General features: G+C 69.6%; 61 protein-coding genes (1 of these 61 only partly in view). 38 read left to right on the top strand and 23 right to left on the bottom strand.

Annotated elements, in window-relative coordinates:
• A protein-coding gene (locus tag ACIA5G_RS49720) for a DUF1996 domain-containing protein (RefSeq protein WP_395936832.1) crosses the window boundary here: on the bottom strand, window positions 1-311 show its start. It extends 1,468 nt beyond the left edge of the window; only the first 311 of its 1,779 coding nucleotides appear in the window; its start codon is at window positions 309-311; its stop codon lies beyond the left edge, outside the window.
• Between the two features lie 429 nt (window positions 312-740).
• On the opposite strand from ACIA5G_RS49720, the gene ACIA5G_RS49715 reads away from it, so the two are divergent.
• Window positions 741-1,178, top strand: a complete 438-nt coding sequence (locus tag ACIA5G_RS49715; RefSeq protein WP_395936830.1) for a hypothetical protein — start codon at window positions 741-743, stop codon at window positions 1,176-1,178.
• Window positions 1,179-1,274: 96 nt separating this feature from the next.
• Here ACIA5G_RS49715 and ACIA5G_RS49710 read toward each other — a convergent pair whose 3' ends face one another.
• Both ACIA5G_RS49710 and ACIA5G_RS49705 read right to left on the bottom strand, forming a co-directional pair.
• Window positions 1,275-1,517 carry a YrhK family protein gene (locus tag ACIA5G_RS49710; protein ID WP_395936828.1) on the bottom strand — a complete coding sequence of 81 codons (243 nt, stop codon included), beginning with the start codon at window positions 1,515-1,517 and terminating at the stop codon, window positions 1,275-1,277.
• A 35-nt stretch (window positions 1,518-1,552) separates the two neighbouring features.
• Window positions 1,553-2,191 (bottom strand): DUF4232 domain-containing protein, encoded by a 639-nt coding sequence (locus ACIA5G_RS49705; protein WP_395936826.1) that lies wholly within the window; start codon window positions 2,189-2,191, stop codon window positions 1,553-1,555.
• Between the two features lie 302 nt (window positions 2,192-2,493).
• Here ACIA5G_RS49705 and ehuB point away from each other — a divergent pair, with 302 nt between their 5' ends.
• The 12 genes from ehuB to ACIA5G_RS49645 all read left to right on the top strand — a co-directional run bounded on the left by ehuB (window position 2,494) and on the right by ACIA5G_RS49645 (window position 9,247).
• On the top strand, window positions 2,494-3,399 hold the full coding sequence (gene ehuB / locus ACIA5G_RS49700; protein ID WP_395936824.1) for an ectoine/hydroxyectoine ABC transporter substrate-binding protein EhuB: 906 nt from the start codon (window positions 2,494-2,496) through the stop codon (window positions 3,397-3,399).
• Window positions 3,400-3,411: 12 nt separating this feature from the next.
• Complete coding sequence (gene ehuC, locus ACIA5G_RS49695; RefSeq protein WP_395936822.1) at window positions 3,412-4,086, top strand: ectoine/hydroxyectoine ABC transporter permease subunit EhuC; 675 nt, start codon at window positions 3,412-3,414, stop codon at window positions 4,084-4,086.
• Between the two features lies 1 nt (window position 4,087).
• On the top strand, window positions 4,088-4,744 hold the full coding sequence (gene ehuD, locus ACIA5G_RS49690) for an ectoine/hydroxyectoine ABC transporter permease subunit EhuD (RefSeq protein ID WP_395936820.1): 657 nt from the start codon (window positions 4,088-4,090) through the stop codon (window positions 4,742-4,744).
• 1 nt (window position 4,745) lies between these two features.
• Window positions 4,746-5,510 (top strand): ectoine/hydroxyectoine ABC transporter ATP-binding protein EhuA, encoded by a 765-nt coding sequence (ehuA, locus tag ACIA5G_RS49685; RefSeq protein WP_395936932.1) that lies wholly within the window; start codon window positions 4,746-4,748, stop codon window positions 5,508-5,510.
• Between the two features lie 58 nt (window positions 5,511-5,568).
• On the top strand, window positions 5,569-5,994 hold the full coding sequence (locus ACIA5G_RS49680; RefSeq protein WP_395936818.1) for a hypothetical protein: 426 nt from the start codon (window positions 5,569-5,571) through the stop codon (window positions 5,992-5,994).
• Window positions 5,991-6,851, top strand: coding sequence for a universal stress protein (locus tag ACIA5G_RS49675; protein WP_395936816.1), 861 nt, complete (start codon window positions 5,991-5,993; stop codon window positions 6,849-6,851). Before ACIA5G_RS49680 ends, ACIA5G_RS49675 begins: the two co-directional genes overlap by 4 nt.
• Window positions 6,852-6,853: 2 nt before the next feature.
• Complete coding sequence (locus ACIA5G_RS49670) at window positions 6,854-7,273, top strand: hypothetical protein (RefSeq protein WP_395936814.1); 420 nt, start codon at window positions 6,854-6,856, stop codon at window positions 7,271-7,273.
• Window positions 7,260-7,616 carry a hypothetical protein gene (locus tag ACIA5G_RS49665; protein WP_395936812.1) on the top strand — a complete coding sequence of 119 codons (357 nt, stop codon included), beginning with the start codon at window positions 7,260-7,262 and terminating at the stop codon, window positions 7,614-7,616. Before ACIA5G_RS49670 ends, ACIA5G_RS49665 begins: the two co-directional genes overlap by 14 nt.
• A complete protein-coding gene (locus ACIA5G_RS49660; protein ID WP_395936810.1) occupies window positions 7,613-7,837 on the top strand; it encodes a hypothetical protein in 225 nt (74 codons plus the stop codon). The genes ACIA5G_RS49665 and ACIA5G_RS49660 overlap by 4 nt, the downstream gene beginning before the upstream one ends.
• Before the next feature lie 119 nt (window positions 7,838-7,956).
• Window positions 7,957-8,505 carry a hypothetical protein gene (locus ACIA5G_RS49655; RefSeq protein WP_395936808.1) on the top strand — a complete coding sequence of 183 codons (549 nt, stop codon included), beginning with the start codon at window positions 7,957-7,959 and terminating at the stop codon, window positions 8,503-8,505.
• Between the two features lie 14 nt (window positions 8,506-8,519).
• Complete coding sequence (locus ACIA5G_RS49650; RefSeq protein ID WP_395936806.1) at window positions 8,520-8,795, top strand: hypothetical protein; 276 nt, start codon at window positions 8,520-8,522, stop codon at window positions 8,793-8,795.
• 92 nt (window positions 8,796-8,887) lie between these two features.
• Window positions 8,888-9,247, top strand: a complete 360-nt coding sequence (locus tag ACIA5G_RS49645; protein WP_395936804.1) for a DUF4440 domain-containing protein — start codon at window positions 8,888-8,890, stop codon at window positions 9,245-9,247.
• A 43-nt stretch (window positions 9,248-9,290) separates the two neighbouring features.
• Here the strand turns inward: ACIA5G_RS49645 and ACIA5G_RS49640 are convergent, their stop codons facing one another.
• Genes ACIA5G_RS49640 through ACIA5G_RS49630 form a run of 3 tightly spaced genes read right to left on the bottom strand, consistent with a single transcriptional unit; the run spans window position 9,291 to window position 12,239 of the window.
• Entirely contained in the window at window positions 9,291-10,196 is a 906-nt protein-coding gene (locus ACIA5G_RS49640) for a glycine betaine ABC transporter substrate-binding protein (protein WP_395936802.1), read from the bottom strand.
• Between the two features lie 14 nt (window positions 10,197-10,210).
• The gene (locus ACIA5G_RS49635) at window positions 10,211-11,059 is read right to left on the bottom strand and encodes an ABC transporter permease (protein ID WP_395936800.1); all 849 of its coding nucleotides are present in this window, start codon (window positions 11,057-11,059) and stop codon (window positions 10,211-10,213) included.
• A complete protein-coding gene (locus ACIA5G_RS49630) occupies window positions 11,052-12,239 on the bottom strand; it encodes a glycine betaine/L-proline ABC transporter ATP-binding protein (protein ID WP_395936798.1) in 1,188 nt (395 codons plus the stop codon). Before ACIA5G_RS49630 ends, ACIA5G_RS49635 begins: the two co-directional genes overlap by 8 nt.
• 182 nt (window positions 12,240-12,421) lie before the next feature.
• Here ACIA5G_RS49630 and ACIA5G_RS49625 point away from each other — a divergent pair, with 182 nt between their 5' ends.
• The gene (locus tag ACIA5G_RS49625) at window positions 12,422-13,450 is read left to right on the top strand and encodes an ion channel (RefSeq protein WP_395936796.1); all 1,029 of its coding nucleotides are present in this window, start codon (window positions 12,422-12,424) and stop codon (window positions 13,448-13,450) included.
• A 3-nt stretch (window positions 13,451-13,453) separates the two neighbouring features.
• Here ACIA5G_RS49625 and ACIA5G_RS49620 read toward each other — a convergent pair whose 3' ends face one another.
• Window positions 13,454-14,833, bottom strand: coding sequence for an amino acid permease (locus tag ACIA5G_RS49620; protein WP_395936794.1), 1,380 nt, complete (start codon window positions 14,831-14,833; stop codon window positions 13,454-13,456).
• 202 nt (window positions 14,834-15,035) lie between these two features.
• On the opposite strand from ACIA5G_RS49620, the gene ACIA5G_RS49615 reads away from it, so the two are divergent.
• The 5 genes from ACIA5G_RS49615 to ACIA5G_RS49595 all read left to right on the top strand — a co-directional run bounded on the left by ACIA5G_RS49615 (window position 15,036) and on the right by ACIA5G_RS49595 (window position 20,535).
• Window positions 15,036-16,241, top strand: a complete 1,206-nt coding sequence (locus ACIA5G_RS49615; RefSeq protein WP_395936792.1) for a cation:proton antiporter — start codon at window positions 15,036-15,038, stop codon at window positions 16,239-16,241.
• Window positions 16,242-16,280: 39 nt separating this feature from the next.
• Window positions 16,281-16,727, top strand: coding sequence for a CBS domain-containing protein (locus ACIA5G_RS49610; RefSeq protein ID WP_395936790.1), 447 nt, complete (start codon window positions 16,281-16,283; stop codon window positions 16,725-16,727).
• 16 nt (window positions 16,728-16,743) lie between these two features.
• The gene (locus tag ACIA5G_RS49605) at window positions 16,744-18,036 is read left to right on the top strand and encodes an ArsB/NhaD family transporter (protein WP_395936788.1); all 1,293 of its coding nucleotides are present in this window, start codon (window positions 16,744-16,746) and stop codon (window positions 18,034-18,036) included.
• Window positions 18,037-18,309: 273 nt separating this feature from the next.
• Window positions 18,310-18,738, top strand: coding sequence for an SPW repeat protein (locus ACIA5G_RS49600; RefSeq protein WP_395936786.1), 429 nt, complete (start codon window positions 18,310-18,312; stop codon window positions 18,736-18,738).
• 45 nt (window positions 18,739-18,783) lie between these two features.
• Entirely contained in the window at window positions 18,784-20,535 is a 1,752-nt protein-coding gene (locus ACIA5G_RS49595; protein WP_395936784.1) for a chloride channel protein, read from the top strand.
• 138 nt (window positions 20,536-20,673) lie between these two features.
• Here the strand turns inward: ACIA5G_RS49595 and ACIA5G_RS49590 are convergent, their stop codons facing one another.
• Window positions 20,674-21,168: a MarR family winged helix-turn-helix transcriptional regulator gene (locus ACIA5G_RS49590; RefSeq protein ID WP_285483690.1), complete on the bottom strand. Its 495-nt coding sequence runs from the start codon at window positions 21,166-21,168 to the stop codon at window positions 20,674-20,676.
• A gap of 172 nt (window positions 21,169-21,340) precedes the next feature.
• On the opposite strand from ACIA5G_RS49590, the gene ACIA5G_RS49585 reads away from it, so the two are divergent.
• Complete coding sequence (locus ACIA5G_RS49585) at window positions 21,341-21,673, top strand: hypothetical protein (protein WP_395936782.1); 333 nt, start codon at window positions 21,341-21,343, stop codon at window positions 21,671-21,673.
• Between the two features lie 10 nt (window positions 21,674-21,683).
• On the opposite strand, the gene ACIA5G_RS49580 is transcribed toward ACIA5G_RS49585, so the two are convergent.
• From ACIA5G_RS49580 to ACIA5G_RS49555, 6 genes are all read right to left on the bottom strand, one after another.
• Window positions 21,684-22,322 carry a DUF4142 domain-containing protein gene (locus tag ACIA5G_RS49580; RefSeq protein ID WP_395936780.1) on the bottom strand — a complete coding sequence of 213 codons (639 nt, stop codon included), beginning with the start codon at window positions 22,320-22,322 and terminating at the stop codon, window positions 21,684-21,686.
• A gap of 62 nt (window positions 22,323-22,384) precedes the next feature.
• Window positions 22,385-23,092 (bottom strand): winged helix-turn-helix transcriptional regulator, encoded by a 708-nt coding sequence (locus tag ACIA5G_RS49575; RefSeq protein WP_395936778.1) that lies wholly within the window; start codon window positions 23,090-23,092, stop codon window positions 22,385-22,387.
• Window positions 23,089-23,304 carry a hypothetical protein gene (locus ACIA5G_RS49570; RefSeq protein ID WP_395936776.1) on the bottom strand — a complete coding sequence of 72 codons (216 nt, stop codon included), beginning with the start codon at window positions 23,302-23,304 and terminating at the stop codon, window positions 23,089-23,091. Before ACIA5G_RS49570 ends, ACIA5G_RS49575 begins: the two co-directional genes overlap by 4 nt.
• Before the next feature lie 4 nt (window positions 23,305-23,308).
• Complete coding sequence (locus ACIA5G_RS49565; RefSeq protein ID WP_395936774.1) at window positions 23,309-23,509, bottom strand: hypothetical protein; 201 nt, start codon at window positions 23,507-23,509, stop codon at window positions 23,309-23,311.
• A complete protein-coding gene (locus ACIA5G_RS49560) occupies window positions 23,506-24,867 on the bottom strand; it encodes a sensor histidine kinase (protein WP_395936772.1) in 1,362 nt (453 codons plus the stop codon). The genes ACIA5G_RS49565 and ACIA5G_RS49560 overlap by 4 nt, the downstream gene beginning before the upstream one ends.
• Window positions 24,864-25,544, bottom strand: a complete 681-nt coding sequence (locus tag ACIA5G_RS49555; protein ID WP_395936770.1) for a response regulator — start codon at window positions 25,542-25,544, stop codon at window positions 24,864-24,866. The genes ACIA5G_RS49560 and ACIA5G_RS49555 overlap by 4 nt, the downstream gene beginning before the upstream one ends.
• A 110-nt stretch (window positions 25,545-25,654) precedes the next feature.
• On the opposite strand from ACIA5G_RS49555, the gene ACIA5G_RS49550 reads away from it, so the two are divergent.
• The 7 genes from ACIA5G_RS49550 to ACIA5G_RS49520 all read left to right on the top strand — a co-directional run bounded on the left by ACIA5G_RS49550 (window position 25,655) and on the right by ACIA5G_RS49520 (window position 31,397).
• On the top strand, window positions 25,655-26,212 hold the full coding sequence (locus ACIA5G_RS49550) for a TetR/AcrR family transcriptional regulator (RefSeq protein ID WP_395936768.1): 558 nt from the start codon (window positions 25,655-25,657) through the stop codon (window positions 26,210-26,212).
• Window positions 26,213-26,229: 17 nt separating this feature from the next.
• Window positions 26,230-27,420: an FAD-dependent monooxygenase gene (locus ACIA5G_RS49545; protein ID WP_395936766.1), complete on the top strand. Its 1,191-nt coding sequence runs from the start codon at window positions 26,230-26,232 to the stop codon at window positions 27,418-27,420.
• Window positions 27,417-27,875 carry a nitroreductase family deazaflavin-dependent oxidoreductase gene (locus tag ACIA5G_RS49540; RefSeq protein ID WP_395936764.1) on the top strand — a complete coding sequence of 153 codons (459 nt, stop codon included), beginning with the start codon at window positions 27,417-27,419 and terminating at the stop codon, window positions 27,873-27,875. The genes ACIA5G_RS49545 and ACIA5G_RS49540 overlap by 4 nt, the downstream gene beginning before the upstream one ends.
• A gap of 76 nt (window positions 27,876-27,951) precedes the next feature.
• Complete coding sequence (locus ACIA5G_RS49535) at window positions 27,952-28,410, top strand: hypothetical protein (RefSeq protein WP_395936762.1); 459 nt, start codon at window positions 27,952-27,954, stop codon at window positions 28,408-28,410.
• A 49-nt stretch (window positions 28,411-28,459) separates the two neighbouring features.
• Window positions 28,460-30,529 carry a transglycosylase domain-containing protein gene (locus ACIA5G_RS49530; RefSeq protein WP_395936760.1) on the top strand — a complete coding sequence of 690 codons (2,070 nt, stop codon included), beginning with the start codon at window positions 28,460-28,462 and terminating at the stop codon, window positions 30,527-30,529.
• An 11-nt stretch (window positions 30,530-30,540) separates the two neighbouring features.
• Window positions 30,541-30,918, top strand: a complete 378-nt coding sequence (locus ACIA5G_RS49525) for an STAS domain-containing protein (RefSeq protein ID WP_395936758.1) — start codon at window positions 30,541-30,543, stop codon at window positions 30,916-30,918.
• Window positions 30,919-30,950: 32 nt separating this feature from the next.
• Window positions 30,951-31,397, top strand: coding sequence for an ATP-binding protein (locus ACIA5G_RS49520; RefSeq protein ID WP_395936756.1), 447 nt, complete (start codon window positions 30,951-30,953; stop codon window positions 31,395-31,397).
• A gap of 15 nt (window positions 31,398-31,412) precedes the next feature.
• Here the strand turns inward: ACIA5G_RS49520 and ACIA5G_RS49515 are convergent, their stop codons facing one another.
• Entirely contained in the window at window positions 31,413-31,868 is a 456-nt protein-coding gene (locus ACIA5G_RS49515) for a GbsR/MarR family transcriptional regulator (RefSeq protein WP_395936754.1), read from the bottom strand.
• Window positions 31,869-31,949: 81 nt separating this feature from the next.
• On the opposite strand from ACIA5G_RS49515, the gene ACIA5G_RS49510 reads away from it, so the two are divergent.
• Both ACIA5G_RS49510 and ACIA5G_RS49505 read left to right on the top strand, forming a co-directional pair.
• A complete protein-coding gene (locus ACIA5G_RS49510) occupies window positions 31,950-32,852 on the top strand; it encodes an ABC transporter ATP-binding protein (RefSeq protein WP_395936752.1) in 903 nt (300 codons plus the stop codon).
• Entirely contained in the window at window positions 32,842-33,633 is a 792-nt protein-coding gene (locus ACIA5G_RS49505; RefSeq protein ID WP_395936750.1) for an ABC transporter permease subunit, read from the top strand. Before ACIA5G_RS49510 ends, ACIA5G_RS49505 begins: the two co-directional genes overlap by 11 nt.
• 6 nt (window positions 33,634-33,639) lie before the next feature.
• Here the strand turns inward: ACIA5G_RS49505 and ACIA5G_RS49500 are convergent, their stop codons facing one another.
• Both ACIA5G_RS49500 and ACIA5G_RS49495 read right to left on the bottom strand, forming a co-directional pair.
• Window positions 33,640-34,506, bottom strand: a complete 867-nt coding sequence (locus tag ACIA5G_RS49500) for an SAM-dependent methyltransferase (RefSeq protein WP_395936748.1) — start codon at window positions 34,504-34,506, stop codon at window positions 33,640-33,642.
• A 217-nt stretch (window positions 34,507-34,723) separates the two neighbouring features.
• Window positions 34,724-35,560: an NAD(P)H-binding protein gene (locus tag ACIA5G_RS49495; protein WP_395936746.1), complete on the bottom strand. Its 837-nt coding sequence runs from the start codon at window positions 35,558-35,560 to the stop codon at window positions 34,724-34,726.
• A gap of 97 nt (window positions 35,561-35,657) precedes the next feature.
• On the opposite strand from ACIA5G_RS49495, the gene ACIA5G_RS49490 reads away from it, so the two are divergent.
• Together ACIA5G_RS49490 and ACIA5G_RS49485 are read left to right on the top strand one after the other, a co-directional pair.
• Window positions 35,658-36,278 (top strand): TetR/AcrR family transcriptional regulator, encoded by a 621-nt coding sequence (locus tag ACIA5G_RS49490; RefSeq protein ID WP_395936744.1) that lies wholly within the window; start codon window positions 35,658-35,660, stop codon window positions 36,276-36,278.
• Between the two features lie 465 nt (window positions 36,279-36,743).
• Entirely contained in the window at window positions 36,744-37,280 is a 537-nt protein-coding gene (locus ACIA5G_RS49485) for a DUF4142 domain-containing protein (protein WP_395936742.1), read from the top strand.
• Between the two features lie 34 nt (window positions 37,281-37,314).
• On the opposite strand, the gene ACIA5G_RS49480 is transcribed toward ACIA5G_RS49485, so the two are convergent.
• Window positions 37,315-38,178: a formate/nitrite transporter family protein gene (locus ACIA5G_RS49480; RefSeq protein ID WP_395936740.1), complete on the bottom strand. Its 864-nt coding sequence runs from the start codon at window positions 38,176-38,178 to the stop codon at window positions 37,315-37,317.
• Window positions 38,179-38,565: 387 nt separating this feature from the next.
• On the opposite strand from ACIA5G_RS49480, the gene ACIA5G_RS49475 reads away from it, so the two are divergent.
• On the top strand, window positions 38,566-39,138 hold the full coding sequence (locus ACIA5G_RS49475; protein WP_395936738.1) for a DM13 domain-containing protein: 573 nt from the start codon (window positions 38,566-38,568) through the stop codon (window positions 39,136-39,138).
• A 36-nt stretch (window positions 39,139-39,174) separates the two neighbouring features.
• On the opposite strand, the gene ACIA5G_RS49470 is transcribed toward ACIA5G_RS49475, so the two are convergent.
• Complete coding sequence (locus tag ACIA5G_RS49470; RefSeq protein WP_395936736.1) at window positions 39,175-43,089, bottom strand: glycoside hydrolase family 2 TIM barrel-domain containing protein; 3,915 nt, start codon at window positions 43,087-43,089, stop codon at window positions 39,175-39,177.
• Window positions 43,090-43,531: 442 nt separating this feature from the next.
• Here ACIA5G_RS49470 and ACIA5G_RS49465 point away from each other — a divergent pair, with 442 nt between their 5' ends.
• The 3 genes from ACIA5G_RS49465 to ACIA5G_RS49455 all read left to right on the top strand — a co-directional run bounded on the left by ACIA5G_RS49465 (window position 43,532) and on the right by ACIA5G_RS49455 (window position 45,285).
• A complete protein-coding gene (locus ACIA5G_RS49465; RefSeq protein ID WP_395936734.1) occupies window positions 43,532-43,891 on the top strand; it encodes a YciI family protein in 360 nt (119 codons plus the stop codon).
• Window positions 43,892-44,489: 598 nt separating this feature from the next.
• Complete coding sequence (locus ACIA5G_RS49460) at window positions 44,490-45,071, top strand: lipopolysaccharide assembly LapA domain-containing protein (RefSeq protein ID WP_395936732.1); 582 nt, start codon at window positions 44,490-44,492, stop codon at window positions 45,069-45,071.
• A 76-nt stretch (window positions 45,072-45,147) separates the two neighbouring features.
• Window positions 45,148-45,285 (top strand): hypothetical protein, encoded by a 138-nt coding sequence (locus ACIA5G_RS49455; RefSeq protein ID WP_395936730.1) that lies wholly within the window; start codon window positions 45,148-45,150, stop codon window positions 45,283-45,285.
• Window positions 45,286-45,529: 244 nt separating this feature from the next.
• Here ACIA5G_RS49455 and ACIA5G_RS49450 read toward each other — a convergent pair whose 3' ends face one another.
• Both ACIA5G_RS49450 and ACIA5G_RS49445 read right to left on the bottom strand, forming a co-directional pair.
• Window positions 45,530-46,891, bottom strand: coding sequence for a DUF2254 domain-containing protein (locus ACIA5G_RS49450; protein WP_395936728.1), 1,362 nt, complete (start codon window positions 46,889-46,891; stop codon window positions 45,530-45,532).
• A gap of 79 nt (window positions 46,892-46,970) precedes the next feature.
• Complete coding sequence (locus ACIA5G_RS49445) at window positions 46,971-47,615, bottom strand: DUF4232 domain-containing protein (protein ID WP_395936726.1); 645 nt, start codon at window positions 47,613-47,615, stop codon at window positions 46,971-46,973.
• A 731-nt stretch (window positions 47,616-48,346) separates the two neighbouring features.
• Between ACIA5G_RS49445 and ACIA5G_RS49440 the strand changes: the two genes are divergently transcribed.
• Window positions 48,347-48,856, top strand: coding sequence for an HPF/RaiA family ribosome-associated protein (locus ACIA5G_RS49440; protein WP_395936724.1), 510 nt, complete (start codon window positions 48,347-48,349; stop codon window positions 48,854-48,856).
• Window positions 48,857-48,916: 60 nt separating this feature from the next.
• Here ACIA5G_RS49440 and ACIA5G_RS49435 read toward each other — a convergent pair whose 3' ends face one another.
• Window positions 48,917-50,968, bottom strand: coding sequence for an acyltransferase family protein (locus ACIA5G_RS49435; RefSeq protein WP_395936722.1), 2,052 nt, complete (start codon window positions 50,966-50,968; stop codon window positions 48,917-48,919).
• Between the two features lie 378 nt (window positions 50,969-51,346).
• Here ACIA5G_RS49435 and ACIA5G_RS49430 point away from each other — a divergent pair, with 378 nt between their 5' ends.
• Window positions 51,347-51,739, top strand: coding sequence for a MerR family transcriptional regulator (locus ACIA5G_RS49430; RefSeq protein WP_395936930.1), 393 nt, complete (start codon window positions 51,347-51,349; stop codon window positions 51,737-51,739).
• Between the two features lie 332 nt (window positions 51,740-52,071).
• A complete protein-coding gene (locus tag ACIA5G_RS49425) occupies window positions 52,072-53,523 on the top strand; it encodes a SulP family inorganic anion transporter (protein WP_395936720.1) in 1,452 nt (483 codons plus the stop codon).
• A 30-nt stretch (window positions 53,524-53,553) separates the two neighbouring features.
• On the opposite strand, the gene ACIA5G_RS49420 is transcribed toward ACIA5G_RS49425, so the two are convergent.
• Window positions 53,554-53,985 (bottom strand): SLC13 family permease (locus ACIA5G_RS49420; protein WP_395936718.1); only part of this gene is annotated, 432 nt, incomplete at its 5' end.

Below are 53,985 nucleotides of genomic sequence, written 5' to 3'. Positions count from 1 at the left end.
TGGGCGCCGTTGCGGATGCCGGGCTGGGCGACGAAGTTGTCGGGGTTGAAGTGCCCGTTCTCGTTGCGGCCGCAGTCGACGGTGAAGGTGCCGGTGGACGCGCCGCGGGAGTTCGCGGGCTCGGCGTTGTTCGTGGCGACCTTGAGAATGTCGATGTAGAGGGCGGGGTCGGCTTCGTCGGCGCTGGCCTTGCCCGGTTCGCCGAACGTGGTCGCCACCACGATGCCACCGGCTGCCATGGCGAGCGCGAGGGCGCCGGTCGCGATCTTGGTTCGTCGGGAGATGCGGTGCTTTCCCGTGTTTCCGGGCATGAGTGACTCCGTTGTTCGGGGCAACGGCAAAAGGGCAGGGAGGTATCGCCGCAGATGTGCCGTACTGCCTGGGGAATTGAAGGGGCGGGGCGCCCACTGACCCGACATCGGTGGGAGCAGCGCAATACTTGTTAGCGCTAACCACGACGGAGAGTTTTGTTTCTCGGGGAATGGATCTCCGTGGTGGTTGTGGCGGCAATCGTCGCTTGTCCGCTTCGAGTTGTCCAGGGCTCGGAAGGTGTGCGAAATACTTCGGAAATGTGGTGAACCTTGGTGAACCGGCGTCCGTGTATCCCGGTGGAGCGTGAAGTCTGAGCTCGGCTGCCACCCGGATCGCAAGGTGATCGTCAGGTGCGCCGCCTGCCGGATGCGGAAAGCTGGCCTCGACCAGCGTGGATATGTGCGGACCGGGAGGGAGCCAGGCGGACTATGGGTGCACGGAGCCCTGGAACGGGCCAGCGCGGTGTGCCGCGCGAAGCCGGTGACGGTGGGGTGACGGCGCGGCACAGCGTGGTGTTCGCCGCCACCCACGCCACGGCGTTCCTGGCCGGGGTTTGGCTCGTGCTGTCGCCGTATGTGTTCGACCAGCGAGTCGCGGGCCTGTGGAGTGACCTTTGTGCCGGTGCCGTCCTCGCCATCAGTGGTGCCGCTCCGCTCGTCGAGCCGGCGTCGGTGAAGGTGTGGCGCCCGGTGCAGCTTGTCGCGGGAGCGTGGCTGCTCGCGGCCCCGTTCGCGCTCGGGCGCGACGCCGTCGCCTCCGCGACCCGGGCGGGCGACGTACTGGTGGGAACCGTCGTGCTGGTCGCGTGGGCGGTCGGCGCTGCGGCGGTGTTCCGAGCCCGCCGGCACAGGGAGCACGACCAGTGACCCGGCAGGTGGGCCGCGTGCCGTCGGGCGTGATCGTCGCCGGTGGATCATCCGTCGCGACCGTCGAGTGCCGACTTCGGGCAATGGGGTTGCGCTTCAGTGGAGGCGATCTTGCTGTCGGCCGGGCGCGCCGTTGAGCCGGTGCCGTTCGCGCAGGTACAGCGCCTGGCCGATGGCGCCGAGCAGCATGCCGAAAGACCCGGCGATGAACAGCCAGATCGCGAGCAGTTCCGTGGCCTGCCAGATGAACAGGACGCTGCCGACGAAGAAGACGAGGTTGCCGATCACTCCGATGACCAGGTGCACGGTGGGGAACTCGCGGACGAACGCCTTGATCATGATTACTCCGAGAACTCCTTCGAAGGTTGTCCGGGTCAGGCCGGGTGGACAGTCTTGACGGCGAGCTGGTTGCCGGGAAGGTCGCGGTTCGCACAGCCGGTTCCCGGCATGGGCACGAAGTTCGAATCGGTCTCCTGCGGCAGGTAGATGCGCAGGCCGCGCACGGGAGTCGGCCGGCAGATGTCGTCGGGGTAGTTGTGCACGTTGACGAACTGGATGACAGCCGCCGCGGTCTGCCCCGGGTGCAGCTGGACCGGGTCGCCCTTCGTGCCGCTGCGGTAGGCCGCCGCGCCCACCTGGTGACCGTCATCACCAGCCACATAGGACACTCCGGGAAAACCTTGCACGGTGCACGGATCCGCCTTCGTGTTCGTGATCAGCAGGGGACGATAGGCCGATCCCGCGGCTGCGTCTCCTTCTCCGAGCGTCAACTTGACGTCGCCTGCGCCGCACAGCTCGTCGCTGTTCGGCGCGGCGGAGGTCGATGGTGGCGGCGAGGTGGATTCGGCTGTGGTTGCGGTCACGGTGTAAGTCGGTGAGGCCGTCGTCGGTGGTGGCGACGACGCGCTCGGAGCAGCAGCGGCCGGTTCGCTGCTACCGCACCCGGCCAACCCCAGAGCGCCGACAGATGCGGCGAGGAAGGGGAACAGTCGTGAAGTTTTGTGCTCGAACACCAGTTTTCCTCCTTGTGACGCTCGCGTCCGTGCTGCTGGTGGGCCGCGTTCTCGTTCGCTGGCCACGAAGAAGGAGTACCCGGGCCGCGACGCGAGATGCGTCGCGCGACCTGACAGCTCTCTTACAATTCGGGGCGCAGATCGTAAGGTGATCGTCAGGTGGGCTAGTTCGGATCTCTTTGATACTGAGGGGTTACCTCGCGGTCAGTCGTCACGTTCGAGTAACAGCATCCGCCGTTTTCTTTGTGGCGGCGGAAATTCGCGCCTAGGTTCGTGGCCACTCGGATCGTGAAGGGGTGCGAATGACGCACGAGGGATGGACTCGCCGTGACATGCTGCGGCGGACGGCGCTCACCACGGCGGTCGTGCTCGGTGGGGCCGCGGCGTTATCGGCTTGCGAGAGCACCGGTGGTGCCGGCGATGGCAAGGATGCGTTGCAAGCGGCCAAGGACGCCAAGACGATCAGGATCGGCATCGCGAACGAAGCGCCATACGGATTCGCCGACAGCTCGGGGAAGACGACCGGCGAAGCGCCGGAAGTCGCTCGCGCCGCGTTCAAGGCGCTGGGCATCGACGGCGTCCAGGCCAGCGTGGTCCCGTTCGATCAGCTCATCCCCGCGCTCACTGCGAAGCAGTTCGACGTCGTCGCCGCGGGCATGAACATCACCGGAAAGCGCTGCCAAGCAGCGGACTTCTCGGCGCCCGACTACTCGGCGCTCACGGCGTTGCTCGTGCCCAAGGGAAATCCGCAGGGCGTGCTGAGGCTCGAGGACGTGGCTGCGAAGAAGGTCAAGGTGGCGGTGCTCTCCGCCGCGGTCGAAAAGGGTTACCTCACCGGGGCCGGGGTGGCCGAGGACCAGATCCAGACGCTCGACACGCAGGACAACATGCTGCGCGCGGTCGCCGACGGCCGGGTCTACGCCGCCGCGCTCACCGACATCTCGCTGAAGTGGCTGGTCAAGCAGAATCCCGCCGCCGCGGTCGAGGTCACGCCGGGGTTCGTGCCGTCGGACGGCGGGAAGCCGGTGGTGTCGGCCGGTGGTTTCGTCTTCCGCAAGGAGGACGACACGCTGCGCGTCGCGTTCGACGCCGAGCTGAAGAAGCTCCACGACAGCGGCGAGTGGGTGAAGATCGCGTCGCCGTTCGGGTTCGACGAGAGCAACCTGCCGAAGCCGGACGTCACGACCGAGAAGCTGTGCACCGCGTGATGCGAGATCGCCTTGCCTGACTCCTTCGGCACGATCCTGCCGTCGATCCTGCAGGGCCTGACGACGACGGTGTCCGCCGCGGCCGGCGGGATCGCCCTGACGATCGTGCTGGCGTTCGCCGCGGGGCTGGCGTTGATCTCGCGTTCGCGGGTGGTCCGGGCGATCAGCCGGGTCTACGTCGAAGTCTTCCGCGGCACGTCCGAAGTGGTCCAGCTGTTCTGGCTCTACTTCGTGCTGCCGGCGCTGGTGGGCTTCAAGCTCGTCCCGCTGTTCGCCGGCATCCTCGTGCTGGGCCTGAACCACGGCGCCTACGGCGCGGAGATCGTCCGTGGCGCCGTGAACTCCATCCCCCGGGCCCAGTACGAGGGGGCGATCGCGCTGAACCTGTCCCCGGTCCAGCGGATGTGGCGGGTTCTGCTGCCCCAGGCCGTCGTGGAGATGCTGCCGCCGTTCACGAACCTGTTCATCCAGCTGCTGAAGAGCACCGCACTGCTGTCGTTCATCTCGGCGGGCGACATCGCCGAGCACGGTGAGCTGCTCCGGCCGGTCTTCGGGCAGGACATCGTCTGGATCTACGGGACCGAACTCGTGTTGTACCTGCTGCTGGCGTTGCTGATCAAGTACGGCATGCGAGTGCTCGAACGCGCCGGAGCGCGACGGCTCGGCCGCCGGACCGCGGGGGTGTGACGTGGACTGGGACTGGGACAGCGCGGCCGCGTCGGTGCCGCTGCTGCTGGACGGGCTGCTCACCACGGTCGAGCTGACCTTGCTGGGTTCGGTGCTCGCCTACACGCTGGGCATCGTGTTCGCCTTGCTGCGCCGCGCTCGCGTCCCGGTGCTGAGCCCGGTCGTGGGCGGCGCGGTCGAGTTCATCCGGAGCACACCACTGCTCATCCAGGTCTTCGCCCTCTACTACCTGATCGAGCCGGCCATCGGGCTGAAGCTTTCCGGGTTCGTGACCGGCGTGATCGCCCTCGGCGTGCACTACGCGTGCTACACCGCTGACGTCTACCGCGCGGGGATCGAAGCGGTCCCGGCCGGCCAGTGGGAGGCGGCGGTGGCGCTGAACCTGCCCCGGCGGCGGGTGTGGACCGGTGTCGTGCTGCCACAGGCGATCCCACGGGTGCTGCCCGCGCTGGGGAACTACACGATCTCGATGTTCAAGGAGGTTCCGCTGTTGCTCGCGATCGGCGTGCTCGACGTGCTCAACCGGGCCAAGGAAGTCGGCGCCGAGACCTTCCGCGTCATCGAGCCCTACACGCTCGCCGGGTTGTTGTTCCTTCTGGTGAGCTTGCCCGCGTCGATCCTCGTGCGGAAGGTGGAGCGCCGTGTCGGACAGCTCTGAGATGATCCGGTTCGACCACGTGGTCAAGCGGTTCGGCGACCACGTCGTGCTGGACGAGCTGAGCTTCCGCGTCGGCCGCGGCGAGTTCGTGTCGCTGATCGGGCCGAGTGGCTCGGGCAAGACCACGATCCTGCGGCTGCTGATGACACTGGAGCGGGTGGACGGCGGCGCCATCCACGTCGGCGGGCAGTGCCTGAGCCACCGGCTGAAGGACGGCAGCCTCGTTCCGGCCGACGAGCGCCACTTCCGGGCGGCGCGCAAGCGCATCGGCATGGTCTTCCAGCACTTCAACCTGTTTCCGAACATGAACGTCCGGCAGAACATCGTCGAGGCGCCGCTGCGGGTCCTCGGTCTGTCCAAAGAGGAGGCTGACGCGCGGGCGGCGCAGCTGCTGCAGCTGGTCGGGCTGGCCGACAAGATGGACGCCCACCCGGCGCGGTTGTCGGGCGGGCAGCAGCAGCGGGTGGCGATTGCCCGAGCGCTCGCGATGCGGCCGCAGGTGCTGCTGCTCGACGAGGTCACCTCGGCGCTGGACCCCGAGCTGGTCGCCGAAGTGCTGGCCGTGCTCAAGGAGATCGCCGCGAGCACCGACATCACGATCCTCTGCGTGACGCACGAGATGGAGTTCGCCCGGCACGTCTCCGATCGGGTTCTGATGTTCGACCACGGCCGGATCCTCGAGGACGCCCCGCCGGAAGAGCTGTTCACCGCACCCACTCAGGAGCGCACGAGGACGTTCCTGAAGGCGGTGCTCGAACGCGGCTGAGGCGGATCGCAAGCTATTCGTCAGGTGCAGTGGCGCTCGTCCGCGAGAGGCTGGGGGCATGCGGACGGGAACTGTGGTTCGGACGAGCGGTGGTGCGGGCGTCGGCAACCTCCCACTGGCCGTGGTGCACGCACTGACCTTCCTGGCAGGCTTGTGGCTGGCGCTTTCCCCCTCCCAGCTGGACCAGGAGTTCAGCGGCGGTGGCTTCAACGGCTACTGGAACGACGTGCTCGTCGGCACGATCGTGCTGCTGTGCGGCGCCGCGCAGCTCGTGGCGCCGGCGGCCGCGCACGTATGGCGGCCGGTACTGCCGCTCGCCGGGGCCTGGCTGATCGTGGCACCGATCGCCCTCGGCTACAACGCCGGAACTCCGGCCCCGGCCACGACCACGAGCGACATCGCGGCCGGAGCCGTGATCCTCACGCTCTGGGCGATCGGCGTGGCCGTGCTGGGCCGGTCGCTGCGCGATCGGAGCGAGCGGTGACGACTACGAAGCCGGCGGTCATCGTCGCGGGGTACGACGGCACCCAGGAGTCCCTTCGAGCCGTGTTCTGGGCCGCGGCGGAGGCCGACCGCCGGCAGAACGCCCTTCTCGTCGCACGTGCCCTGGACTGGAACTGGCCCAGCGCGGGCTACCCGGACGTGGCGCTCGCGCCGCTGTGCGGCGGAACCGAACGGCTCCGCCGGGAGGCGGAGATCGAGATCGGGGAACTCGCGCACGAGATCGGTCATTCGCACCCGGACCTCGATGTTCGGACGGTTCTGCTCGAAGACCTGCCCGGCCACGCGCTGCAGCGGATCTCGACCCGGTCCGAAGCCGCGATGCTGGTGATCGGCCCGCCCGGCACCGGCCCGTTCGCCCGTGTGGTGTTCGGCTCGACGACCGCGGATCTCGCGCAAGCTCCAGGCCGGCCGCTCGTCGTTGTCCGGGGTGATGAACCCGGCGCAGGGGCCGTCGGACGCCCCGTGGTCGTCGGCCTGGATCCGGTGGCCGACAACTCCGCCGCGCTGGCCTTCGCCATGGACTTCGCTCGGAAGCACGAGGTCCGGGTACACCTCGTCCACGCGACGACGAACCGGATTCGCGGCGGTGGCCCGTCCGAGGCCATGGTGGCCGAGCTGGCGGACTGGCTCTCCGCCTATCCGGATGTTCCCTTCGAGCACGAAATCGTCCGGGACTTGCCCGAGCGGGCGTTGCTGGACCGCGCGAGGCACGCAGCTTTGCTCGTCGTCGGCTACCGGCGCCGGAATCGCTTCGTGCGTTTGTTGTGCGGCTCGGTGAGCCGGACCGTCCTGCACTACGCGCCGTGCCCGGTGAGCGTCGTCGGAGCCGGGACGTAGCCGTGTTCGACTACGTGGAAGCCATTGTCATCGCGGCTCCGGTGCCGGCGGTTCGCGAGACGCTACGCACCATCGAAGGAGAGTGGCTCGGCAGGCCACCGCTGTCCGATGAGCGGGCCGAGTCCTCCTGCTCGCGGCCGGCTCCGGTCCTGAACCGCAGTTCGTTCGCCCGCTACCGCTGGCTGGGGCTGCCGGTGGACGTCGCCGAGAGCGTCACGTGGAGCGTCGAGCGCTACGGGTACGACAGCACGGTGGTCCGCGCCCACGTCTGGGCGGAATTCCGAGCGGGGCTGCGCGCGCGGCTCATGGAGCTGGTCTTCGCCCGCCTGCTCGGCGGCGTCGCCCGGGACCGCGAGCACACCCGTTCGCAGCTGCGCTACCTGAAACGGATGAGCGAGGGACTGAAACGTGGAACACGCTGAAGAGGAGGCGGAGGTGTCGCGGCTGCAGGGTGTCGTCGAGCTGATGTGGCGCACCGCATCCGTGCACCGGGCCCGGGCGGCGAGGCTGGTGATGGCCGCCGAGCCGGGTGGCGAATTCCAGGCCCGCGTCGAACGCGGACTGGCGAAGGTCGCCGCCGAGCACGCGATGGCTTTTCAGGAGCTGGCGGACGCGGCCGAAGCGCGGCATTCGGCGGCAGGCAGGCCGGCTACGTCGCCGGAGTGGAACGCGGCGATGACGCGGTCGATCGCGGCGCTTCGCCGGGCCGAGGCCCACCACCATCGGGCCGCCGCCGTTCCCGCGCACGATGAGCCGCCTCGGTGACCATCGTGCTCGCCGCGGTGCTGGCGATGGTCGCGCTCGTCCTCGTCCCGGCACGCCACCGCTACTGGCGCTTGGCCGCGGTCCTCGGCTGGACTGCTGTCTGGCTCGATGGGCACGCCGGGCTGAACCCCGTCGATCTGACGGGTCTGGGCATCGCCGTGGGGAGCCTGGTCGTCGTGCTGGTGCGGCAGCAGCGGATGCGGTCCGGCGAGGGCGGCTGACCAGAACTGCGCGCCTGAGGAGGTCTTGCCCTCGGCGAAGGACTTTGGACGCTGTGGCCCCCCTGCGTGGCCGGTCACCCTGGTCCGGATGACCCGACCGGACGGGAGGTGCCGCGACCATGACCACATCGGTGCCCCCGGTGGGGGAGCTGACCTCGGAGCAGGTCGAGTCGGTCAGGCCGGCGGCCGGGGCCGGCGCGTCGTGGCACGACAGCCGGCCGTGGTGGTTGCGCTGCACGCCGGTGGCGATCGAACTGCATGCCGAGACGACACGGGCCGTTTCCGAGACCGGCCTCGAGCAGCGGAAACTCCTGCTGGCCTGCGGCGGCGCGTTGTTCAACCTGCGCGCGGCCGTCCGTTTCCTGGGGTTCGAGCCGGCGGTGCGATACCTGCCCGATCGCCGGATCCCCAACCTGCTCGCCGCGGTCCGCCCCACCACGCCCCGGGCCCCCGGCCCCGCCGATCGGCCGCTCGGCGCGGCGATCGCGCACCTGGGCGACGGCGTCTACCCGGCTGTGCCGGCGCCGGTGCCGGCGACCCTGCCCGCACGGTTGCGTCAGGCGGCCGAAGCTGAGCAGGCCTGGCTGGCCACCTTGGCCCACCTGGAGCAACCGGCCGCGACCGCTGATCCCGGTGCCGAGGTGTTCGCGGGGCCGTCGGCACCTTGACCGACGGTGCCCTCATGCGATTGCAGGCCGGTCAGGCGCTGCAGCGGATCGTGCTCACCGCGGCTCCGGTCCCGCAGGCGCTCGGCACGCCCGAACGTCGTCAGAACCTTCGCGGGTTGCTCGGCGGCGCGTTGTGGCCGCAGGTGGTGTTCCGGACCGGGCACGCGACCGCCACGGCATCGGCCTGGGATCACGGTGACCTCAGCGGCTTGCTCACACCGCCGCAAACAGACGGGCCCACGGTGGCCGCGCTCGGTCGGGCTACGACCCGGGCTCTGGGGAACGCGTGAAATCGCAAGGTAGTCGTCAGGTGCAACCACTCTCGGATGCGGAACGCTGGCGGTGGCACCGGCGACCGCCGGACCGTGGTGGAGGACGGCCGGTGGCGCACGAAGAGCTGATCGACCTGGAGCAGCAGGGTTGGCAGGCGCTCCGGGCAACTCCGGCAGCGGCGAGGAAGTACTACGACGGCGTCTTCGACGAGCGGATCGTTGTGCTGTTGTCCGACTTGCCGCCGATCCGGACCCGCGTTGAGGCGCTCGACGCGTTGTGCGGTCCGGTCTGGGAGGATTTCCGGCTGCACGGCCTGCGCTGCGTCCAGCTCAGCGAGGGCACGGGCGTGGTCCGCTACAGCATCGCGGCGACGCGCTCGGCGCTGCCGTACTCGGCGCAGGTGAGCAGCGTCTACGCGCGCCGGCCGGGCGGTTGGAAGCTGACCTTCCACCAGCGGACCCGACGGTGAGCCGTGCGGCCGCCGCCGGCGCGTGGCGGCGGCCGCACGAGTATCAGAGGCCGGTGAAGGCCTGGTCGACGAACGCCTTGTTCTGGTCGATCCACTTCTGCGCGGCGGCCTTCTCCTGGCCCTTGGGTGCCTGCTGGATCAGGTCTTCGAGGGAGCCGAGCTGCTCGTCGGTGAGCTTGAGGTTCTTGGCGACCTCGGCCAGCGTGGGGAAGTCGGTGCCGAAGCTCTTGCGGCCGATGGCGTGCAGCTGCTCGCCCTTGCCCATCGCGCCCTGCGGGTCCTTCAGGTCCTTGAGCTGGTAGCGCGAGTACGCCCAGTGCGGGTGCCACAGCGTCACCACGATCGGCTTCTTGTCCTTGATGGACGAGTCGAGCGCAGCGAGCATCGCCGTCGTCGAGGAGTTCTGCAAGGTGATCGTGCCGTCGAGGCCGTACTTCGGGATCGCGGTCTTCTCGACGATCCCGGTCTCGCCCGCGCTGGCCTCGATGCCGGTGATCTTGCCGCCGAAGTCCGCGGCGTGGGCCTTGAGGTCGGCGATGCTGTCGACGCCCTGGACGTAGTCGGGCACGGCGAGGTTCAGGGTCGCGTTGTCGTACCAGGTGCCGAGGTCTTCGAGCTGGCTGGAGTACTGCTTCCAGTACTGCTCGTGCGTCGCCGGGAGCCAGGCGTCGAGGAACAGGTCGACGTCACCCTTGGCCAGGCCCGCGTAGATCGGGCCGACGTCCAGCAGCTGCGTCTTGACCTGGTAGCCCTTGCTTTCCAGCACGGCCCGGTAGAGGTTCGTCAGCGCGACGTCCTCGTCCCAGTTGATGTAGCCGATGGTGACCGACTTCGAGCCCTGGTCGTTGCCCGACTGCGCTTCGCGGCCACCGCACGCCGTGAGCGCCAGCGCCGACAGCACCGCGGTCCCGAGGGCGGCGATCCGGCGGATCTTCGGAGTGTTCCGCACGTTTCTTCCTTTCTCTAGCGGTCTTTTCGTTCCGGCGGTGCGCTGCTGAGCCGGTCGAGGTAGATCGCCAGGACGACCACGCCGAGCCCGGCCTCGAAGCCGGAGCCGAGTTTCAGGCTGGTGACCGCGGCGTAGACCTCGGCGCCGAGGCCGGGCGCGCCGACCATGCCGGAGATCACGACCATCGACAGCGACAGCATGATGATCTGGTTGACCCCGGCCAGGATCGTCGGCATCGCCAAGGGGAGCTGGATCTCGGTCAGGATCTTCCGGGGTGGCGAGCCGAACGCCTCGCCGGCTTCGACCATCTCCGGGTCCACCTGGCGGATGCCCAGCTCGGTCAGCCGCACCCCCGGTGGCAGCGCGAACACCACCGTGGCGACGACGCCGGGCACCGGGCCGATCGAAAAGAAGAAGATCACCGGGATCAGGTAGACGAACGCCGGGAGCGTCTGCATGAAGTCCAGCACCGGCCGAACGATCCTGCTCACGGCAGCGTTGCGAGCGGCCAGGATCCCGATCGGCACGGCGATCGCCACGGCCACGACGCCCGCGACGAGCACCTGGGCGAGCGTCTGCATGGCGGACGGGAAGCGGTCCAGGCTGTCGATGAGGGCGAAGCCGACCGCGGAGCCGACGCCGAAGCGCCAGCCGCGCTGCCACCACCCGAGCGCGGCGAACAGGATGATCAGCACCGGTGCCGGTGGCGCTTGCAGGGCATCGGAAAGCCCTTCGACGACGCCCTTGATGATGGTGTCGACCGCGTCGAAGAACGGGCCGATGTTGTTCTGGAGCCAGTCGACCACGGCTTGGAACCAGTCGCCCACGGGGATCCGCGGAACCTGCCAGGCGGTCTCACGCATCGGTGCTCACCTCCTGAGCGGGGGTCAGGGCACCGAGGATCGCGGCCGGGGTCACCACGCCCAGCAGCCGGCGCCGGTCGTCGACGACGGCGATCGGGTGCTGCTCGGCCGCGGCGGCGAGCAGATCGGAAACCGGGGTGTCCGGACCGGCTTCGGTGAAGCCGTTGCTCACTGCGCTCGTGACGGTGTTCGCGCCGCGGGCCGCGGCGGCGACGGCATCGGCCGCGGTGACGATGCCGACGAGCCCGCCGTCGGGGTCGACGGCGAACATTTCGGTGACCTCGAGCGTCCGCATCGTGTGGATCGAGGCACGCGGGCCCGACGAGGTCGCCAGTGTCCGCCCGGGCGGACGCATGACCGAGCTCGCGGTGAGCACGCGGGTGCGGTCGACGTCCCGCACGAACCGGGCGATGTGCTCGTCGGCGGGCGTGGTGAGGATCTCGTCGGCGGTGCCGATCTGGACGATCCGGCCGTCGCGCATCATCGCGACCCGGTCGCCGAGGCGCATGGCTTCGTTGAGGTCGTGGGTGATGAACACGATCGTCTTGCCGAGCTCGGCCTGCAGCTGCAGCAGCTGGTCCTGCATTTCCTTGCGGATCAAGGGGTCCAGGGCGCTGAACGCCTCGTCCATCAGTAAGATGTCGGTGTCGGCTGCCAGCGCTCGGGCGAGGCCGACGCGCTGGCGCATACCGCCCGAAAGCTGCTTCGGCAGGCGGTCACCCCAGCCGTCCAAACCGACCAGCCGCAAGGCCTCTTCCGCACGCCGGACGCGTTCGTCACGGGGGACACCCTGGACGCGCAATCCGTAGGCGGTGTTGTCGAGCACGGTGCGGTGCGGGAAGAGGGCGAAGTGCTGGAACACCATGCTCATCCGCCGGCTGCGCAGCTGCCGGACCTCGCCCTTGGACAGCCCGGTGAGGTCCTGATCGTCCACGAAGACGCGTCCCGCGGTGGCCGGCAGCAGGCCGTTGAGCATCCGCAGCAGCGTCGACTTCCCCGAACCCGAGAGGCCCATCACGACGAAGATCTCACCGTCGCGGACCTCGAACGAGGCGTCGACGACCGCCGCGGTGGCACCGTCCAGCTCATCGCGTGGCGTGCCGCTCTCCAGGCGGCGGACAGCTTCCTGGGAACGCCTGCCGAACACCTTGTACAGCTTCTCGGCTCTGACTGTCGGCAATGGACTCCCGACTTTCCTTGGGGGACCGGAACACGGGCAACGTTGACCAGCGGCATCATTGCATACGGCAATAGTTACTCGATCTCAGGTTGAAGCGATTACGGTCCGATAAAGTCCGTTGTGTCCGGCTCGTCGATGTGTTCGGCTGGCGGGATTCACGACTGCCTCGGCGAAAGGGATGCATGACGTTCTTCCTGTCGCGGCTGCTCGCGCGCTGGCTATTGACGTGGGGCTGGCTGCTGCCGGTGGCGGTCGTCGTGTTCGTGTTCGCGACGAGCTGGCCGCTGATGGCGCTCGCCGAGCCGGCGGGCAGCGACCTGGTGCGTCCGGGCAACTACTGGTGGTACTTCGTCGTGACGGCCGCCACCGTCGGCTACGGCGACTACTCGCCTGTGACAACCGCGGGGCACTTCGTCGGCGGCTACGTCATCATCGGCGGGATCGCGACCCTCACGACAGTGTTCACCCGGCTCGCCACGGCGCTCGAACAAGCGAAAGGACGGCGGATGCAGGGAACGGAACCGGTGCGCGCGACCGGGCACACGGTGCTGATCGGCTACACGGCGGGCCGGACCGAGCGGATCGTGGCCCAGCTGCTGGCCGACGACGCGACCGGGCTCGTCCTCTGCACGGGCGAGGAGGTCCCGGTGCACCCGATGCCCGGGGAACCGGTGGACTTCGTGCGGGGCGACCCGACCGCGGCCGACGTGCTGGCGCGGGCGGCCGTGCACCGCGCGTCGACCGTTCTGGTGGACATGGCCGACGACAACGAAGCACTGGCCGTCGCGGTCACCGTCGACCACGCGAACCCGTCGGCACACGTCGTGGTGGCGTTGCGGGACATGGAACGCGCCGAGCTGGTCCGGTACGTCGACCCGAAGATCAAGTGCGTGCAGTGGCACACCCCTCGGATGGTCACCGAGGAGCTGACCTCCCCCGGGATCGCGGACGTTTACGCCGAGCTGATGACCGCGGGTGGTGCGAGCACTTACTCCGTGGCGTTGCCGGAGTCGCTCGGGACGCTGCGGACCGAGCGGTGCCGGGTCGCGCTCGGCCGGTCGTTCGGGGCCACGATCCTGGCCGCCCGCACCGCCGATGGTCTCGTGGTCAACCCCGGCTGGGACGGCGAGCTGCCGGTCGGAGCGACGCTGTACTACGTGGGGCCGCGACGGCTCACCAACGCGGAGGTCGATACCGCGTTGCGCGAGTGAAGCTCAGTTGTTTTCCTCGGCTTCGGCGGCGACGTTGCGGATGCCGCGCGGCCGCCCGGACCGCACCCACAGCCAGTACAGGGCGGCGGCGATGAGCAAGGCGGCGGCGATCGACACGACCGGGTCGCCGCGGGTGAGGTTGACCGCCAGGGTGAACGCCACCGCCACGGCTCCGGCGAAGTTGATCGCCAGGAACCCGAACCGGCGGTCCCGCCAGGAGAACCGGGCCATCGCGACCAGGCCTGCGAAGAAGCTGACGAACACCGAGGCGGCGTAGAAGAGCACCAGCTCCTGGTCTCGGCCGCCCGCGGCCGCGGTGACCAGCGCGGCCGCGGCCATGAAGACCACGACACCCCAGTACGGCGTGTGGTGGCTGTTCGTCCGGCCCAGCCAGGCCGGCAGGATGCCCGTGCTCGTGCCGTCGGCGTGCTGGTGGCGGGCGAGTGCCTTGAACAGCCCGGGGCCGGCCTGGAACGACGAACTCGCCGCCGAGAGCAGCAGCAGCGCGGTGGTCAGCTGGAACGCCGCGAAGACCGGCGTCGACGTCGCGGCCCGCGCGAGCTCGGCGATCTGCGTCGTGTCCTCGTGCGGGACCCCGACGCCGAGGCGCACGGCCTGTGCGGTGAGCCCCAGGGTGCTCGTGCCGACCACGCCGAGGGTCAGCCAGAGGGTCACCCGGCCGAAGCGGCGGCGGCCCGGGTCGTCGAGCTGCCCGAGCTGGGCGATCGCCGACGACGGCGCCTCGATCCCGGTGGCCAGCGCCATCGCGACGGGGAAGGCGAGCGCGACCGCGATGAGCGGGGAGTGGCCGGGATCGGGCGAGGGGGTCGCGGCCGCCCGGGCGGGTACGAAGAACGCCGACACCAGGACGATGACGGTGAGCGCGATGAAGGCGACCGTCATCAGGGCGAACACCGTGCGCCCCAGGTGGCCGAACCAGGTGCCGCCCGCGACCCCGGCGACCAGCAGCACCGCGATCAGGACCCGCCACGGCGCGAGCGCCGGGAAGAACGCGATCACCGCGGAGGCGCCCGCCGCGGAGCTGATCGCGATCGTCAGCACGAAATCGACGATCAGTGCCCCGATCGGGACGAAGGCGGTTCCTTCGCCGAATGCCTCGCCGGTCGCGGCCGCGGCGCCGCCGCCCTGGGGGTACCGGGCGACGAGTTGGTGGTAGTTGACGATGACCAGCACGACGATGCCGACGACGAGGGCCATCGTCGGAAGCAGGAGGGCGAGGTCGCCGCGCAGCGCCCGCAGCGCGGCTTCGATGGCGTAGGCGACCGAAGACACCGGGTCGGCCATCACGGCGAAGGCGAAGGCGAAAAGCAGCACCGCGCGGCTGGGCGTCACCGCACCGCGCCGGCTCTTCAGCTGGGTCAAGCGAGGTTCCTCCGTGTCAAGCCGGGTCGCCGGATCTTTGCGAAATCCTGCGGTGCGATCATGCCCACCTTGACGGCCGGGTATGCGCTTCCGGTTTGCCCCGGGCCGTTCTTTGCGGCATCTTTACGCGAGGAGTGCCGGGAAGTCTGGTCGGCCCTTCGCCCGCAGCGGGCGGAGGACTCGACTCGAGGACGGAATTTCCATGGCGCTCGTACTGGCGTTCGGTGTCGTCCTGCTCATCAGCGTGTCCCTCTCCGGTGTCGCGGCGCGGACGGTGCTGTCGACGGCGTTGCTGTTCCTGCTCGCCGGCGCGTTGATCGGTCAGGGTGGCTTCGGCCTGGTGCAGATCGCCCCGCATGATCCGCTGGTCACCGCGCTCGCCGACATCGCGCTGTTCACCGTGCTGTTCACCGACGGCCAGCGTGCCAACGTGCGTGCTCTGCGAGAGGGCTGGCGGCTGTCGGGCCGGGCCCTCGGGCTGGGGATGCCGCTGACGATGGTCGGGATCGCGGTCCCGGCGCACTTCCTGGTCGGCCTGGACTGGCCGACCGCCCTGCTGCTGGGGGCGATCCTCTCGCCGACCGATCCGGTGTTCGCGGCCGCGATCGTCGGCCGCGACGACGTCCCGCTGCGGCTGCGGCGGCTGCTCAACGTCGAGTCCGGCCTCAACGACGGGCTCGCGCTGCCGTTCGTGCTGATCTTCCTGGCCACCGCCGCGCACGCCGACTCCGACCTGGGCACGGTCGGGATCGAGCTGCTGCTGGGCCTGGTGCTGGGCGTCGCAATCCCGGCCCTGGTCACGCTGGCGTGGCGGTTGAAGGTCCTCACCGCCGAGCCCCGGTTGCAGGCGCTGGGCCCGCTCGCGATCGCCGTGATGCTGTACGCCGCCTGCCACCTGACCCACGCCAACCCGTACCTGGCCGCGTTCGCCGCCGGCTCGACGCTCGCCACGATGGACAAGATGGCCGCCGAGCACTTCGAACCGCTCGGCGACCTGCTGTCGGAGATCACCAAGTTCGCGGCGTTGCTGGTGTTCGGTGCGCTGGTCACGCCGGAGCGGCTCGGGCACCTGAGCGTGGGCGGCTGGGTGCTGGCCGTGCTCGCGATCGTGCTGGTCCGGCCGGCTGCGATGGCGTTGTCGCTGTTGCGGACGAAGATGTCCGGCCGGGAGCGGGCGGCGGCCGCCTGGTTCGGGCCCAAGGGGTTCGCCTCGGTGGTCTACGGGCTGCTGGCCCTGCAGTCCGGCATCCCGGACGCGGAGCTGGTGTTCGACCTGGTCACCGTCACGATCGCGCTGTCGATCGTCCTGCACTCCTCCACCGACGTCCCGGTGGCGAAGGCCCTGAGCTTCGAGCCGCCGGACAACTTGCCCACCGGCCGTCAAGAACCCGAAAGGAGCGCCGGATAGTGCCGCACGAAACCGGCCGGCCCGCCGTACTCTGGACAGATGCACGCTGTGGAGATGGCCGAGGACTACCCGGTCGTGGACCTGGACTCCGATGCGCTCGCCGCGACGAAGCTGCTGGCCGAGCGGCGGCTGCCGGGCATCGTGGTCACCGACGCGTCCGGGTGCCCGTGTTCGATCCTGCCGGCGTCGCAGGTCGTGCAGTTCCTGGTGCCGCGGTACGTGCAGGACGACCCGTCGCTGGCCGGGGTGCTGGACGAGTCGATGGCCGACCGGGTCGCGGACAAGCTGGGCGGCAAGACGGTGCGGTCGCTGCTGCCGGAGAAGCCGTCGGAGCTGCCGCGCGTGCAGGGCGACGACACGATCGTGGAGGTCGCGGCGATCATGGCCCGCCTGCGCTGCCCGCTGGTCGCGGTCATGGAGGGGAAGAAGCTGCTCGGAGTGATTTCCGCGTCCCGGCTGCTGGAGCTGGCCCTCACGCCCCACTGAGCCCGGGGGCGGTGCGATGAGCACCGTCATCGCCGTCGCGGTCTTCGTCGTCGCCTACGTCTTCATCGCCACCGAGAAGATCCCGAAGATGGTGGCGGCCCTGGCCGGGGCCGGGGTGGTGCTGGCGTTCGGGGTGACCGGCGCCGAGGACGCGTTTTACTCCCACGACACCGGGATCGACTGGGACGTCGTCTTCCTGCTGCTCGGGATGATGATCATCGTCGGGGTGCTGCGCCGGACCGGCGTGTTCGAGTACATCGCGATCTGGGCGGCCAAACGGGCCAAGGGCTCGCCGCTGCGCGTGATGCTCCTGTTGTCACTGATCACGGCGGTCGCGTCGGCGTTCCTGGACAACGTCACCACCGTGCTGCTGATCGCGCCGGTCACGCTGCTCGTCTGCGATCGCCTGGACATCAAGCCCACGCCGTTCCTGATCGCGGAGGTGCTCGCGTCGAACATCGGCGGCGCGGCGACCCTGATCGGCGACCCGCCCAACATCATCATCGGCAGCCGCGCCGGGCTGTCGTTCAACGACTTCCTGGTCAACATGGCTCCGATCGTCGTGATCGAGCTGGTTGCGTTCACGCTCGCGTTGCGGTGGGTGTTCCGCGGGTCGTTCGCGGTCGACCCGGCGCGGGTCGCCGACGTGATGCGGCTGAACGAGCGCGAGGCGATCCGCGACCGAGGACTGCTGATCAAGTGTGGTCTCGTGCTGCTCGCGGTGTTCATCGGGTTCATCGGGCACTCGGTGTTCCACATCGAGCCGTCGGTGGTGGCCCTGCTCGGTGCCGGGGTGCTGGTCCTGATTTCCCGGGCCGAGCCGAAGGACTTCCTGGCCGGTGTCGAGTGGGAGACGCTGTTGTTCTTCGCCGGGCTGTTCATCATGATCGGTGCACTGGTGAAGACCGGGGTGATCGGCAACCTGGCGAAGCTGGCGGCCGAGGCCACCGGTGGCAACGCGCTGTTCGCGGTGATGCTGATCCTGGTGGTGTCCGCGGTGCTGTCAGGGGTGATCGACAATATCCCGTACGTGGCCACGATGAGCCCGCTCGTGCTGGCCCTCACGCAGGACATCCCGGATCCGGCGCACTCGGAGGCGCTCTGGTGGTCGCTGGCGCTGGGTGCCGACTTCGGCGGCAACATGACGGCCATCGGCGCGAGTGCCAACGTGGTGATGCTGGGGATCGCGGCGCGGTCGGGGAGCCCGATCTCGTTCTGGGAGTTCACCCGCAAGGGTGCCCAGGTCACACTGCTGACGGTGCTGATCGCCGCGCCCTATCTCTGGCTGCGCTATTTCGTGCTCGGCTGACGATCGCAAGGCAATCGTCAGGTCGGCCGCCGGCCGCGTGCGGGACAGTGGAGTCCGGCGCCGGCAGGCTGGAGCGGCTGTCGTGAGCGAGGAACGCGTCATGGTTTCAGGGGCGCGGACTTCAGGGTGCTGGACTGGTTCGGCTCGGGCGGAAGCGGCGCCGTGACGCGGCGGTGGGACACAGCGTTGTGTCCCACCGCCGCGCGTCTCTTCGTCGGAAGAGTAAACTGTTGTCGTATGCAACAGTAGTCGACGAGGAACGCCGGAGGGATCATGGTCACTCGTGGTGCCGAACAGCACTTCTGGATCGGTCCGGGCACCGAAGGTGCGCTGACGCCCAGCCTGCCCAGCTCGCTGGCCTTCGTGGCGGCTCTATGGCTCGGCTTCGCGCCCTACGTGCTGCACTTCAGTCAGGTGCGGGGCGGACTCGCCGACGGCATCGACGTGTTCGTGGCCCTGGTGGCCGCCGTCCTGGCGCTGGTCTGGACGGTCGTTCCCCGGGACTACCCGGCGTTCAGCGTCGTCAACGCCGTGCTCGGTCTCTGGCTGATCGTCGCGCCCTTCGTTCTCGGGTACGACCTCGCCCGTGTCATCGTCACCGACCTCGTCGTGGGCGTCCTCCTTCTGGGGCTGAGTGGGCTCAGTGCCCTCCTGACCTATCGGCAGCGCGCGAAAGCGCAGGTCGAGGGTCTCGGCGGGTGATCGAACCAAGTATTGCATAATGCAATAGTGTCTACAGGTAACAGCATGTCGGACAGGCGCGTCCCGGTCCCGGTCCGGCAGCCGCTCGGAAGGTGGCTGCGGGAAAGCCGGAGCGGCATGGTCGGGCTGGCCGTGCTCATCGGGGCGGGAGCCGGGCTCGGCGCCATCGTGTTCCGCTGGCTGATCACGACGTTCACCCATCTGTTCTCCGGCCAAGCGGACTATTCCGACGCGGGACGGGCCGCCCATCCGTGGCTCCCGGAGCTGGGGCCGTGGTTCCTGCTGCTCGCACCGGTGGTGGCGGGGCTGATCTACGGGCCACTGGTGTACAAGTTCGCGCCGGAAGCCCGCGGTCACGGCGTTCCCGAGGTGATGTACGCGGTCGCCGAGCGCGGCGGCCGGATCCCGGCCCAGGTCAGCGCGGTGAAAGCCCTGGCTTCGGCGCTGACCATCGGCTCCGGCGGGTCGGTCGGGCGGGAAGGCCCGATCGTCCAGATCGGCTCGGCGCTGGGCTCCACCCTGGGCCGTCTCACCCGGCTGCCCGAGTCCCGGCTGCGGGTGCTGGTGGCGTGCGGTGCGGCAGGCGGGATCGCGGCGACGTTCAACGCGCCACTGGCCGGGCCGTTCTTCGCGATGGAGCTGATCCTGCGCGATTTCGCCGCCGAGTCGTTCGGCGCGGTGGTGCTGGCCAGTGTGACCGCGAGCGTGGTCGGGCGGGCGGCGTTCGGGAACACCGCGTTCCTCGACCTACCGCCCTTCACCCTGCGCAACCCGGTGGAGTACCTGCTCTTCGTCGTTCTCGGTGTTGTCGTGGGTGCGTGCGGGGTGCTCTTCACCCGGGTCCTGTACTGGATCGAGGACTTCTGCGACTGGGTCTGGCGCGGTCCCGAGTGGCTGCGTCCGGCCGTCGGCGGCGTGTTCCTCGGCGGGCTGCTGTTGGCGCTGCCGCAGATGTACGGCGTGGGTTACCCGGTGTTGCAGAACGCGGTCGAAGGCAAGTACGTGCTCGGGTTCCTGCTGCTGTTGCTGGTGGGCAAGATCGTCGCGACGAGCCTGACGATCGGCATCGGCGGCTCGGGTGGCGTGTTCGCGCCATCGCTGTTCATCGGCGCGATGGGCGGGACCGCGTTCGGGATCGTGGTGCACGCGTGGCTACCGTCGCTGACCGCGTCGCCAGGCGTCTACGGGCTGATCGGGATGGGTGCGGCGTTCGCCGGGGCGGCGCGGGCGCCGATCACCGCGGTGATCGTGCTGTTCGAGCTGACCGGCCAGTACACGATCATCTTGCCGATGCTCACCGCGATCGTCATCGCGACCGCGACGAGCCGCGCGTTGTCCCGGGACACGATCTACACGCTCAAGCTGCGCCGTCGCGGCGTCGACCTCGACCGGCACCCCCAGGAACGCCGCCTGGCCGCGACGACGGTCGAAGCTGTCGCCGAGCCCCTGCCCGAACCTCTTTCCGGGGGAATGCCGTTGGAGCGGGCCGCGCATGCCCTGGCCGTGTCCGGGCACGGCATCCTGCCCGTGGTCGACGACGGTGGGCGGTACCAGGGCTGCGTCACGGCGCAGGCCGTGGCCGAGGCCCTGGGCAACGACCACGACGGCACCGTGGGGGACCTGGCCGAGCTGCCGCCCCTGGTCACTTGCGAGACCTCGCTCGCCGACGCGCTGACCGCACTGACGAACGCATCCGGCACCGGTCTGCCCGTGCTCGACGGCGAACGCCAGCTGACCGGCTGGCTCACCCATCAAGCTGTGCTGTCCGCAATCACCCCGGCGGAGATCCGCAGGTAGGCAGCGACGACCTGGGCGCCTGGCTCGAAGTCGGCCCGCCGGTCAGCGCTGGACCTCGGCGAAGGCGCCGCGGTCGACGATGACGAGGAGGCGCTGCGCTCCTCCAACGGCCATGCTGGCCAGGCTCGCCGGCCGAGGTCAGGTCCACACGGCTTCGGGAGCGACGGCCGACGCGGGCGGCTCGCCACCGGCCTCGGCGAAGGCGGTGAGGCTGTCGACCAGGCCGTGCCGGGCCTCGTCCGGCATCCGGGCGACGATCTTCGCGATCTCCTTACGCCGCCGCGCGGTCACCTGGCGAACAACCTTCGTGCCCTCGCGGGTCAACGCCAGCACGATCTCCCGGCGTGAGACGGTGCTGTGCTGGCGATCAACCATGCCGACGGTGACGAGCCGGTCGACCATCCGGCTCGCGGTCGACGGGGTGACCTGCAAGTACTCGGCGAGGTCGGCGTGTTTCAGCGGCCCCCGCGTCTGCAGGACCACCAGAAGCCGGAACTGCGGCAGGGTGATCGCGTCGCCGGCGGCCGCGATCGACCGGGCCGACACGGCCACCAGCAGGCGGGACGCGGTCAGCACGGCGTCGGTGACAGCGTCGACGTCCGTGGCGTCGAGGGCAGGGGAGCTGCGAGGCATACCCACCAGTGTGCCCGATGGGCGGCTGGGTGCGCCGATCAACCAGGCGAGTCTCCCGGCGAGCCGCCCGATTCATCCGGAACGTCCGGGTGATCGACCTCACTGGTGCAGGATGGCGAAGTATTGCATACTGCAACAATGAGTGGAGGAAACATATCGCGGCGGAACGCGCATGAGCCGGCGTGAGGGCCCGTCCCGGCCCGTGTTCGGGCCGATCGACCCGTACTGCCTGCTCGCGGTGCTGCCGATGCTGCTCGTCGCCGGGATGGTGGCCGCGTTGGTCAGTGTCCCGGTGGGACTCATCGTCGCGGTGTTCGCCGGGCTGATCGTCGTGTTCGACTCGTGGGTCAACCGGCCGGGCCCGGTGCCGCCGGTCCGGCATCCGCGACCGCAGGCGAGGCCCGTGGCGGCACGCCGGCCGCGACCGACTGTGGCGAGGCCGATCCCGTACCGGCCGCGGCCGGGGGTGGGGCAGCCGGCACCCGAGGCGCCATACCGCCGCTGACCCCGCAGCCTCACAGGCTCGGCACCGGCAGCTGTGCGTAGTCGACGTCGCCGGTCTTCTCCAGCAGGTTGATGTGGGTCTTGATGTAGTCGCCCGCGAGGTCCGCGAACGGCCGGACCAGGGTGTTGCGGGTATCCGCGCGCACTGTCGAGACCAGGATCAACGCCTCGGCGTGCGCCTTGCGCAAGGTGTTGACGTAGTCCCGGTCGAACTCCTCCCCGAACTCGCCGCGCATACGCTCGATACCGACCTGCATGTCCGGCGCAGGCTGGGTGGGGACGGCCAAGCCCATCTGGGAGCTGATGTCGGTGTCCCGGCTCTCGAGGTCTTTGTGTTGGGTGATGATCGTCCGGGCGGCTTCCTGGACCGCAGGGTTGGCCGAGCGCTGGATCGCCCACGTCGAGGTGGTGATTTCGCGGAGGCTGGTCTGCTGCACGATGGTCAGCAGCTTCCGCCCGGTGGGGCTGATCGGCCCGAACGGCGTCTGGGTGAGGTTGGCCTCCGTCAGGGTCGCCGGTGGTGCGGCCGTCTGGCCGGTCAAGGCCGGGGCTTGGGGAGCGGTCACGACCTGGGCGTTCGGCGGGGCGCACGCCGCGACGGCGAGGGCGAGCGCGCCACTCAGCGCGATCCACGGCTTCCGGGACTTCATCGTGGGCCTCCAGGGGAGTTCGGTGCTTTCCCCGGAGGACACGGATCCCGGAAGCAGTTGGTTCAGTCAAACTGTTGTCTCGTCGTTCTGTTCGTCACGGAAACGGTCATCGCGGGATCGGTGAAGCGGTTGCGGCCGAGCCAGCTGATCGCGTTCCGGACCGCTTCGCGGGTGCCGTCGAACCGGATCGCGTGGTCGGCCAGCGCCTCCCGCCAGCTCCGATGGCCGAGCCAGACCCCGGCGAGCGCGGACACCGTGCAGTCGATCCTGGCCACGGTCGGCAACCGCGGATCACTGTCGGTGGACGCAGCACCTTCGGGGGAGAGAACCAGCCACCACCAGCGCGGCGGCGGGGTCTCGGCGAACCTCAGGTGCAGGGAGACTTTTTCCCGGGGGAGCCGGGCCGGATCGATGCTCCGGCAGATGTCCAGCAGCAGCAGGTTCGGCTTCAGGTCACCGCTGCGTGGTGGCGGCATCCAGCGGCGGCCCCAGCGGCCCAGCTGCTCGATCACCGGCGCGAGGTCGCGTCCGGCCGGGGTGAGCGCGAACCGTCCTTCGCCGGTTGACGCCAGTCGCGTGATCACGCCGGCTTCGGCGAGCTGCTTGAGTCGCCGGGCCAGCAGCGCGGACGACATCCCGGGCACGCCACGGGCGATCTCGCTGGTCCGGCTGTTGCCGTGCAGCAGTTCCCGGACGACGAGCAGGGTCCACGACTGTCCGAAAACTTCGGCCGCGGACGACACCGGGCAGTGCTGGCGATACGCAGTCATGCGTGTTCGAGCGTGCGCAAGACGCGGAACCGGGCCAGCCGGTGCAGCATCTCGCCCATGGCCTCGGGCACGATCTGGCCTTCGAGGTCGGTGCGGGCCGAGTGGACGATCTCGGTGATGTCGGCCGCGGGCAGCCGCGAGGCGAACTCGCCGGTCAGCCAGGTGCTGACCTCGTCGGTGATGTCGTCGGCTTGGTGGGTTTCGACGGTCATGCCCTCATTGTGTGGGCGAGGTCGCGGGCTGCACCTGACGACTGGCTGACGATTCGGGCGGGCAGGGCGTCGGCGCAGCGGGCCTGCTGGTGACCGTCGGGGTCGCGGTCGGGACGGGCGTGGTGATCGGTTCGGGTTCGTCCTCGGTCGTCACGCCGCAGCCGGTCAGGCACAACGCCGCCAGCAGCGCGAGGGCGATCTTCATGTCATGGCCTCCGGGAGTTCGACGACGAAGCGGGCGCCGCCGCCGGGGCGATCTTCGACCCAGACCCGGCCTTCGTGGCGGTGGACGTGGTCGGCGACGATGGCCAGGCCGAGGCCGCTGCCGGTGTCCTGGTCGCGGCGGGCGGCGTGCAGGCCGCGGGCGAACCGTTCGAAGATGCGTTCGCGCAGCGCGGGCGGGACGCCGCTGCCGGCGTCGTCGACCTCGATGCGGGCGTGGTCGTCGTCGCGGCGGACAGTGATCGCGACGGCGCCACCGCCGTAGTGGTCGGCGTTGTCGAGCAGGTTGGCGACCACGCGATCGATGCGTCGGCGATCGGCGGAGACCAGCGGAGTGTCGGGTTCGGTCTCGATGCGTACTTCGCAACCCGGTCGGCTGTCGACGATGTTGCGGACGAGTTCGCCGAGGTCGACCAGTTCGACGGTGCTGTCGGCCTCGTCCTGGTCGGCTCGGGAGATCTCCAAGAGGTCGATCACCATCCGCTGGAACCGTCGCAGCTCCGCTCTCAGCAACCGCAGTGCGCGTTGCGCCGTCGGCGGCATCGCTTCCTGCCGGCGTTCGAGTACCTCGGTGACGTTGACCATGGTGGTCAGGGGCGAGCGCAGTTCGTGGCTGACGTCGGAGGCGAACCGGGCGTCCCGGCGCACGCGTTGTTCCAGATTGCCGGCGGTGGTGTTGAAGCTGGTGGCCAGTGGGGCGAGATCGGGGTCGGACTGGTCGGGGAGCCGGGCCGTCAGGTCTCCGCGCGCGACGCGGGACGCGGCTGCGGTCAAGGCGGTCAACGGGCGCAACGCCCGGCGGGCGGACCAGGCGCCGAGGCCCACCCCGAACAGCGCGGCGACGACGGTGCCGGCGATGAGCAGGGTGCTCAGGTAGCGGAAAGTGCGGTCCAGCTCCAGCAGTGGGTACAGCTCGACGTACACGCTGTCCGGGCCGACCGGTGTCGCCACACCGAGCACGGGAATGCTGTCGGCGGTGAACCGCTGCCGGGCGGATATGCCGTTGTGGGCCTGATCCAGCAGGGCAACGGGCACGGCAGCGGGGTCGACCTGCCGGCCACTGGTGAGCCAGCCGGCCGGGCGGGACAGCAGGATCGACGAATCGGGGCCGGTGGCCAGTCCGGTGAGGAGTTCGTCGAGGTCGTCGGCGTGTTCGGCCAGCGCGGTGGTGACGAGGCGGACGTTGACCTCGGACTGGCGGGTGACGCTCTGCTCGCGCTGGTCGAGCATGTAGCCGGTGGTCAGGTTCCAGGTCGCCACCGCGAGGATGGTCATCACCAGCGCCAGCCCGAGCCCGAAGGCCGCCGCGACCCGCCAGCGCAGCGAAAGCCGGCGGATCACGGTTCGGGGGCGATGCGGTAGCCACTGCCGCGGACGGTCAGCACCAGGCTGGGGGTGTCGGGGTCGGGTTCGACCTTGCGCCGCAGCCGTCTGATGTGGACGTCGAGCAGCCGGGTGTCGCCGAAGTAGTCGTGGCCCCAGACGCGCTGCAGGAGCTGTTCGCGGGTGACGACCTTGCCCTCGGCCGCGACGAGCTCGGCCAACAGCCGGAACTCGGTGCGAGTCAGGTGCACCGGAACGCCGTCGCGGTGGACGGCTTCCTCGTCCGGCCGGATCTCGAGCCCGCCGAGGGTGAGGTGGGCCGGCCGGTCCGGGGCCGCCCGGCGGAGCAGTGCGCGGATGCGGGCGGCGAGCTCGCCCGCGACCAGTGGTTTGGTGACGTAGTCGTCGGCGCCGGCTTCGAGGCCGGCGATGACGTCCTGGGTGTCGGTGCGCGCGGTGATCACGATGATCGGCAGGTCACCTCCCTCGCGGACGGCGCGGCAGACGGTGAGCCCGTCGATGCCCGGCAGCATCAGGTCGAGCAGCACGACGTCGACGGTGGTGGACTCCAGCAGTTCCAGGCCGTCTTCGCCGGTGGCCGCGGTGGTCACGGCGAAGTCTTCGTCTTCCAGGGCGAGGCTCAACGCTTCGCTGATCATGGCGTCGTCTTCGACGAGCAGTACTCGCGTCGGCATCTTCCGGATCCTATCAGCAAGCAAATTGTTGCATAGACGAATAGTTGTGCTAGCCTGTACTCTCAAGTGTAGGACGACTGTTCAGGGCGATCGCCCTGATGGAGGTTGCGATGCGGTCTCCGTCCGCTGCTCGGGGTGAAGCCGTCCGGCAGCGGCTGCTCGTCGCCGCGGTCGAGCTGATCCCGGAACGCGGGTGGACGGCGGTGAGCACTCGTGTGCTGGCCGAGCGGGCCGGTGTCACCCCGAGCGTGGTGCACTACCACTTCTCGTCCGTGCAAGCCGTGCTGGTGGAAGCGGTGCTGGGAACGATGCGCGCGGTGGCGGGTGAACTGGGTCCCGCGCTCGACGCGGCGGGCACGGCGGACGAGGTGGTCGACGCCATGGTGACGGCGGTCGAGCAGTACACCGGTACCGATCCGATGTCGCTGCTGTTCGTCGAGGGCTATCTGGCCGCGACCCGGGACGACACGCTGCGCGCGGGAATCGCGGCGGTCCTGGCCGACCTCAAGAGCGTGATCGGCACTCGTTTCCGGCAGTTCGGAGTCGCTGATCCCGATGGAACGGCCGCGGTGCTCGGCGCCGCGATCGACGGGTTGCTCATGCATCGCGCGGTGGCGCCGGACGACGTCCCGGCCGGGGCGGCCGCCGTCCTGCGACGGCTGGTCTGAAGCGAAGGAGCAAAGCGGTGAAAGTCGCAGTGTGCGGGGCCGGGATCACCGGCCTGGCGGTGGCGAACAAGTTCGCGCGAGACGGCGCCGAGGTGGTGGTGCTGGAGCGGGCACCGGCGCCGCGTGAACAGGGATACATGATCGACTTCTTCGGTGCCGGGTTCGACGCCGCCGAGGACATGGGGGTGCTGCCGCGGATCCGCGAGCTGGCCTACCGGGTGGACGAGGCGAGCCTGCTCGACGAGCGTGGTCGCCGCCGCGCAGCGGCGCGGTACACGACCTTCGCCCGCGCCATGCGAGACCGTCTGTGCGGCATCATGCGCCCCGACCTCGAACAGGCGCTGCGGGAGCAGCTGCCGTCCACGGTGGACCTGCGATTCGGCGCGGGTGTGACGGTGGTCGAAGACCTGGGCGACCGGGTGCGGGTGACCGCCGGTGACCAGGTGGTCGAGGCGGACGTGCTCGTGGGCGCCGACGGGATCCATTCCGCCGTGCGACGGCTGGTGTTCGGCGAGGACGGCGAGTTCCTGCGGTACCTCGGGTTCCACACCGCGGCGTTCGTGTTCAGCGACCCCGAGATCCACCACGCGGTGGGCGACCGGTTCTGCCTCACCGACACCATCGGCCGTCAGATGGGTTTCTACGGCCTGCGCGACGGCCGGGTCGCCGCTTTCGCCGTCCACCGGACCGATGATCCCCGGCTGCCCGAGGACACCAGGGCGGCGCTGCGGCAGGAGTACGGTTCGCTGGGTTGGCTCGTTCCTCGCGCGCTGCGGCGGTGTCCGCCGAGCGAGGCCGTGTACTACGACCAGGTCGCTCAGATCGTCATGCCGCGCTGGAGCCGCGGGCGCGTGGTCCTCGCGGGGGACGCGTGCTCGGCTGTCTCGTTGATCGCCGGGCAAGGCGCGTCCCTCGGCGTCGCCGGCGCTTTTGTCCTCGGCGAACAACTGCAGAACCGTTCGCTCACCGAGGCGTTCACCGAATACGAGCGGCTGATGCGGCCGGTGGTCGAGGAGAAGCAGGGAGTGGCGCGGCGGAGTGCCCGCTGGTTCCTGCCGGAAAGCCCGCTCCAGCTCGGAATCCGGCGCGCGGCCCTGCGGTTGGCCCGGTTGCCGGTGCTCGACCGCTACATCGCCGCGGTGCTCGCGGGTAAATCCACCGCGGTGGTCACGAACCTCCGCCGTTCCGCCGCCGAGGCGGCGCGGTGAACCGGGTTGCCCGGTTCGTCTTCCGCGCGCCGGTCCGGTTGTACGACAACGGTCTCGGGTGGCTGCTCGGCCGTCGTTTCCTGTGCCTGACCCACCTCGGGCGGAAGTCCGGGCGCAGGTACCGGACGGTGCTCGAAGTCGTCGGGCGGGACGGTGAGGAATACATCGTGGTCGCGGGCCTGGGCGCCGGTGCGGACTGGTTCCGCAACATCCGGGCCCGGCCGCCGGTCGAGGTGATCGTCGGACGGCACCGCTTCCCGGCCGTCCACCGCGTGCTCGATGAAGACGAGGCCGTCGCGGTCATCGCCGGCTACGAGCACCGCAACCGGTTCGCCGGGCCGGTCGTGCGATTCGCGCTGGGGAAGCTGCTGAAGTGGCGCTACGACGGCAGCGACCTCGCCCGCCGCCGGATGGCGCGGCAACTACCCCTGGTCGGGCTGCGGCCGCGATCGTAAGGCAGTCGTCAGTTGCAACCCCTTCTTCCCGTGTCAGGGTGGAACCCGAGCGAGGAAGAAGGAAGGTGACCACGACATGACGACCGACGTAGCGGTGAAGGAGACCACCGGAACCTGGGAACTCCCGGAGGTCCGCCGGCTGCGCCTGGACGCCGAACGCGTCTGGGAAGCCGCGGGGGCACACCGCAGCCTGGCGGTCGAGCTGGAAACCGGGACCGACCCCGACGGTCTCTACCGGGGCAAGCTGCAACGCTTTCTCGCGGACGTCGCCGACTGCCACGCGATGGCGTATCAGGAACTTGCCGCTGCTGCCGAAGCACGCGCCGAGGCGCGGCGGTACCCGCGGCACACTCAACAGTGGGGACGGTTGGTGGAGGAGTCCTTCGCGGCGATCCGCCGCGCGGAAGCCCACCACGAACGAGCCGCCGCCCAGTCCGCCCGGGCAGCCGGAGACGAAGCCGCGGCCCGCAGGCACGAAACCGCCGCGGAAGAGGCGGACCGGCGTGCTTTGGCGCCGATGAAGCGCAGCGCCTGACTCGGGGATGCGCCGATTCCGACCCGCACGGCTGGCCGGGTTGTACGCGGTGGCTGGAATTCTGCTGGCCGGCGTGCTGGCGCCGCCGGCCCTCGGCGCCGGGCTGCTGTCCAATGAGGTCGGTGACTCGGTCGCGGCGATCGAAGCGGATCTCGCGGCCGGGAAACCGCCGTTGACGACCACCGTGACCGATCGCGACGGCCACCCGATCGCCGTGCTGTACGACCAGTACCGGCTCCCGGTCACCGCCGACGGGATTTCACCCGCGATGAAGGCGGCCATCATCGCCATCGAGGACCGGCGGTTCTACGACGAAGGAGCGGTCGACCCGCGGGGCGTGCTCCGGGCTTTGGTCAACAACGCCGCCGGCGGTGACACCCAAGGTGCCTCGACGATCACACAGCAGTACGTGAAGAACTTCCTGATCAACGTCGTGCACCGCGGCGACCCCGCGGCGCAGCAGCGGGATCGGGAAAACTCGGTGGCCCGGAAGCTTCGGGAGGCCAAGCTGGCCGTCCGGGTCGATCGCGTGATGACCAAGGACCAGATCCTCGCCGCGTACCTGAACGTCGTCCAGTTCAGCCGGGCGGTCTGCGGGGTTGCCGCCGCGGCCGAGGCCTACTTCGGGACGAGCGCCGCGAAGCTCACCGTCCCGCAGGCGGCCTTGCTCGCCGGAATGGTGAACAGCCCGTCCCGCTTCGACCCTTATGCCCATCCGGACGCGGCCAAGTCCCGGCGAGACGTTGTGCTGGACGCGATGGCCGATGCGGGCTCGCTCCCTGTTCCCGCCGCGCGCGAGGCGAAGGCCGCCGCACTGGGTGTACTCCCCGGCGGCCCCCGGACGCCGGCCCCGAACTGCCTGAGTGCAGAACGCGAGGCCGGATTTTTCTGCGCGTATGCGGTGGACCACCTCGAACGGCACGGCTTCACGCCGGACCGGCTCGCCACCGCGGGGCTGACCATCCGCACCACCATGGACCCGAAGGTCGCCGAGGTGACCAAACAGGCGGTGACGGCGAACGTGCGCACCCGCGAACCGGGTGTCGCCGGCACCATGGCGGTCATCCGGCCTGGGGAACAGCGGCACGAGGTCCTGGCGATGGTCGCGAACCGCGACTACGGCGTCGACGCCGACGAAGGCGAGCGATCCACGGACGTCGTCGGTGGGGTCAGCGATCCCTTCGGCGCCGGCTCGGTCTTCAAGATCTTCACCGCCGCCGCGGCCCTCGAAGCCGGCGAGGCGGGACTCCGCACACCGTTGCCCAATCCGCGCAGCGACTGCTTCACCCCACCCGGGGCCGACCGGCACACGAGCTGCTATCCGGTCACGAACCTCGGCACCTACCCCGATCCGATCACGCTCGCCGACGCGCTGGCGACGTCGCCGAACGTGGCGTTCGTCGGCCTCGAGCAGCGCGTCGGCGTCCCGGCGGTGCTCGACATGGCTCACCGGCTCGGTCTCCGCCGCACCCTCACGACCAACGCCGCGGGCGGCGCGCCGATCACCGATCCCGGAGACGTGCGCTCGAAGGATCCCCGTTACCACCAGCCGCAAGCGGAGTACTTCCGCGGGCTGCTGTCGTTCACCCTCGGCACCAGCCCGGTGAGCCCGCTCGAGCTGGCGAACGTCTCGGCGACCCTGATGAGCGGAGGCATCTGGTGCCCGCCGGACCCGATCCTGTCGGTGACCGGACGCGACGGCGCCCCGATCCCGGTCGGGCAGGAACCGTGCGAACGCGTCGTCCCGAAGGACCTCGCCGACACGCTGCGGGCGGGCCTGAGCGAGGACACCGTGTCCGGCACGTCGGCGCGCGCGGCCCGGGCCGCCGGGTGGGACCGACCGGACTTCGGCAAGACCGGTACGACGCAGGACAGCAGGTCGGTCGCCTTTGTCGGCGGAGTGAACGACTTCGCCGTCTCGTCGCTGGTGTTCGCCGACGGCCCGGCTCCGCGAACGGTGTGCCCGGGGCCGCCGGTGCACCTCGGCCGGTGTGGGCACGGGGCCTTCGGCGGGACGGTCGCCGCGCCGCCGTACTTCCACGCGATGGAGCGGCTGCTGACGGGCGAGCCGGACGAGCCCGTTCCTGCGGCCGATCCCCGATACCTGCGTGCGCGATGACGGGTGACGGCATGGGCCCGCCACGCGGGCCCGCACGGGAGCAGCTGCTGACCGTGGCGGTCGACGAGTGCGACGAAGCCGTCGTGCTCACCCTTGCCGGAGAGGTCGACGGCCTGACCGTGGGCCGGCTGCGCGGCACCGTCACCTGGGCGCTCGGCGAGCTGGGCGGCCGCGTGCTGATCGTCGACCTGACCGCGGTCGGCTTCCTGGGCTCACCCGGCCTGCGGCTGCTGTTCGACACCGCGGCGCTGGCCGCGATGGTGCCCGGGTACCGGACCCTGCGCGTCGTGGTCGACCGGAACCGGCCGGTGCCGGGCCCGCTCGAGATCACCGGGCTGGACAAGGTACTCGCGCTGTACCACGAGGTGAGCGATGCGCTCGCCGGGTGACACGTGCTGGTCGAAGGAAAGGTGACGAACCCGTGCCATCAACACTCCGCCTCGTGCTCGCCGCCGACTGGATTTCCCCCTCCGTCGCCCGGAGCCGGCTCCGGGACTGGCTCGAGGCGCACCGCTGGCCGGAGGACGAGGTTGACGACCTCGTGCTCGCGGTCAGTGAAGCGGTGAGCAACAGCATCGAACACGGCTACGGCGTCCCCGTTGACTCCGCGCTGCTGCCCCACCCCGGACAGATCGAAGTCACCGCCTCGGTGAAGCAATCAGCCGTCGGTGCCCGCCACATCGAGCTGACGATCCGGGACGCGGGAACCTGGCGGGAACCGGGGCAGGGGCCACGCGGGTACGGGCTGGACCTGATGCGCGCGGCCGGGCTCTACTTCGTGGTCGAACGCTCCGCGGAAGGGACGCGGATCCGGTTCACCAGCAGACCGGTGGCCGACATCGTCGCCTCGCCGCCGGAGGCGCCGTAGCCCGGCCGTTCATCGCTAAGTGGCGCGGGGTGTCTCCGCCTCGCCAGCACGCCAGCGATCGATCACGGCGGGCAGTTCGCGCATGATGTAGGCGTAGAAGTCGCGCATGTTGGCCAGCCGCTGCGCCGCCCGGCTGTTGTCGCCCGCCGCCTCGATCCCGCGCTCGGCGGCCCTCTGCATCTTCCCGACGACGGCGTTCTGGGTGGACATCAGCCGCGCCCAGCCGTCGGCGGGGAAGCGGTAGTGCTCACGGCGGCTGCCGGGGGCGGGTACGCGTTCGATCAGCCCCACCGGTTCCAGCGCCTTGATCGCGGTGGACACGGAGCCGCGGCTGGCGCCCAGCTGATCGGCGATGTCTCCCGCAGTCGTCGTCTCCTGCTCGCTGAACAGCAGAGCCGCCAGCACTCGCGCGGTCATGCGCTGCAGGCCGTGCTGGGTGAGGGTGAGTGCGAACTCTTCCGCCGCGGTCATGCTGCTCCGTTCGTCGCGTTGATGAAATCCTAATCCTTCCAAGTGTTCGCAAATGTCAGAACATCGAGTACGTTTCGGTTCATGGAAGCCGCCATCGAGCTCGACCACCTCAGCAAGAGCTACGGCCGCCGTCGCGGCCTTGTCGACCTATCCCTGCAGGTCAGAAGAGGTGAGGTGTTCGGATACCTGGGCCCCAACGGAGCGGGGAAGTCGACCACCATCCGGCTGCTGCTCGACCTGATCCGTCCGGACGGTGGGCGGGCGCGGGTGCTCGGCCTCGACCCGCGACGCGACGCCGTGGCGGTGCACCGGCGGGTCGGCTACCTGGCCGGTGACTTCGTCGTCGACCCTCGCCAGTGCGTCGACGAGTGCTTGACGTTCCTGGCGAACCTGCGCGGCGGCGTCCCGCGGGACCGGATCAGCGACCTCGCCGAGCAACTCGACCTCGAGCTGCCGGCCCGGATCAAGACCTTGTCCAAGGGCAACCGGCAGAAAGTCGGCCTGGTCCAGGCGTTCATGCACCGACCGGAGCTGCTGATCCTCGACGAGCCCACCTCCGGGCTCGACCCGCTCGTGCAGCAGACCTTCCTGCGGCTGGTCACCGAGGCACGCGCCGCAGGGCAGACGGTGCTGATGTCGAGCCACGTCATGAGCGAGGTCGAGCGGGTCGCCGACCGCGTCGGCATCATCCGCGAAGGTCGTCTGATCGCCCTCGACACGGTCGCGGGACTGCGGGACCGGGCCGTCCGAACCATGCGGATCACCTTCGCCGAGCCACCGCCGGTCGACGAGTTCGCCGGCCTGCCCGGCGTCGGCGACCTCCGGCTGGACGGCGCGGTGCTGCACTGCCGCGTCGCGGGCAGCCCCGACGCCCTGCTCAAAGCCGTCGCGCAGCACACCGTCATCGACCTGCTCAGCGAGGAACCCGACCTCGAGGACCTCTTCCTCACCTTCTACGAAGGACGTGACCGCGTTGCTGCGTAGCGTTTTCACCAAGACTCTTCGGGACCACCGCCGGACGTTGCCGGTCTGGGCGGTCGCCACCGCGGCCGTCGCGGCGATGTACGCGAGCTTCTACCCCCAGGTCTCCGGCGGTGCGATGCGGGACATGGTCGCGAACTTCCCGCAGGCTCTGCGCGACGCCTTCCACCTCGACGACCTGTCCTCGGCCGCCGGCTACCTGCAGTCCACCACGTTCGGGCTGCTCGTCCCGCTGCTCATCGTCGGTTACGGCATCACCACGGGAACCCGGGCGATCGCCGGCGACGAGGAAGCCGGCCACCTCGACGTGCTGCTCACCCACCCGGTCAGCCGTACACGGCTTCTCCTGCACCGCTTCGCTGCCTTGGCTGTCGGATGCGCGGGCATCGGCGCTGTCGTGTTCCTGGCCATGCTGGTGATCCGCGGCAGCGCCCAGCTGGACACCATCGCGATCGGCGGGTTCGCCGCGCAAAGCGTCAACGCAGCACTTCTCGGGATCGTTTTCGGGGCTCTGGCTATGATGCTCGGCGCCCTCACCGGGCGGCGTGGCCGGGTGCTCGGCGTCTCTGCTGCCTTGGCCATCCTGGCGTACGCGGCCAATACGTTCGCCGTTCAGCTCGGGGCCGACTGGACGCGCGCATTGTCCCCGTTCCGCTACTACATCGGCGGGGAACCGCTGAAGAACGGTATCCAGTGGGCCGACGCCGGGGTGCTCGCCGGTGCGACGGGGATCTTGATCGCCGTCGCCGCGGCGAGCTTCACCCGGCGCGATCTCACCACCTGAACCGGGTCAGCGACGCTCCGCGTAGACGGATCGTTCGACCTCCGACACGGGCAGCTCGCGCCCGCTCGGGCGGACGTAGCGGTCGGTGAACTCGGCCGGGCCGCACTGTTCGACCGCGTGCCAGCCGTATTCGGCCAGGAACGCGCCGACCTCGTCCGGGTTCAGCCCGAAATGCCACAACCGGCGCTTCACCACGAACTCGTCGAAGGCGGCCTGGGCGCCGAAAGTCTCCGTGCCGTCGAGAAAATCCCGGCGGATGTAGGTGAACGCCAGCTTGCTACCGGCAGGGGCGGCGGACAGGGTGCCCAGGGTGCGGCGCACGGCGGCCTCGGTCAGGTACTGGGTGACGGCCTCCCAGACGAAGAACGTCCGCTGATCAGTTCGATAGCCGTGCTTGCCGAGCTCTGCGGCCAGATCCTGGGTCTCGAAGTCGACGGGAACGAGCGTGACGGTCTCGGGTGCCCGCCCGAACGCCTTGCGCAGCGCCGTGTTCTTGCGGGCGATGTTCTCGGGCAGGTCCACCTCGTAGACCGGAATGCCCTGGAGCGCGGGAAGCCGGTACGCGCGGGTGTCGAAACCGGCGCCCAGGATGACCACGGCATCGATTCCCGTTTCGGTGGCGGCCAGCAGCTTGTCGTCGATGAACCTCTTGCGGCACAACATGCTCGCCCACAAGCCGGGCATCTTCGTTTCCGTCGCCGAGACGAGCGACTTCCGCAGCGGTCGCCAGGCAGCCAACGCGACGGTGATCCGGCCGGCGGCGGGAAGCATCCTGCGAGCGAGACTGTCCGCCACCAGCGGCGAGGCTTCGTACTGGTCGGTGGCGACGATGACCATCGGTCCGAGCGCGGTTCCGTCGGGGCCCTGCGGCATGGCGTGCTCCTCGTGTCGACGACTGAACGACGCCGACCAGGCTTCCCGGCACACCGCTGCTCAGGCTATCCATCTTCGCCTTGAAGGTGAAGGGCCGAACCGGCGGTGTTCCGTCGGGCCGCCATCCACTCCGCGAGGTGGACGAGGAAGACCCGGGAGGACAGCATTCCGGTTCCGCCGACGAAGCTCGAGCGCCGGTGCTCGTCGGCCGTCCGCGTCAGGAGAAGGCTGCGATGTGTTCGGCGATGAAGGTGTGCAGGCTGCGCGGTGTTTCGCCGGTGAGTGCCTTCGCATCGTCCGACAGCCATGCTGCGTCGCCTTCGGCTATCAAGCCGAACGCCTGGGCGTTGGAGTCCGCGACGGTCCCGGGGATACCTGCGCCGATCATCGCCGCGTGGTGTTCGGCCGGGGTGATCCGGCGGTGTTCGACCGGATGTCCCAGCGCGGCGGCGAGTTCCTTCGCGACGTCGGTGTAGGTGATCAATTCCGGCCCGGTCAACCAGTAGGTCCGGCCGGCGTGCTCACCCGGCGCGGTCACGACCGCTGTCGCGGCGGCGGCGACGTCCCGCGCGTCGACCATCCCCACCCGGCCGTCGCCGGCCGACATCGGGAAGCTCCGCGTCCGGGCGACCACCGGCGCCAGTGCGAGCAGGTTCTGCAGGTAGGCGTTCGGCCGCAGCAGCGTATGCGCCAGGCCGCTGGTTTCCAGATGGGCCTCGATCCGTGCCTGCCCCCGGCGCCGGGCGACCGGGGAGTCGGCCGACGCTTTGCTGCTGACCTTGACGACGTGCGTCACTTCGTGGCGGACTGCGGCGTCGATGACCGCCATCTCCTGGGCCGGCACCGCGGGGCTGACGAGCAGCACGGTGTCGACGCCGCGCACTGCGGCATCGAGCGTGTCCGGGCGATCGAAATCGCCGATGGCGACTTCGACATCGCCGCGGGGTGCGCGGGACGGGTCACGGACCAGCGCCCGCACGGGATGGTGCTGCGCCGCGAGCAGCCGGACCGCTTCCGAGCCGACCTTGCCGGTCGCGCCGGTGACCAGGATCAACGTGGTCTCCTTCAAGGGGTTCCAGGAATGGATTGATCTATCCAAACTATCGCCGGTAAGATTGGATCGTCAAGTCCAATCCGAGGTGGGAGAGCAGATGACGTCGCAGGTCGCGCCGAGCACACAGAAGGGGCGCGCGACCCGGGACCGGATCGTCGCTGCGGCGGCCGAGCTCATGTACCGGCACGGCGTGGCCGGCACCAGCACGCCCGCGGTCCGTGACGCCGCCGGCGTCAGCTCGTCGCAGATCTACCACTACTTCGCCGACAAGGACGACCTCACCAAGGCGGTCATCGCCCACCAGTCCCGGGCGATCCTGTCGCACCAGACGCCGCTGCTCGCCACCCTCGACAGCCTGGCTGCCCTCGACTCGTGGCGAGACGTCGTGGTGGAGGCGGCACGTCGGCAGAACGGGGCGGGCGGGTGCCCGCTGGGCAGCCTGTCCAGCGAGCTGTCCGACGAGCATTCCTGGGCCCGCGAAGCCCTCGCGGCCGGCTTCGGCGCATGGTCCGGCGCGATCCGTGACGGCTTGGCCGCGATGATCGGCAACGGCACCCTCCGGCCCGGAACGGATGCCGACGAGCTCGCTCTCGCCCTGCTGGCGGCCGTCCAGGGCGGCCTCTTGCTCGCCCAGGCCCACCGCAGCACCGGTGCTCTCGAAGCCGCCTTGAACGCCGTGATCGCGCACATCCGCGGCCATGCGGCCGGTCGAGCCTGACCTGACGGCGGAGATCCTTCGTCTTGTCGTGACCGGGCGGGCCGACCACCAGCCGGCCCTTCATCGGGGTACCCGTTCATGTCGAGCGGTCGCGTGCCCAGATTCTTGGTCCAAGCAACACTTGACCACCACAAACGTGTCACTGGAGGTTGCCGAGCCCTCGGTGATTCACCCTGCAACGTAACCACTTTCAAAAGTTGTCCCCAAGAAATGTGAACGTTCGCGCTCAGTGGTCCGTACTACAAGGTGCAGGGAGGTTCTCGTCGTGGACGGCTCGATGCCGTCGCCAGAAGGAGAAATGCAATGCCTCGTCGCCGTGGAACGCCGTTCACCGTCCGAGCTCGGAAGACCTTGATCGGGGCAGCTTTTCTCGCCGTCCTCGGCGCAGGATCAGTAGCCGTATTGCACACGGAGACGGGACAGGCGAGCCAAGCCGCCGATCAGGGCGCTGCCGCGGGGTCGCCGGTGGGGCCGGTCGCGGAAGCCGCGCTGGGCGCGAACCAGACCACGCCGGGCGCGGGGGCACTGACCGAAATCGACAAGACCTTCCTGGTCAAGGTCCGCCAAGCCGGGCTCTGGGAAATTCCGGCGGGCAAGCTGGCCCAGACCCACGCCAGCAGCGAAGCTGTCAAACGCGCCGGGCTGCACGTGATCGACGGCCACTCCAAGCTCGACCAGCTGGTGCGGGAAGATGCGAACATCCTCGGCGTCCCGTTGCCGGAGCAGGCCACACCGGAGCAGCAGGGCTGGGTCCGGCAGCTGACCGCCGCCCAAGGGCTCGCCTTCGACAAACTCTTCGCCAACCTCCTGCGGTCCTCGCACGGCAAGATCTTCGCGACTATCGGGGAAGTACGCGCCAGCACCCAGAACGACCTCATCCGGCGACACGCCCGGCAGGCCAACCAAACCGTGCTCGACCACATGGAGGTTCTCGAGGACACCGGGCTGGTGGCCCCGGAGACCTTTGCGGATGTCGCGGCCGCGGTGGCGCCGGCGAAGTGACCGGCGAGCGGTTGTCACGCTGAACGCGCCGGTTTCACCCCACGCGAGCCGAAGCCACGGGCTCCACCGCCTCCGCGGACGGTGACGCCGCCGCCGGCCCGGACCGGCGTGACCGGGAGAGAAACCCATACCCTGCACCGACGAGCACGCCGCCGCCGACCAGGTTGCCGAGTCCGACCAGCACCAGGTTGACCGCGAACGCGCCGAGGGTGGCACCGGGCACGTCCTCGAACATCCCCAGTGAGAACACGGTCATGTTGGCGACCACGTGTTCGAAGCCGGAGCCGATGAACGCCAGCAGGCACCAGAAGATCAAGGTGAGTTTCGCGCCGTCGGACTTCGTCCGCGCCGCCATCCACACGGCGAGGCACACCAGGAAGTTGCACAGCACACCACGGAAGAACAGCATCACGCCCGACTCGGCAGCCTTCGCCTTGATCGTCGCGGCCAGCAGCGCGGCCGCCGGCGCGGCGTGCCCGGCCGTGGCACCGGTCTGCAGGATCCCGCTCTCGTGCACCAGCCACGCGAACGCCACCGACCCCACCAGGTTGCCGACGAACGAACCGCCGATCACCGCGAACCCCGAGCCCACGCCGCCGCGACGCGCGAACATCCCTTGCACCATCGTCATCATGTTGCCGGTGGACAGCTCGGCACCGGCGAACACCACAGCTGTCAAGGCGATCCCGAACACCAGCCCCTGGACCAGCTTGGTCCACGGCGACTGTGCGGCGGTCAACGGGCCGGTGACGGCCAGCAGCAGGGCTACCGCCACGCCGATGTAAGCACCGGCCAACGCCGAGCTGACGAGGTAGCGACCCGGCCGGCGCAACTCGCCGATCTTCTCCCGTGCGGCGGTCGCCTGGAGGTCGAGGGCTTCAGGAAGCGGGATGGGCACGGTCACTCCTGCGGGAGGTCGGTTCCTGCGATCGGCTGATCACTTGCCCAGTCGAACTGTTGTCGGCGATATCGGAGTGACCTCGGTGTCACGGTCCGGTGTCCACGGCCGCACGCCATCGAGACGGTGTGGTGAGTCCACGCAAGACAGCAGTTGCCCGACAAATCGGACCCGGCAGCACTGCTCCGGAGCTGGTGCGCAGGACGCACCGGCCCACCGTGGCCTCGCACGGCGTTTCCGGAGCCGATCGCGTCGTCATGCAGTTGCCGGTGGGCCGTTCCGTGGGCGCCCTCGAATCGTCCGTAAGGGATCGGTAACAGCAGCGCGGGCACAGCTGGGCGATTCGTCCGGTTGAATAGGGCATCGCGGATGACGGAGGAGAACGAGATGAACGCCACCACCCGCCTGCTCACCCGGCCCTGGCTGATCGGCGTCCTGGTAGCGGGCATGGTCGTGGCCGCGGCGGGCCTCTACTGGTTCCAGCCGTGGCAGCTGTGGGTGGACGAGACCGTGCAGGAGACCCTTCCGTCCACCGCGCCGGTGTCGCAGGCTCCTGGGCCGGTGCCGAAATCGTCGGCGACGGCCGCCCGACCGGCTGCGCCGGTCGAAGTCGCGACCGGCACACTGATCAGCCACGAGCACCAGACCACCGGGACTGTCCGGGTCCTGCGCGCAGCCGACGGATCGCTCCTGCTGCGCCTGGAAGACCTCGCCACCAGCAGTGGACCCGACGTGCACGTCTGGCTCACCGACGCGCCCGTGAGACCGGGCAAGGACGGCTGGGACGTCTTCGACGACGGCAAGTACCTCGACGCCGGCAAGCTCAAGGGCAACAAGGGGAACCAAAACTACACCCTGCCGGCCGGCACTGACCTGGTCGGCTACACCAGTGTCAGCATCTGGTGTGACCGCTTCGACGTGTCGTTCGGAGCCGCCGAGCTGACCAGCCGGCCCGCCTGACGGCCGGTGCGGGGTCGCCGCGCCGGCCGCCTCGCGCTACGGCGAGGTCGCCGTGGGCCGACGGCTGAGCACCATTGCCTGGTCCCGCTTGAGGAGTGGGCGCAGCCGGTAGGTGTAGCTGTAGTCGCGGTCGGCGAACAGCTTGTATTCGTCGTGCGTGTGCGCGCCCCAGCTGTTGTCGCCGCCGACGCCCATCTGCTTGTGGTTCAAGCGCAGCACCACGTCTGGGCGGGGAGTGAGCTGGTAGTCGTGCCGAGCACCGACCGACAGGTCCTCCGGTGTGAAGTGTGAGGCGTTGACCTCCAGTAGCGGCTCGCCGCTGGCGAGGAGGCCGACGCCGCGCCGGTTGGTCAGCGCGACCCACCGCACGTCGGTCTTGTTGCCGTTTTCCTGAGGACGGATGTAGTCCGTCCACTGCCCGGCGACCGTCGAGGAGTACCGGCCCACGTCGGATCCGGTGTTGCGGTCCCAGTGGTTCTCCTCGGGTCCTCGGCCGTAGTAGTCGAGGGTGTCGAACTCGCTGGGCAGCAGCAGGATCGTTCCGATTTCGGGAATGTAGGGCAAGGCCGGCGATCCGGGGTGCAGCGTGTTGTCCACTTTGATCTCGGCGTTGCCGAAGATCGTGTAGGTGGTGGTGTACGCCGAGGCGACTGATGTCGGCAAGGTGCCGCTGACGGTAACCACGGCGGCCTTGCCGGCGAGGGTTCGCACGGTGACGCCGGTGACTCGGCGGTTGGTGCCCGCGCGCCGCCAGGTCGCGTTGCGGCTCGGCTGTCCGTTGCCGATGTCGTTGTCGGTGGGGGCACGCCAGAAGTTCGGGGCCGGCCCCGCCGTCACGAGCCGCACCCCGTGAGCCTCGTAGGCGGTGATGAGACCGGTGTCCCTGGCGATGGTCACGGTGAACCCGTCGCCGGTGACCGTGACGGTCTTGTCGGTGTCCTCGACGACGACAGCCGGCACCTGCGCGAGCGGCACCGGCAGCACCGCGGGGCTGCCGAAGTCGACCGGCACCTGCTGTTCGGCCACCTCGTAGCCGCGGTCGGCCCAGGCCGTGCGCGTCCGGGTGGTGAAGGACAGACGGAGGAAGTACTCGGCTCCCGGCTCGAGGCGGGCCGGCCGGCGGAACGGCACGGTGATCGCCCGGCTCGACCGGGGTGGCACGTCGAGCTGCGCGCGGGTGAGCTGCCCGCGCTGCACGACCGTGCCGTCGGCCATGAGCTCCCAGCTGCCGTCGTAGGCGTTGACGTTGGTGAAGAGGTTCTCGTTCGTGATCGTCACCCGGCCCGAGGCGACGTCGGGGCCCGCGGAGACGTTGATCGGCTGGTAAACGTGCTTGACCTCGGTGGCCTTCCCGCCCGGCCGGCGTTCGGCGGTGACGATGCCGTTGGCGCAGAAGTTCCCGTCGTTGGGGTTGTCGCCCCAGTCGCCGCCGTAGGCGAGGAAGGTCCGCTCGGCGGGTTGCTGCTCGGTGTAGGTTGCGCTGGCCGCGTCGAACCAGAACCGGACGGCGGGGTCACGCGGGTCGCGGGCAGCGGACGCGAGTTCCGCGGCGCTGAACCCTCGCGCGTACACGTGGGCGGCGCGGATGAACCCGCCGAACACGCGCCCGGGATTCTCGGCATCCGTGCCGAGCGCGAGCTGGACCGCGGTGCTTTCCGGCGCGAGGTCGGTGCCGGTGGTGGCCACGGCTTTGCCGTCGAGGTAGAGCGTGAGCGTGTTCGCCGCGTCGTCGAAGACGCCGGCCACGTGGTGTTCCCTCCCCGTCCAGTCCGCGGGCAGAGGAGCGGTGGCCGCGATCCATCCTCCCGAGTAGATGAAGAACTCGAGGCTGTTCTCGGAGAGTTTGAGCGAGTATTGGTGGTCGCCCTTGGCGACGATCGGCTGGTGCCCGCCGACCGCGGCCGGCGTGACCCAGGCTTCCAGCGTCAGCGAACCGGTCAGCTCGAGGCTTTCCGCGGAGGCGAACACCGCGCCACCCGAGACGCCTTGCGCGCGGTCGAACTTCGCGGCGGGCGCGAGCTCGGCGGACAGGGCTTCGGGCCCGGTCTCGGCGAGCAGCTTGCGCGGCGGGGTGGGCCAGTGCAGCCCCTGGTCCACGAAGTCCCAGATGAACCCGCCCTGCAGGATCGGGTACGTGCGGATGATGTCCCAGTACTCCTTGAGGTTCCCGTTCGAGTTCCCCATCGCGTGGGCGTACTCGATCATGATGTACGGCCGGGTGTCGGACGTGTCGAGGGCGCGTTCCTTGATCCGGGCGGGGGTTTCGTACATCTGGGAGCGGATGTCGCTGACTTCGGGCCGGTTGTCGCCCTCGTACTGGACCACGCGGGTCGTGTCGTAGGAGCGGATCCAGTCGCGCATGGCGACGAAGTTGCTGCCCGCGCCGGCTTCGTTGCCGAGCGACCAGATGACGACCGACGGGTGGTTCTTGTCGCGGTGCACCATCCGCTGGGCGCGGGCGACGACCGCGGTGGTCCAGTCCGGGTTCGAGGCCGGGCAGCTGTCCCGGACGCCGTGGGTCTCCAGGTTGGTTTCGTCCAGGACGTACAGGCCGTACTCGTCGGCCAGTTCGTACCAGGTGGGGTTGTTGGGGTAGTGGGACGTGCGGGTGGCGTTGATGTTGAGGCGCTTCATCAGGCCGATGTCCTCGACGAGGTCGGCGCGGGTGAGCGCGGCGCCGTGGGCGGGGTGCATCTCGTGGCGGTTGGTGCCGCGCAGCGAAACAGGCTGCCCGTTGATCCGCATCAGCCCGTCGGCGAGCTTGAATTCGCGGAAGCCGACGCGTGCCGAGAGTGTCTCGACGACCTTCCCGGCCGGGTCTCGCAGCATGAGCACGGCCGTGTAGAGGTCGGGTCGCTCCGCCGACCAGAGTTTCGGCGCGCGCACGCCTTGGGCCGCGCTGACGGTGACGTCCTGCCCGGCGGCCGCCGAGCCGAGGTTCACCCGCTGACTCAACGGACGCGGCCAGACCGCCCGCCGGTCCGCGTCGTAGAGCTGCGTCTCGACGGTGTAGGTGCGCTTGTCCGTCCCGCCGTAGTCGCGGACGTGGGCGGTGACGGCGAGGTCGGCGTTGGTGTAGCCGTCGCGCAGCCGCGTGTCGAGGCGGAAGTCGCGCAGGTGCACCGCCGGTGTCGAGAACAGGTAGACGGACCGGAAGATGCCGGCGAGGCGGATCATGTCCTGGTCTTCCATCCAGTCGCCGTCGGAGAAGCGGTAGACCTCGACGGCGATCCGGTTGGTGCCCGGCCGGAGATGTTCGGTGATGTCGAACTCGCTGGGGGTGTACGAGTCTTCGCGGTAGCCGATCAGCGTGCCGTTGATCCACACGTAGAACGCCGACTTGACGCCCTCGAAGTGCAGGAACGTGCGCCTGCCCCGCCAACCGCCCGGGACACGAAAGGTCCGCCGGTACTGGCCGACCGGGTTGAACCGCGTCGGCGCGAAGGGCGGCTGGGCGTTCTCGTTCTGCCCGTTGGCGCCCCACCAGGGGTAGGTGATGTTGACGTAGATCGGGAAGTCGTAGCCGCGCAGCTGCCAGTTCGACGGCACGGGCATCTTCGCCCAGGAGCTGTCGTCGACGTCTTCGCGGTGGAAGTCGGGATCGCGCGCGTCAGGGCGGTCGGCGTGCTGGAACTTCCACTCGCCGTCGAGGTCGAACCGGTAGGGCGAACGAGTGCGGTCGCCGGCCAGCGCCTGGCCCAGGTCGGCGTAGGGCATGAGCGTGGCGTGCGGTGGCTCGGTGCCGATTTCGAAGATCCCGATGTTGTTGTTCCACTCGGGGAAGCCGTTCAGCGGAGCGGCCAGGCCGTCGAGCGTGGTCGCCGCCGCGGCCGGGCACGGCATCGTGGCGGGCAGGGCGAGCGTCCCCAGGAGTGCGGCGCTTCCCTGCAGGAACCTGCGACGGCTGACCCCTGCGCGGCGTGCGGCCGGGTCTGGCGAGACCTGAGACATCGTGAACCACCCCGTTCCTCGACGACCTACAGCGTTGCGTTTTCCCCCCTGCGGAGTCAACAGTGTTGATCAGAAACCAACGGAAGTATGTTGATTCCTGTTCGAAGCTTGACGAGAAACCTCGTGGGCCGGATCGGTGACCTGCGGTGATGACGAGCCGGGCCGGCCGAGAAGAGAGATGTTCGGCGGGGAACCTGGCCGTCGGGGTGTCCGGTGACGCGCTGAGGGTCCGTTACCCGCAGACGAAGGCGAAGGATCTGCGCTGCCGGCTCGGCCGGGGCGCCGCGTTCGCCCGCACCTTCCCGCCAAGGTAACCGGTCAGCCTTTCGGTCGGACCGGGGATCGCCGCCTGTCCTGATGGTGGTCGGGATCTGTCGATTCGGGCAACACTCGTTCGTATGAGGGTGAGCGGTGGCATTCGTCCGCCGGGAGGAGCGGAGTCATGGCCCAGTTCTTGTTGTCCGTGCACAGCGTCGAAGGTGAAGTCCGTGAAGAGCTCACGGAGGAGCAGATGCGTCGATCGCATCACCTGCTCGGCGAGGTGGAGAAGGATCTGAAAGCAACCGGGGCGTGGCTCTTCAGTGCCCGGCTGAGTGAACCGGGTGCCGCGCGAGTGGTGCGGAAATCCGGCGACGAGCTGCTGAGCACCGACGGGCCGTTCGCGGAAGGCCGGGAACACCTCGGCGGCTTCTACCTGATCGAGGTCGAGGACCTCGATGCCGCGGTGGCTTGGGCCGCCCGGGTTACTGCTGCGATCACGGTGCCGATCGAGGTTCGCCCGCTTGCCGGGTTCGAGGCGTAGCGGGACCTCACCCAAGATCGGCGCGAGGTGAGGGGGGAACGGCCGAAACGAAGGTGCGTTCCGGCCGGCGTGTGCCGTGGCGGACGAGAAGCGGGCTCATTGCCCGGCACGGACACGGGGACCGGACGGCGGTGCCCAGTGCCGTGCGCGCCGTCGTCCGTTCCGCCATGACGAACGGGAGAGTGACCAGGTGCCACAGGCGGACCTCGGTCCTGTGCGGTCTGCCCGGCCTTCCGAGGCGAGGACAGTCAACACCGTTGGCCGGGCCCCGCCGCGCGGACCGCAGGGCCCGAGGCTCGGCCACAGCGCCGAGGGTCGGACGGCGACTCCCACCGCACCCGCCGGTGCGGCGGCCTGCCACGCGAACAGCAGTAGAACCCGGCCAGAACCAGACCGAACACCGCGGAGGGATCGTTTCCGGTGACACCGCGGGTCGCTTCACCTGGCGTGGCTGATCCTGAGCCGGCGATCGCGTTGCGTCCGCGGCGGTCGTGTCCGGGATGTCCGAGACGTACGATGGTGGTCGGGTATGCCCGTCGGGGCGTCCGGTGGGCACCCGCAACCCGGGACACAGCGCTGTTCCCGGAAGGAGACCGCGATGTCGCGTTCGTCTCACGATCCCCCACCCACCGCACCCTCCGGCTCGTCCGGGCCGCCGGCGCAGGACTTGTCGCCGTTGGTGCGGACTGTTCTCTCGGCCAGCCCGACCCGGTCGTATCGTCTCGGCGTCGCGGTCGGTGCGCTGCTGGCGGTGTCGGTGGCGCTGCTGATCGTCCAGAACGGCCAGTCCGCGGGCCTGTCCTGGCTGGGCTGGCAGTTCCAGGTGCCGTTGTGGCTGATCCTGCTGCTGGCGGTCGCGGCCGGGGCGGTCCTGATGGCGGCGGGGGTGCTGTTGGGGATGCGTGCTCGCAGCCGCCGCGACCGGCGTAGTGCCGCGGCTCAGCGGCTGCGGGAGCTCGCCGATCCCGCGCACCCCGCGAGTCCGGTGACGCCCGCCCCGTCTGAAGGCGTGCCCAGCCCCCGCGTCGGCACCGTCGGCGCGAAGCCGGCCACGCCACACCCGGCCGAGCGAGTCAAGCCGGCGGGTGCCACGTCCGCCGGTGCCGGCCGGGATCACGCCGGGCAGAACAAGGGCACCCGCACGGACCACGAGGTCGCGAAGCCCGGGGACAGACCGTGACCGGCGCTGGGCCGTGGTGACACCGATTCACCGGCGTCCCGGCCGGTACCCCCGGCTATTGCCGCTGGAGTGCACGGTGCGGAGGGTCGGCGCGGCCGAATTCGGGGCGGCGGTGACCGCGTGCCTGACCCGTGACGGGGACATCGAAGCCGCGGCCGACGGTTGGGCCCTGCTGCGCCAGGACGGGCACCGGTTGCTGCTGCAGCTCGGCTGACAGCCGGGGACAGCGGCAGCCCTGGCGACCGTCTGGAGTCGTCGTGGACTCGATGGAGTAACGACGGCAACCCGGACGAAGTTGTCCGGGACAGCCTTTGCTCGCGACCTGGACCCTGTCGTGAGGAGGCCGGCCAATGCCGGCACCCTGGTCGCTTCCGGTGCTTGGCTGGGTCGTGGAGACTTTACGAGCGAGCCCGCCTGCCGCAGGCTTTCGTCCGCCCCTGTCCGAACCGGCAAAGCCGTCACGACGAGATCCACCGGCCGCTGAGGGCGTGGCGCACCCCGTCCGCGAGGTGCGCCAGCTGCTCGAGTTCCGTGGCGTCGAAGTCCTGGGCTTCGATCGTGGCACGCAGCCGGTTCAGCTGCCGGGTGACGGCGCGCCGGTGATCAGGCCGGTGCACGGTCCAAGCGATCTCGCGCAGCAACGTCATGAGCCTGGCCAGGACGGCCGGGTCCGCGGCGCCGTAGCGGCGGGGCTGTGACACCGCCAAGTCCAGAAGAGCGTCCAGATCCGGGCGGCGCAGTACGACCCGGATCCGGTCCTGCCGGTCGAGCAGGACCCGATCCTCGAGAGCGCGCCCGGCGAGCGAGCACAACAGGGCCGCGGAATGGCCCAGAGCATGGATGGCGGTCGTCGGGTCGTTGATCCCGGGCGAGAGCGCCTTGACGGCGACGTCGGTGAGCTGCCGCAGCCCGAATTCCGCGTCCTGGGCGGAGGTGCGCTCGAACTGGGTGGACACCGCCGACGTCACCCGAGCGACGAGACGCGTCCGCACCTTCGGGAGGAACGACTCCGCGATCCGTGGCCAGGTCAGGCCGATCGGTGTCCCGGCGACCAGCGAACCGCCGGGCCGCCGGTCGATCAGGACAACTGCGTCGGCGTCGACGGCCGCCGTGAGCAGCGCGTCCTCATCGATTCTGCTGAGGAAGCCCGAGTTCGCGGCGCACACCGCAACCGCCGTCGACGGCGGGGCCGGAAGTTCCGGCGCCGGTGCTTGGTCGTTTGCGGGGTCGGTCAGGACCCGCTGAGCTGTGGCTGTGGCGTCGGTGTGGACGTCGCGCAGCATCGTCTCGACCCGGATCTTGCGCGCCAGATGCGCGAGGAACAACACCAGGAAGAGGACGCTGGTGAGCGTGAGCAGGAACGCGACGGTCACCGATGCCTGGGGAACGAACGCCTGCTGCCCGGCATCCGCGGTGCGCACCGTCCGCAGGACGGTGAGGGCGTAGGCGAAGGTCGCGAGGAACAGGGCAAGGGTCACGTGCACGAACCGGTCACGGGTGAAGGTGCGCAAGAGCCGCGGCGAGAACTGGCTACTGGCCAGCTGCAATGTCACCACCGTCAACGAGAACGTCAACGAGGTGACGGTGATCAACGAGCCGGCGATCGCGACCAGCACGGCCCGCGCGGCGTCCGCGCCGCCGCCGAACAGGATGATCACCAGCGAAGCCGGTAACTCCCGATCGACGTGGCCGTCCACGCGTGGCAACGTCACCCCCAGTGCCACAGCGAGGAAAATGCCGATCGTCGGCAGTGGCCAGAGCTGGGTCCGTAGTGCGTCGCGCATCACCGCTGTTGCGCTGCGGATGCTGGGCTTCGTCATACCTGCTCCGTTGTTCGTCGATGACGAAAGAGCAGGAGTACCGGGTGTCACCGGCTCCTTATCGATCGGCATGCCGGGACTAGACGGGATAGACGGCGCGCACCGAGAGCTGGTTGCCCGGGATGTCCGTGCTCGCGCAACCGGTGCCGTCCATGGGCACGAAGTTCGACGCTGTTTCCTGCGGCAGGTAGATCCGCAGGCCTCGCACCGGAGTCGGTAGGCAAGCCGCCGCGTCGTAGTTGTGGACGTTCACGAACTGGATGTCGGCGGCCGCGGTCTGGCCCGTGTTCAGCCTGACCACGTCTCCTTTGGTTCCTTGGCGGTAGGCGGCTCCGCCGACCTGGTGCCCGTCGTCACCGGCGACGTAGGACACTCCGGGGAAACCTTGGATGGTGCAGGGTTCGGCGCGGATGTTCGTGATCATCAGCATCCGGTAGACGGAACCCGCCGCCGCGCCGCCTGTGCTCAGCGCGAGCTTGACGTCGCCGGACGTGCAGAGCCCGGTGGGGGCGGGCGCAGTGGGTGTCGCACCAGCTGGGGCGGGTGCACTGGTGGCAGGCGTGTTCGAGGCGACGGTGACCGTCGAGGAGCGGGCCGTCGACGAAGGTGTCGGCGTCGCCCCGTCCGCTGCGGGCAGGGTGTCGCCTCCGCAGGCGGCCACCAGGAGCGTCCCCGCCGAGGCTGCGACGAATGCGAAGGAGCAGGAAATCGGGCTGCGGTTCATGGCACTCACTTCCTTGGTGGGTGGTGGTTTCCGAGTGGCTTCCGAACCCGGACTGCTTGCGCGAGGCCCGGGATCCGTTGCACTGCCGCGGCGCCGGGTACTCGTGTGCCGGCGGGATCGCCGGGCGGCTGGACCTCAGCTGCCGGTGCGGGCAACGCGCCACTCGAGGTTGTCGACGGTCGAACCGGCGTCGGGACGACGGTGCTCGGGCCGTGGTCGCTGCCCGGCCGGAATCAGTCGGAACCGGTTGCCCGGCCGCGCTGTTCAGCGCCCGTTCTCCGGAGCCGCACAGAGAGGGGGATGTCAGGGAGCACGGTCACCGCGGCGGGACCACGGTCGCCGGTGGCGTGGGCACACACGGTTGATCCCGCCGACGCCAGGAGTGTTGCCGTGGCCGGAACATCCTCCGGACGATTCGCGCTCGTGCTGCCGCCATGGGATTCCTTCCGTGCGGGCGAACATGAGCTGCGTCGACGCAGCATCACGGGTCGACAGTCACTCGGGTGCGCGCCACTCCGTGGGAAGGTGGCTCACGTCCGCCGTTGCGGGGTCCAGGCTCGGCATCGGGCGGCTGCTTCTGTTTCCGGATACCCACCCCGCCGGGTGGCAACCCGGCCGTGACCGAACAGCCACGCGAAGCCGGTCACGATCGGGTGTCGGCCGGTGTGACTGGTGTGGGCCACCGCTACGGGGGCACTCCTCGAACAAGTCCGAACGCCGGACGGAACATGGTGACCGCCGCGGAAAAAAATCGTATGCCGGATTACGGCTCGCGGTGGAATTCTGTGGTTTCGCCCGCCAGCCGACGCGGCCCTCCGCGGCTACCGGATCTGCTCGACCGCGGCACCGACATCACCGGAGAAAAGGGGACACGAATGCAGGTTCAGATCAACACCGACAACAACGTCGACGGCAGCGATCGGCTGACCCAGTGGGTCGAAGGTGAACTCGGCGCCGCCTTGACGCGCTTCAGCGACCGGATCACCCGCCTCGAGGTCCACCTCAGCGACGACACCGCCGGCCGGTCCACCGAGGCCGACAAACGGTGCGTGATCGAGGCCCGGTCCGCCGGGCAGCAGCCGGTCGCCGTCACCCACCACGCGGCTTCGGTGGACGAAGCCTGCAGCGGCGCCGCCCGGAAGCTTGCGCACCTGCTCGACAGCAAGTATGCCCGCTCCGACCACCACAAGGGTGGCCAGACGATCCGCACCATCCCGGTCGACGAGGAGGAGCCGGCCTGAACCGGCAGCCCGGTGCGCAGCACGCAGTTGCGCATGGCGAACCGCTGCCGCCCGGGTCCGCTACCAGTTGAGTGCGGCGGTCATCGCCTTGTCCACGATCGGCGCCAGGGTTGTCATGAAGCTCGCGGTGACGTGGTTGCCGTCCAGGTACACCAGGACGTTCCCGACCACCGGCCGGCAGACGGTGCGGCCGCAGAAGTAGTCGCTGAAGTCGAGGAACGACACGTTCGACGGGACGTCGGCGGCCTTTTCGTACGGCGGCGCCGGTGCGAGCAGCTGTGCCCGGGGCAGGCTGCAGTCCGGGGACTTGATCCCCTTGGCTTCGACGCACGCCGACGGGGAGAAGCCGAACCGGGGGTTGTCCCGCACCGCCACCACGGGGATGCCGGCCTGGCCGAGGTTCTTCCACTGGTCGATGAAGCCCTGCGGGGTCTGCTCGGTCAGGCCGGGGCGGACGTCGCGGGTCGACAGGGTGAAGACGGCGTCGGGGTGCATGGCGACGATCTCCTGCTCGGCGGCGGCGTTCCAGGCGAGGCAGCCGGGGTCGCCGGGCATCGCGTCGGCCGTCGTGGAGAACGGGCAGGCGCCCTTGAGCATGAACGTGATCTGGTAGTTGTGCTGCTGCGCCAGGGGTTTCAGCGCGGCGAGGTACTGCTGGATGTGCGAGTCGCCGACCGCGACGATCCGTTTCGCGGGGGTGCCGGTCGTTTTGCTCGTGCACATTTCGAGTTCGGCGTTGCGGCGGGATTTCACGCAGTCGGCATCCGCGATGCCGCCCCAGTCGTTCGGGACGGCGATCATCGGGGGCACTAGGTTGCCGCTGGGTGCGGCCCGCTTCGGCTCCGGCGCGCGGGCGAGAGCGCCCGGGTGCTGGTCGTCGTCCAGCGCGATGGTGAAGTCGGCCTTCTTCGTGCTGACGACCTGCCAGGTGCCGGCGATCAGCAGCACCGGCAGCAGCGCGGCGACGCCGAACCCGTAAGCGCCCCAGCGGCTCCGAGTGCCGACAGCCGAAGCGCGGACCGGATTTTCGACGAGGTGGTACGTCAGCGCGGCGAGGCCGACGGAGACGGCGATGACGAACGCGCCGCCGGGCAGCCCGACCTCCTCGCGGTGGCGGGCGACCAGGTAGAACAGCAGCACCGGCCAGTGCCACAAGTACAGCGAGTAGCTCAGGTTGCCCAGGTATTCGAACGGCCGTGACGCCAGGATCCGGTCGGCGCCGGCGCGGCTGCCGGTCGCCCCGGCCAGGATGACCAGCGCGGCGGCCACGGTCGGCCAGAGCGCGGCGTAGCCCGGGAAGACGCTGCCCACGTCGAGCACGATTCCGCAGACGACCAGCCCGGCCACGCCGAGCCAGCCCGCCAGGACCCGCGACCACCGCGGCAGGACGATCGCGTCGATCCCGAGGGCGAGGAGGCCGCCCAGGGCGAACTCCCACACCCGGGTCAGCGAGTGGAAGTACGCCAGCGGCTGGTTCACGGCCGTCAGGTGAATCGAGTACGCCAAGGACACGGCGAACAGCGCGGCCAGCGTCCCGGCCAACGTCGCGCGCAGGGACCGCCGGAGCCGGACGGCGGCGAAGGCCACGACGGCGACCAGCAGTGGCCAGACGACGTAGAACTGCCCCTGGATCGACAGGGACCAGTAGTGCTGGACGACGCTCGCGGTGTTGTGCTGCGCGAAGTAGTCGACCGAGTCGGCGGCCAGCCGCCAGTTCTCGACGTAGAGCGCGGAAGCGAACACTTCTTTGATCGTCTGGAACCACCGGTCCTGCGGCAGCAGCAGGATGCTCAGACCGACGACGGCGAGCAGCACGGTCAGCGCCGCGGGGAACAGCCGTTTGATCATCCGGCCCCACATCGGCCGGAACCCGATCCGGCCCCGGCCCGCCGCGCGGAACAGCTGCCCGGTGATGAGGAACCCGGAGACGAGGAAGAAGACGTCGACGCCGCCGGAGATCCGGCCCAGCCAAACGTGGTAGACGACGACCAGCGCGGCCGCCAGAGCCCGCAGCCCCTGCAGTTCGGGCCGGTACTTGCGGACCTGCGCCGATGCGGCGGCCGAGCCGGCTTCGGCGTCGGTGGTGGTGTCGGCGGCGGGCCGTGGTGGCATGGTCGTCCTCGAGTCGTGCTGGGGTGTGCGGGGGATCCGATCACACGTTCCTGTGAGAAAAGACAGCTTGCTGTGGATAAGCTGTGAATCGCTCTCCGGAGTTCGGCCGGGCAGGCGGCCGGAACGGCGGGGCGTCAGCCGGAGTCCACGGGTTCCCCTGTCCATGTCGACGCGGCCCGTGCCGTGCGGCGACGGGCGTGCCGACCAGACTTCCCGGCGCTCCGCGCGTAAAGATGCCTGATCAATCCACCGAACGCAACGGGCCGGCTCGCCATGAGAGTTCGATCGCGACGAAGAGACCGAGGGCACGGCCGGTGGTGTGCGCGGCACACTACGGTGGATCGAACTCGGCGGAAGGGCACCGGAGTGGACGGGCAGATGCAGATCGGCGAGGTCGCCGAGCGCACCGGGCTGTCGTTGCGCACGATCCGGTACTACGAGGAAGTCGGCCTGGTCGTGCCCAGTGCGCGGAGCCAGGGCGGTTTCCGGCTCTACCGGCAGCGGGAGATCGACCGCCTGCGGCTGATCATGCGGATGAAACCGCTCGGGTTCCAGCTGGAGGAGATGCGCGACCTGCTGGCCATCGTCGATCCGGGACCCGGCGATCCGGAGGTCGCGGACCCGCGGGCCCGGTTGGCGGGGTTCGTCGAGGCGGCCGAGCGCAGCCGCGACGAACTGCGGGCGAAACTGCACACCGCCGACGAGTTCGCGGCCGTGTTGCGGGCCCGGCTCGCCGACTTCTCCGGCGAGTCGGCGGGTACGGCGTCCTGACCTCCGGTTCGAGCCCGTACCGGCGCCCGGACGACGTCCGCTGCGGATGTGATTCCGCCCTCACCTCGCCGCGCCCGGGGCGGGGAAGCCGCAACTCTCACCTAACGTAAGGTGAGAGTTGAGAACGGCGTGAGTTCCGTACGGTCGTTCACCGGGGTCGCCGCCGCTCCCGGTCCGGCCCGGCGTTCGCGCGTCCGGTGCGTCCATCGTCCCTGTGCGCCGCGGCTCCGGCAGCCGGGCAAGTGATCCGTGCGCGCGAGGCGCGTCCCCGAGCAGTTTGGTTGATCGTGTCGAATTCCCTTTCCCGGGCTCGCCTGAGCGGGACCCGTCCGGTGTGGCTGTCGCCCAAGGTGGCCCGGACCGAAGTGCTCGCCGGCCTGGTGGTGGCGCTGGCGCTGATCCCGGAGGCCATCTCGTTCTCGATCATCGCCGGGGTGAGTCCCAGCGTCGGTTTGTTCGCCTCGTTCACGATGGCGGTCGTCATCTCGATCGTGGGAGGCCGGCCCGCGATGATCTCCGCGGCCACCGGCGCCATCGCTCTCGTCGTCGCTCCGTTGGCCAGGGAGTACGGGCTGGGACACCTGGTCGCGACCGTCATCCTGGGTGGGCTGATCCAGGTCGCCCTCGGTGCCGTCGGCGTGGCCAAGCTGATGCGGTTCGTCCCGCGCAGCGTCATGGTCGGATTCGTCAACGCGCTGGCGATCATGATCTTCCTCGCGCAGGTGCCCAACCTCATCGACGTGCCCTGGCCGGTCTACCCGCTCTTCGCCGGCGCGCTCGTGCTGATGCTGGTGTTCCCCAAGCTCACGAAGGCGATCCCGGCTCCGCTGGTGTCGATCGTCGCGCTGACCGCGCTGACCGTGGCCGCGGGCATCACGGTGCCGACGGTCGGCGACAAGGGCGCGTTGCCGTCGTCGCTGCCGATCCCCGGCCTGCCCGACGTGCCGTTCACGATGGCGACGTTGACCACGATCGCGCCCTACGCGTTGGCGTTCGCCCTGGTCGGGTTGATGGAGTCACTGATGACGGCGAAGCTGGTCGACGACATCACCGACACCCACTCGAACAAGACCCGCGAATCGATCGGCCAGGGGATCGCCAACGTCGTGACCGGCTTCTTCGGCGGCATGGGCGGCTGCGCGATGATCGGCCAGACGATGATCAACGTCAAGACCGCCGGCGCCCGCACCCGCCTGTCCACGTTCCTCGCCGGCGTCTTCCTGATGATCCTGTGCCTGGTGTTCGGGCCGGTCGTGTCGAAGATCCCGATGGCGGCGCTGGTCGCCGTGATGGTCCTGGTCGCGTTCGGCACCTTCGACTGGCACTCGGTCGCTCCGGCCACGCTCAAGCGGATGCCCGCCGGTGAGATCACGGTCATGGTCGTCACGGTCGCGGTCGTCGTCGCCACCGACAACCTCGCCATCGGCGTCGTCGTCGGGACGATCACCGCGATGGTGATCTTCGCCCGCCGGGTCGCGCACCTGGCCGAGGTGACCGCGGTGACCGATCCCGAGGGCGGCCAGGTCGTCTACGCCGTCACCGGGCAGTTGTTCTTCGCCTCCAGCAACGACCTGGTCACGCAGTTCGACTACGCAAGCGACCCGGGCAAGGTCGTGATCGACCTGACCGCCGCGCACATCTGGGACGCTTCCACGGTCGCGGCCCTCGACGCGATCACCACCAAGTACGCCGCCCGTGGCAAGACCGTGGAGATCGTCGGCCTGAACGAGCCCAGCGCGACCATGCACGGCAAGCTCAGCGGCGAACTTTCCGGCAGCCACTGACTCGCTGTTTCGCGGCGGGCCACGTTCCGCTCAGGCGAAGACGAAGTAGCGCAGCCACAGGTACGGTGCCGCGACGATGATGGTGATGACGGTGATGACGGCGCCTTTCTTGGTGAATTCCCAGAAGGAGATCGGGAATCCGGAGCGTGCGGCGATGCCGAGCATGACGACGTTGGCGCTGGCGCCGACGGCGGTCATGTTCCCGCCGAAGTCCGCGCCGAGGGCCAGTGACCACCACAGTGCTTCGGAGTGTGTGGGGTCGGCGATGTCGTTGGTCAGGGCGAGTACCAGCGGGCTCATCGTCGCGACGTAGGGGATGTTGTCGATCAGGCCCGACAGCAGCGCCGAGACGCCGAGGATGAGCAGGACGGCGAACAGGGTGTTGCCGCCGGTGGCGTCGGCGGCGAGTTTCGCGAGGTTGCCGACGACGCCGGTTTTGACCAGGGCGCCGATCATGATGAA

This window comes from Amycolatopsis sp. NPDC051758 (assembly GCF_044453095.1).
In the GTDB taxonomy this organism is placed as follows: domain Bacteria; phylum Actinomycetota; class Actinomycetes; order Mycobacteriales; family Pseudonocardiaceae; genus Amycolatopsis.
Note: the sequence above shows the minus strand (reverse complement) of the source record. Positions and strands in the feature narration are given on the sequence as shown.

Excerpts from the sequence above, each read along its gene's own strand:
- ACIA5G_RS49535 (WP_395936762.1), top strand. The coding sequence starts at position 27,952 with ATGACGACCGACGTAGCGGTGAAGGAGACCACCGGAACCTGGGAACTC.
- ACIA5G_RS49710 (WP_395936828.1), bottom strand. The coding sequence starts at position 1,517 with ATGATCAAGGCGTTCGTCCGCGAGTTCCCCACCGTGCACCTGGTCATC.
- ehuB (WP_395936824.1), top strand. The coding sequence starts at position 2,494 with ATGACGCACGAGGGATGGACTCGCCGTGACATGCTGCGGCGGACGGCG.
- ACIA5G_RS49430 (WP_395936930.1), top strand. The coding sequence starts at position 51,347 with ATGCAGATCGGCGAGGTCGCCGAGCGCACCGGGCTGTCGTTGCGCACG.
- ACIA5G_RS49635 (WP_395936800.1), bottom strand. The coding sequence starts at position 11,059 with ATGCGTGAGACCGCCTGGCAGGTTCCGCGGATCCCCGTGGGCGACTGG.
- ACIA5G_RS49500 (WP_395936748.1), bottom strand. The coding sequence starts at position 34,506 with ATGCCGCAGGGCCCCGACGGAACCGCGCTCGGACCGATGGTCATCGTC.
- ehuA (WP_395936932.1), top strand. The coding sequence starts at position 4,746 with ATGATCCGGTTCGACCACGTGGTCAAGCGGTTCGGCGACCACGTCGTG.
- ACIA5G_RS49450 (WP_395936728.1), bottom strand. The coding sequence starts at position 46,891 with ATGACGAAGCCCAGCATCCGCAGCGCAACAGCGGTGATGCGCGACGCA.
- ACIA5G_RS49515 (WP_395936754.1), bottom strand. The coding sequence starts at position 31,868 with ATGACCGCGGCGGAAGAGTTCGCACTCACCCTCACCCAGCACGGCCTG.
- ACIA5G_RS49435 (WP_395936722.1), bottom strand. The coding sequence starts at position 50,968 with ATGCCACCACGGCCCGCCGCCGACACCACCACCGACGCCGAAGCCGGC.
- ACIA5G_RS49600 (WP_395936786.1), top strand. The coding sequence starts at position 18,310 with ATGGTCACTCGTGGTGCCGAACAGCACTTCTGGATCGGTCCGGGCACC.
- ACIA5G_RS49525 (WP_395936758.1), top strand. The coding sequence starts at position 30,541 with ATGGGCCCGCCACGCGGGCCCGCACGGGAGCAGCTGCTGACCGTGGCG.
- ACIA5G_RS49715 (WP_395936830.1), top strand. The coding sequence starts at position 741 with ATGGGTGCACGGAGCCCTGGAACGGGCCAGCGCGGTGTGCCGCGCGAA.
- ACIA5G_RS49550 (WP_395936768.1), top strand. The coding sequence starts at position 25,655 with ATGCGGTCTCCGTCCGCTGCTCGGGGTGAAGCCGTCCGGCAGCGGCTG.
- ACIA5G_RS49625 (WP_395936796.1), top strand. The coding sequence starts at position 12,422 with ATGACGTTCTTCCTGTCGCGGCTGCTCGCGCGCTGGCTATTGACGTGG.
- ACIA5G_RS49475 (WP_395936738.1), top strand. The coding sequence starts at position 38,566 with ATGAACGCCACCACCCGCCTGCTCACCCGGCCCTGGCTGATCGGCGTC.
- ACIA5G_RS49470 (WP_395936736.1), bottom strand. The coding sequence starts at position 43,089 with ATGTCTCAGGTCTCGCCAGACCCGGCCGCACGCCGCGCAGGGGTCAGC.
- ACIA5G_RS49460 (WP_395936732.1), top strand. The coding sequence starts at position 44,490 with ATGTCGCGTTCGTCTCACGATCCCCCACCCACCGCACCCTCCGGCTCG.
- ACIA5G_RS49445 (WP_395936726.1), bottom strand. The coding sequence starts at position 47,615 with ATGAACCGCAGCCCGATTTCCTGCTCCTTCGCATTCGTCGCAGCCTCG.
- ACIA5G_RS49580 (WP_395936780.1), bottom strand. The coding sequence starts at position 22,322 with ATGAAGTCCCGGAAGCCGTGGATCGCGCTGAGTGGCGCGCTCGCCCTC.
- ACIA5G_RS49595 (WP_395936784.1), top strand. The coding sequence starts at position 18,784 with ATGTCGGACAGGCGCGTCCCGGTCCCGGTCCGGCAGCCGCTCGGAAGG.
- ACIA5G_RS49575 (WP_395936778.1), bottom strand. The coding sequence starts at position 23,092 with ATGACTGCGTATCGCCAGCACTGCCCGGTGTCGTCCGCGGCCGAAGTT.
- ACIA5G_RS49585 (WP_395936782.1), top strand. The coding sequence starts at position 21,341 with ATGAGCCGGCGTGAGGGCCCGTCCCGGCCCGTGTTCGGGCCGATCGAC.
- ACIA5G_RS49680 (WP_395936818.1), top strand. The coding sequence starts at position 5,569 with ATGCGGACGGGAACTGTGGTTCGGACGAGCGGTGGTGCGGGCGTCGGC.
- ACIA5G_RS49615 (WP_395936792.1), top strand. The coding sequence starts at position 15,036 with ATGGCGCTCGTACTGGCGTTCGGTGTCGTCCTGCTCATCAGCGTGTCC.
- ACIA5G_RS49610 (WP_395936790.1), top strand. The coding sequence starts at position 16,281 with ATGCACGCTGTGGAGATGGCCGAGGACTACCCGGTCGTGGACCTGGAC.
- ACIA5G_RS49570 (WP_395936776.1), bottom strand. The coding sequence starts at position 23,304 with ATGACCGTCGAAACCCACCAAGCCGACGACATCACCGACGAGGTCAGC.
- ACIA5G_RS49490 (WP_395936744.1), top strand. The coding sequence starts at position 35,658 with ATGACGTCGCAGGTCGCGCCGAGCACACAGAAGGGGCGCGCGACCCGG.
- ACIA5G_RS49605 (WP_395936788.1), top strand. The coding sequence starts at position 16,744 with ATGAGCACCGTCATCGCCGTCGCGGTCTTCGTCGTCGCCTACGTCTTC.
- ACIA5G_RS49650 (WP_395936806.1), top strand. The coding sequence starts at position 8,520 with ATGCGATTGCAGGCCGGTCAGGCGCTGCAGCGGATCGTGCTCACCGCG.
- ACIA5G_RS49465 (WP_395936734.1), top strand. The coding sequence starts at position 43,532 with ATGGCCCAGTTCTTGTTGTCCGTGCACAGCGTCGAAGGTGAAGTCCGT.
- ACIA5G_RS49590 (WP_285483690.1), bottom strand. The coding sequence starts at position 21,168 with ATGCCTCGCAGCTCCCCTGCCCTCGACGCCACGGACGTCGACGCTGTC.
- ACIA5G_RS49555 (WP_395936770.1), bottom strand. The coding sequence starts at position 25,544 with ATGCCGACGCGAGTACTGCTCGTCGAAGACGACGCCATGATCAGCGAA.
- ACIA5G_RS49510 (WP_395936752.1), top strand. The coding sequence starts at position 31,950 with ATGGAAGCCGCCATCGAGCTCGACCACCTCAGCAAGAGCTACGGCCGC.
- ACIA5G_RS49565 (WP_395936774.1), bottom strand. The coding sequence starts at position 23,509 with ATGAAGATCGCCCTCGCGCTGCTGGCGGCGTTGTGCCTGACCGGCTGC.
- ACIA5G_RS49655 (WP_395936808.1), top strand. The coding sequence starts at position 7,957 with ATGACCACATCGGTGCCCCCGGTGGGGGAGCTGACCTCGGAGCAGGTC.